This is a genomic window from Paraburkholderia sp. DHOC27, assembly GCF_003429005.1.
GTDB lineage: Bacteria > Pseudomonadota > Gammaproteobacteria > Burkholderiales > Burkholderiaceae > Paraburkholderia.
Genome location: NZ_QVQV01000002.1, coordinates 655,700 through 713,370 on the forward strand (window position 1 = coordinate 655,700; position 57,671 = coordinate 713,370).

Below are 57,671 nucleotides of genomic sequence, written 5' to 3' on the forward strand. Positions count from 1 at the left end.
GATATTCCTGCGCGATCGCGAGCGTCGCCTCCACTGAGAGGCCATCGGCGGGGGCATCCACCACACGGCTGTCGGGCACTAGCGCCGCCGGCTGCGCAAGCCACGTCGGATACCAGAACGAGCGGATTTCACGCTTCGCCTGATAGCGCGAACCCGCGCCGCCGTCGAAGCCATCGTACGAAGGGGCCTGCAAAAACAGCGTTTTCATCAATGCTCTCCCGCGTTCTGCATTGTTTCTCATAGAAGTCTGGATGATGCTATACCGATCAATCAAGTGCGCGCCCTGTCACCCACGATCCGACATCTCGACAATCGAGGTGCGCGGCTGCGTCACGCGATTGACCACCGCCATGCGCGCGCCGCGCCACACCACATGCGAGCCGAACACCGCGGCCAGCCATTGCAGCGCCAGCAAGGTGTCGCGCAGCGGCACCAGCGGCAGGTCATGCCAGAAGCTGCGTGAATAGCGCGCGCTGCGCACATGCAACAAGATACGCGCGAAACTGCCGGTGATCGTGCTGATCCATAGTATGCCGCTCATCCAGGCGTGCACCGTGCCGCCCTCGCCGTTCTCGATACCGAGCAGCATCAGCGCGCCGATCACGAGCCAGGGCGCGGTGAACGTGACGACCAGCGACGCAAACCCCGGCGGATTCACCGAGCGGATCGTACGCAACCAGCGCAATTCGCGCAGCCACAAAGTGGTGAAGGTGGGCTCGATCACGTCCGTGGCGACCATCACCGGCGACAACACGGTGTTCAGACCCAGCGTGCGCGCGTGTTCGGCGAGCCAGTAATCATCCGCGAGGCAGTCCTTGAGCGTCTCGAAGCCGCCGATGCCCGCCAGCGTCTCGCGCCGCAACGCCAGCGTCGCGCCAAACCCGAAGCGGCGCGAGCCGCCCGCATGCGCCACGCGTACCGACGGCGCAAACCATTCGTTGATGAACATGGCGCCAAGGCGCGGCCAGAAGCCGCCCACGCTCTGCGCACGGTACAGGCAGGTCACCACGCCGGTGTCCGGATCGGCGAGCGGCGCGATCACCGTGTCGAGATAATCCGGCTCCACGGCGATGTCGCTGTCGGCCAGCACGATGATGTCGTGGCGCGCCCGTTCGGCCATGTTGATCAGGTTGCTGACCTTCAGATTGCTGCCGTGCACGCGCGAATCGATCACCAGTTCGATATCGCATTGCGGATAGGCGGCCTGCAGCCGCCGCACCACGCCGATGGCAGGATCAACCGGCGAAGAGACGCCGAACAGCAGTTGAAAACACGGATGCGCCTGATTGCAAAAGGTCTCGAGATTTTCGTAGAGACGCGGCTCGGTGCCGCAAAGCGGCTTGAGCACGCTGACCGACGCCCACCCCACATTGCGGTTGCGCGAGCGCTTGCCGAAAAACGGCATCGCGAACGCGGCGACGACTGCGTAGGTCGTGGTCGCACAACACATTGCGATCACCAGCCACGTCATAAGACAGCTTGCATGCAACGTCATTGCCCATCACTCCTGCTTGAGGCTGGGCCCGTGAGGGCAACCGCAAGTCAAGTGAAAACATATTAAACAGAACGCTCGTTCGCACTTTCAGCGCTCCTGCCAATTACGCCCGGCCACTCACGGCTTTACTGCCGCTCTGCCGAAAACAATGCACGGGATATATCCGTAACGCCCCGTAATAATGATTTGACTATATGACAGACGATCGAAAGCCAATAGACAGTCTCATGCTCGATAAAACAGGCGAGTTAATCCGCCGACGCCTGTTTGGGTCGCTTTAACTATTTTCCAAGGACAGCCACCACCACGCCGCTACGCTGACCGCGAAGTCAACCGTGGCGCGCGTTGAATGCTGATTGCAAGATGCTGCATGAACGCAAAAATTGTAGCAGCGCTGGCGCAGACTTGCTTGAAGCCAGCCAACGTTCATCACTTATTGTCTGCCCTAGAAGTTTTTACCGTACCATGCGCGTGCTTTGTCGAAGTCATAATAGATTCTTCAATTTGATGTTAATCAATTCGATTCAGATAAATTAGTCTAATGAATGTGTGAGTGGGAACACTTAATGGCAAGCGCGATGGGGACGCCAGGCAAAACAGGGAAGCCCGATGGCCCGCCAATGCCACCGCAACACCCTGCTGTAGACGTGGGCTTGTGAACCGCGTCAGCGGGAATCCGGGCGCTTTGGCACAATCCGCTTTTGCTCTGGCTGCTGTCGGCCCGACGCAGGCGAACCCTCGCCTTGCGCAACCCACACGGCGCAGGCTTTGGACGAACTTGCCATGATTCCTTTCTCGGTCCTCGACCTTTCTCCCATCAACGTCGGCGCCACGGCGGCACAGGCTTTCAAGAACACGCTCGATCTCGCGCAGCACGCGGAGAAGTGGGGCTATCAACGCTACTGGCTGGCTGAGCATCACAACATGACCGGCATTGCCAGTGCGGCGACCTCGGTGGTGATCGGCCACGTGGCGGGCGGCACGCAAACCATTCGCGTCGGCTCAGGCGGCGTGATGCTGCCGAATCACGCCCCGCTCGTGATTGCCGAACAGTTCGGCACGCTGGCGTCGCTCTACCCCGGCCGCATTGATCTGGGTCTGGGCCGCGCACCTGGCACCGATCAGACCACCGCTCGCGCACTGCGTCGCGATCTGCAAGGCAGCGCGGATTCCTTCCCGGACGATGTGGTCGAGTTGCAGCGCTATTTCGCCGAGCCCGTGGCCGGTCAACGGGTTCGTGCGGTGCCTGGTGCGGGTCTGCAAGTGCCGATCTGGCTGCTCGGTTCGTCGCTCTTCAGCGCGCAACTGGCGGCGGCGCTCGGCTTGCCGTTTGCGTTCGCCTCGCACTTTGCCCCGGACCATATGCTGACCGCGCTACGGCTTTATCGCGCGCAGTTCCGTCCTTCGGCGGCGCTCGACAAGCCGTATGCGATGGTGGGCGTAAATCTGTTCGCCGCGGATACAAACGAAGAAGCGCGGCTGCTGTTCACGTCGCTGCAGCAGCAGTTCATCAACTTGCGGCGCGGCACGCCCGGTCAACTGCAACCGCCGGTGGAACGGCTCGAGGCCGCCGAGATGGAGTTAACCAATGTCGCGCATTCGCTCGCCTGTTCCGTGATCGGCGATCCGGACACGGTGCGCGAGGGCCTGCTTTCGGTGATTGAGCAAACCGGCGCCGACGAGCTGATGCTAACCGCGCAGATCTTCGATCACAGCGCGCGGCTGCGGTCGTTTGAGATTGCTGCGCAGGTGCGTGAGGGGATGGTGGGCGGGGTGTGAGGGGGTGGGCTGGAAGGCCTCGACTACCCGCAGCGAAATGCATCTTCGTATGTCCACTTTGCATATTTCGGGACAGATTCGATGGTACGCTGACGCCTCGGGTTTGAACGCAAGAACCTCCGTTTTACGCTGCATATACAGGCGTCAAATCGACTGGCCTTGCAAACATCGGGGACTACAGCGGGTGCATTGTGAGAAGACAGGGACAAACAGTGGCTGAACCGGAAACCGGAGATTCGGGCCTTTCTTCCGTTGAGTACGTGCGACGCGTCACGGCCTTTCTGGGGAACGTGAGCGGATGGTGCCGGGCGCACGGCCTCACCGTGGAACGCGACACCGTCATGCTCAGCGAAGAGCTGATGGCCCAGTATGTCGCCCCCAGCCTCTACATATCAAAGGACGACGTGCCAGTCGCCAGAATCCTGCCAATTGGATCAAGAATCATTGGCGCACAAGGCCGAGTGGACCTGATCGGCGGCGTAGCAAGACATTCGCTCCTGTTCCGTGTTGGAAGGAGTCCTGCGCTTTCAACACAAACTGGCGTCGGCGGAAAATTCAAAGCCTCGTTGTCGACACCCTTGCTTTCGCAAGTCGGAGAAGAGGGTTGGTACTGGATAGAGGCTACGGTGCGTCGTGCAAAGCTCGTAGACGAGCGTCTGTTTCTCGATCTACTCACGGACGTCTCCGACCATGAATTTGAATAACCCGCTGGATCCCGTCTACAAGGCATTTGGTGTAGCGAAGGATTGCTTCAAGGTGGCCACGCGTATGATTCAGATCCAGCACGAAGAGCTGATCTTGCGCACCCGGTTCATTGGCGCGGCGCCGGAGGAAACAAAAGCCGCCCTGGAAGATGCCGCAAAACAGGCGGCCGATCTCGCGATCCTTGCGCTCTTCGCCACATTCGAGCGGTTCGTCATCGAGCATCTGCAAACGGCGAACCGTCTGCTTGCCGCTGGTTATCCGCGCCAGTATGCCCAGAAGCTGGCGGAAAAGTTTGAGAGTGAAGTCGAATACTGGCGGTTCGGCGAGATCCTCAACCTTTTCAAAGGCGAGGTTGACTCCGATCTCATCGGCCAAGTGAAGCAAATCAAGCAATATCGCGATTGGATCGCCCATCAAAATCCAGGCAGGCCAACCCCGATGCAGATCACACCCGAAACGGCTTTCGATGTCTTAACCCGGATGATCCAGCAGATTCGACGCACCCATACACTTGCTCAGGAAGAGGTCGCGCTCGACGCCTTCGCATCAGCGTGAGCGTGGAGAGCGGCGCAGCGCACGCAGGCGCGCTGCAGAAACGTATCCAGATGCTCACGGGTTCCCCTCCACCGCCCCCAACCCCTCCAGCAACGCCCGATGAAACGCCTGCGGATCCTGCATCTGCGGCGCGTGCCCATCGTCCGGCAATTCCACCAGCGTCGCATGCGGAATCACCTTCGCGGCCGCGCGGCCTAACTCGGGATAATGCCCAAGCGTCGCCTGTACCTCGGGTGGTGCGGCGTCCTTGCCGATCGCCGTCGTGTCCTTCTGGCCGATCAACAGCAACGTAGGCATCTGCAATGCGCCCAGTTCGTAGACCACGGGCTGCGTGTAAATCATGTCGTACAGCAAGGCCGAATTCCACGCGACGATGTCCCTCCCCGGTCCACGATACATGCCCGCCAGCATCTGCACCCACGGTTCATAATCCGCGCGCCAATGACCGGCGTAGTAGGTGGATTGTTCGTAACGGCGGATGCTGTCCGCGGTCGTCTTCAGCTCGCGCGCATACCATTGATCCACGGAGAGTGACGGCACGCCCTTCGCCTTCCAGTCCTCCAGACCAATCGGATTGACGAGCACCAGTTGCTCGGTTGCCTGCGGATACATCAGCGCGTAACGGATCGCCAGCATGCCGCCGGTCGAATGCCCGATGATGGTGGCCCGGCTCACACCCAACGATTCGAGCAACGCATGTGTATTACGCGCGAGCTGCTGGAAACTAAATTGATAGCGCTCCGGCTTGCTCGACTCGCAAAAGCCGATCTGGTCCGGCGCGATCACACGATAGCCCGCGTCGCTCAGGCGCTGCATGGTGGGCCACCACGTGGCCGCGCAAAAGTTCTTGCCGTGCAGCAGCACCGCCGTGCGGCCATTCGCGTGCGCGGGTCGGATGTCCATGTACGCCATGTGCAAGGGCACGCCCTGCGAGGTGAAATCGAATTCCCCGACCGGCGCCGGATAGTCGAAGCCCTGAAGCTCGGGGCCATAGGCCGGACCCTCGTTGGCGGAGGCCGCGCTTGCATTGGTGGCCTCTGCTTCGCTCGCGGCAGAGGCGGCGCTTGCTGCGCTTGCGAACATCGACGCGGACAGCGCGACGGCCGAACACGTAGTAACGGCGAGCAGCCTGCAACGACGGAAAGTCATAAGCGATGATGCCTCGATCAGGATGGGTTCGCACTACGCGCGCACTGAACGGGTAGCGTGCGCCGATTCGCTAAACGCGAGCCGTGCGCTACGCACCGCCGCGCTTCGAAGGCGCTTTTTACAGTTCTACTGACTTCTATCAACCAGTCGCAAATTCTACGTTGTCAGACGAAAGCGCGCCTCGGCACGCCACGCTGCGCTGGGCCATCGCGCCCATACACCGCTTTGACGCGATGTGGCACATAATTTGCGCACCACCAGGCGCAGCGCAATCAGCGACCGAGGAACCGGCAATGCGCCGTGCCGCACCGACGCTCTCCCGGTACCCTGCGATCTTATGCAGGACGCCAAAAAGACCCGCGAGGACGCCAGCAAGGGCACTGCGAAGTAGATCAACCGGTTTGCGCATCCACACAATCCAGACTATTCGGCGGCGGTAAAACGGTGCTAGAAATAGGAAACAATCGTTACAGGCAGCGCGACAGCAACGAGTATCTGGAACAGAATCCATAAAAAAGACCAGCAGCAGCGTTCGGGGTTCACTACCAATAATCGTGTTGCATAAGAGCGGCATCGGCGCCAAAGCGCTGACCGTTCTACCAAGGAGACAAGACATGGAAACTCCGGCAAGCCTCAACGATCTGCAACGCGCCACTCTCGCCATTGTTCTTGCGGGCGGCCGCGGCACCCGGCTCGGTGCACTCACCAACAAGCGCGTCAAACCGGCCGTGCACTTTGGCGGCAAGTACCGCATCATCGACTTCGCCCTCTCCAACTGTCTGAATTCGGGCATCCGCCGCATCGCCGTGGTCACGCAGTACAAGGCGCATTCGCTGATCCGCCACGTGCAGCGCGGCTGGGGTTTCCTGCGCGGCGAGTTCAACGAGTTCATCGACCTGTGGCCGGCGCAGCAGCGCGTCGAGGGCGCGCACTGGTATCGCGGCACGGCCGATGCCGTGTTCCAGAACCTCGACATCATCCGCTCCATCCGTCCCAAGTACGTGGTCGTGCTGGCAGGCGATCACATCTACAAGATGGACTACACGCGCATGATCCGCGACCACGTGGAAAGCGGCGCGGACTGCACGGTGGGCTGTATCGAGGTGCCGCGCATGGACGCGGTGGCGTTCGGCGTGATGCACGTGAACGAGCAGCGTCAGGTGACCGGCTTCGTCGAGAAACCCGCTGATCCGCCTGCCATGCCGGGCCGGCCGGATATCGCGCTAGCCAGCATGGGCATCTACGTGTTCAACGCCGACTACCTGTACTCGCTGCTGGAAGAAAACATCGCCAGCACCGACACGGATCACGACTTCGGCAAGGACATCCTGCCGCGTGTGGTCACGCAGGGCTCGGCGATCGCGCATCCGTTCAGCATGTCGTGCGTATCGTCGGACCCGAACGTGGAACCGTACTGGCGCGACGTCGGCACCATCGACGCCTATTGGGCCGCCAATCTCGACCTCGCCTCCACCATTCCGACGCTCGACCTGTACGACCCCGACTGGCCCATCTGGACGCAGCAGCAGCAATTGCCGCCGGCCAAGTTCGTGCGCGACATGAACGGCCTGCAGGGTTCGGCCACCAACCTGATCGTGTGCGGCGGCTGCGTAATCTCCGGTTCGCAGATTTCGCGCTCGGTGGTGTCGTCGAACGTGGTGGTGAATTCATTCTGTAACATCAATGAGGCAGTCTTGTTGCCGCAAGTGACGGTCGGCGCCAGTTGCCGTCTGCGGCGCGTGGTGATCGACCGCGGTTGTACGATTCCGGATGGCACGGTGATCGGCGAAGACCCGGTGGCCGATGCGGAGCGTTTCTACCGCACCGACAGCGGCATCGTGCTGGTGACGCCGGAAGCGCTCAGAGGGCAAAAGACGCCGCCGCCGAACTAGTGTCGGCGGGTTGCGCCGAGCGCCGCTCGATCTTCATCCACTTTCACGCGGAAATCTGCCCATGACGATTCGCGCCTTGCACGTCGCAAGCGAGCTGTATCCCCTCCTGAAAACAGGCGGTCTTGCCGATGTGGCGGGCGCCCTGCCCCCGGCGCTGAGCGAGCGTGGCGCGGATGTGCGGGTCCTGTTGCCGGGTTTCCCGGCGGTGCTGGCCGGACTCACCGATCTGCGCCCCGTCGCGCAACTGGGGCGCCGCTTCGACGCGCCCAATGTCACGCTCGAACAAGGCACGCTGGCGGCGAATGGGCTGGTGGTCTACGTGATCCGCGCGGATACGCTGTATGACCGGCCGGGCAATCCGTATCTCGACTCGCAGCACGTGCCGTATGGCGACAACGCCCAGCGCTTCGCGCTGCTGGGCTGGGTCGCGGCGCAGCTTGCGCAGCACCTCGATCCGGCGTGGGCGCCGCAGATCGTTCATGCGCACGACTGGCACGCGGGGCTTGCCCCGGCCTATCTGCGCGCCGCCGAACGAGAACATGGCCGGGTCTTCGCGCGCAGCGTGTTCACGGTGCACAACCTCGCCTATCAGGGCATCTTCCCCGCGCATCTGTTCGGCCAGCTCGGACTGCCGGCGGATTTCTTCCACATTCAGGGCATCGAGTTTTATGGCCAGTTGTCGTTCCTGAAGGCGGGCCTCTTTTACAGCGACCGCATCACCACGGTGAGCCCCACCTACGCGCGCGAAATCCAGACGCTCGCCCAGGGCGGCGGCCTCGACGGGCTGTTGCGCTTCCGTACTCACGATCTGTCGGGCATTCTCAACGGCGTCGACTATACGGTCTGGAATCCTGCCACCGACGCCTTGCTCCCCGAGCATTACACGGCCACCCGGCCAGTCGGCAAGCATGCCTGCAAGGCGGCGCTGCAAAAGCGCTTCGGCCTGGCGGAGAAAAGCGACGCGCTGCTGTTCGGGGTGGTGAGCCGGCTGACCGAACAAAAGGGCCTCGACCTGCTGCTGGCGTCGCTGCCGGAGATCATCAAGCGCGGCGGTCAACTGGTGGTGTTCGGCACCGGCGACCCCGCGCTGGAAACGGGCCTGCAACGTGTCGCACATAGTCATCCAGAGTCTGTGGCGGTCGAACTGGGCTTCGACGAGAGCCTGGCGCACGCCATCATCGCGGGTAGCGACGTGGTGGCGGTGCCATCGCGCTTCGAGCCGTGCGGTCTGACGCAGTTGTACGCGCTCGCGTATGGCTCACTGCCGCTGGTGCATCGGGTGGGCGGCCTCGCTGACACGGTGGTCGACGCGTCACTGGAAAACCTCGCGGACAATCTCGCCACTGGCTTCGTCTTCGAGCGCTTCGAGCCCGAGGCCCTCTCTGCGGCGATCCGGCGGGCGTTCGCCCTGTACGGACGACGCACCGAATGGAAAGCGACGCAAAAGCGCGCCATGCAGCAGGACTTCGGCTGGGGCGCGTCGGCTGACCGTTATCTGGCCTTGTATCGCGACTTGACCTGAGCCGCGGGCCGCCCCCGCTCCGCTCATCGAATCGCCTATCGAGCCAACGCGATTAGCCGGCTCGTTCCGCCAGATATAACCGGCGACTGATGGTTTGGCGCAACAACACGGGGACGGATCACGTCCTTTTGCGCCAAATCTCATGTATTGTCTATTGCACATGCACATTGCGGGCGCCGCGGCATGCCCCGAACGGGCATCGCGCAGCCGTTCCGTCCTGGTTCCGGCTCGGGCACGGCGCACACGCAGTCGCACGACACCCACTTTCCATTCTCAGCGCGCTCCTCCACAGAGCGTGCCGGTGTAGACATCATGAAAAACGTATTGAGTATCCAGTCGCACGTCGTATTCGGGCACGCCGGCAACAGCGCCGCGGTGTTCCCGATGCGCCGTCTCGGCGTCAATGTCTGGCCGCTCAACACGGTGCAATTCTCCAATCACACGCAGTACGGTCACTGGACCGGCAGCGCGATCGACGCGGAGCAGGTGCAGGATCTGGTGGACGGCATCGGCGCGATCGGCGTGCTGCCGCGCTGCGACGCGGTGCTCTCGGGCTATCTCGGCACGCCCGAGCAGGCGCAAGCGGTGATCGAAGTGGTCAAGTCGGTGAAAGCGGCGAATCCGCGCGCCTGGTATTTCTGCGACCCGGTGATGGGCACCTCCGCCGGCTGCAAGGTCGAACCGGGTATTCAGGAGTTTCTGGTGCGCACCATGCCGGAGGTGGCCGATGCGATGGCGCCGAATCACGGCGAACTGCAACGCCTCGTGGGTCGCGAGATCGAGACGCTCGAAGAGGCCGTGGACGCCTGTCACGAGATTCTCGCGCGCGGACCGAAGCTCGTGCTGGTCAAGCATCTGCTGGACCGCAACAGTCCGGCTGACCGCTTCAACATGCTGGTGGTGACGCCTCACGAGGCCTGGATGGGACAGCGCCCGCTCTACCCGTTTGCGCGTCAACCGGTGGGGGTGGGCGATCTGACGAGCGCGGTGTTCGTCGCGCGTACGCTGCTGGGCGATTCCGTGCGGGCAGCCTTCGAGCATACGCTCGCCGCCGTCAACGCCGTCGTCAAGGCGACGTGGCAGGCGGGGCGTTATGAACTGGAACTGGTTGCCGCGCAAAATGAAATCGCCCAGCCGCACGAATGGTTCGATGCCTGGGCGGCGGCGACGGTCTAAGCCTTGGCCATTCAGGCGAAGCAAGCTGAATGCAGCGGTGCGAGCCAGGGTGGTCTCGCACGAGAGGCCCGAACTCGCGGCCTGAGCGGGTCGCCTGAGCGGGTCGCCTGAGCGGGTCGCCTGAGCGGGTCGCCTGAGCGGGTCGCCTGAGCGGGTCGCCCGAAACGAACAGCGAATGGCAGGCGGTCTAAAACAGCAGCCCGCCTCAACCCCCTCTCTCAGATCGCCTTGGCGATCTTGACGTCTTTCACGTCCTTAACGTGCCCGGCGATCTCCGCCATCACTTGTGCACGGGTCAAACCAGCAGCCTGCGCGATCGACGGCGCTACCGTCACTGCACCGGCAATGGTCAGCGCCACTGCGCCAACCACGAACCAAACGCCCTTCATGACACTTTCTCCTGATTAGTCTGATCAATGAATGGATCAGCGCAAAGCCCACGATTTTAACGGTATTAGGGTTTTCTCGCATCCGGCACCGCGGGCATAGACTCTGCGGGAGGCCGTGCGTTGAGACATCCGGCTGACGCATGACTGTCAGCCGCTCGTCCTATAATGCGTGCCGCGCGGTGCACGCCCCTTTCTTCAAGCACCCGCTCAAGGCAAACGAGGTTCAGATGGACGGTCATATCCGCAGCGAGCGGGAAGAGTATTTCGAGGAGCTGTGCATCAGCGTCGATGCCGACGAAGCGCACGAGCAGGAAGCGATCGAATACTTCGAAAATCAGTTCAACGAGGCCGACTTCGATCCCGCGCAGTGGCTCGATATCGCGCTCTACTATTCGCCGGCCGTAGCGCGCGGCATCATCGATCTGGTCACGCAGGAAGACAAGTCGCGCAGCAATATCGCCGAGGTGATCGCGGACAATCTGGACATCTCGTATGGTGCGGACGAATGCGCACAGTTTGCCGAGACGATCCAGTTCGCGCTGGCCAATGGCGTGCCGGTCGATCTCGACCTGGTGCTCGACGGCTGCCAGCGCGCCATCGACGATCTCGAGACCTGGGCCGACGAGGAAACCCTCGAACCGCTGCAGCGTCTGCGCGAAGAAGTGCTGCGCCTGCAAGGCGAGGAATAAGCGTTCGGCGCGCCGTCGTGCGCGCCGCCATCCCTCCTCTTTTCCGCGTCCCCTTCCGCCCTTCTGCCTCCGCTGGCCACCCTCCGTGTGCCGGCGTCAGCGCAGCGCCCGTGTGCCAACTTCCGCACGCACGACCCGCGTGAGACACAGCCCCGGCGCGCCCCGCCCGGTCCCTGTGCTGAAATCCGCATCCAAAGCGCCGCGAACTGCCAAGACGCCCGCAAATTGGCTTTCTATATTCGCGCCAGATTGAGCGGTGAATGCCTGAGCGGTGCAGGCCGCGACGGGCAGTGTCAACGCAACGGGCTGCGGGCTGCCAGCCGCGCTTCTGCGGCGCGCCAGTCCCCGTGTTTTCCAGCATTGTTTCCGGGCTACGATCGTCCGTACCCTGAGGCAGTTCGGACCCCTTTGAAGGAAGCCACGCGCGCGTCTCACCTTTCGATCCAGCGTCACCGTCGTACCTGGCCATCAAGCAACCTCCGGGGAAATCTGGCCAGTCGCAACCCTAGTCGGCCGCACAGCTTTTCATAACCTGAACCTGTCGATGCAAGGAGAGACCATGAGTCTTCGCAACACGCTGAAACCCCTCACGATGCTGTTGGGCGCCATCCTCACGGTTGCGCCGCTGTCCAGCTACGCGGACGATCTGCCGGTGAAAATCGGTTTCGCGGCACCGCTGACGGGCGTCAACGCCGGCTACGGCAAGGATCTGGAAGACGGCGTGCTGCTCGCCATCGAGGAAGCCAACGCGCAGAAGATCAAGATCGGCAATCAGGTCGCCAACTTCCAGCTGGTTTCGGAAGACGATCAGGCCGACCCGCGCATCGGCGTGCAGGCCGCGCAAAAACTGGTGGATGCACAGGTCTCCGTGGTGGTGGGCCACTTCAATTCGGGCACCACGATCCCCGCCTCGCAGGTCTATGAGCAGGCCGGCATTCCGGTGATCGACCCAGCCGCCACCAATCCGATCATCACCGGACGCGGCTTTGCCAACACCTTCATGGTGATCTCCACCGACGCGCAAAACGCCGGCAACGCAGGCGCCTACGCGGTGGACGTGACCAAGGCCAAGCGCATCGCCATCTTCGACGACCGCACTGCGTTCGGTCAGGGCGAAGCGGTCGAGTTCGAGAAGGCGGTGAAAGCGCACGGCGGCAATATCGTCGCGCACGAGTACACCGACAACCAGGCCGTCGACTTCAGCACGCAGCTCACCGCGATCAAGGCCACCAACGCCGATCTGATCTTCTTCGCGGGTCTCGACACGCAAGCGGCGGGCGTCGCCAAGCGCATGAAGCAACTCGGCCTCACCGCGCAACTGGTGGGGGGCGGCGGCGTGATGGATCCGGAGTTCATCAAGCTCGCCGGTGATGCCGCCGAAGGCGCGATGGCCTGGGAATATGGCCGCCCGCTCGCGCAACTGCCGGGCGGCGGAGCCTTCTCGGCGAAGTTCAAGAAGCGTTTTGGCGTGGACATCCTCTCGTACGCGCCGTTTGGCTATGACGCCGCGTGGGCCGCGATCAAGGCGATGGAACAGGCCAAGTCGACTTCGCCGGCGGTGTATCGTCCGGTGCTCAAGACCATCAGCTTCGACGGCGTGACCGGTCCGATTGCCTTCGACGCCAATGGCTCGCTGAAGAACGCTGGCTCGACGCTGTATCAGGTAAAGAGCGGCACGTGGGTGCCGATCGTGACGAAGGGCGGCGGCAACTGATGTTGCCCGGGCAGGCCGTTCTGGCCTGCCGTCCCCACGTCTTTCACGTAGCCGCGCCGCTGCTGCGGCCCGGCTGCGCAAAACGATAGACGCGCGGCGTCGCCTTCACCACCACCTGTGACAGCGCATCGCGCTCGATCCTGTCGAGCGACGCACGCATCTCATCGAACGCTTCCGGCGAGCAGACCTGGTGCCCGAACTGCGCCCGCAGGCGGCGCGTGATCTGCAACACCCGCGACTGCGGATCGAACACATAGTGCGACGCGTAATCGAAGTAGCCGTCCTGCACGATCGTGTCAGAGGGCAGATCGGTGATACGCACCGTGTCCGGCAACGTAATCTCAGCGGTCTCATCGAAGTCGCCGCCAATACAAACCCACGGTTGCGTGCGTTGCGGCTCGGCAAGCCATGACTGCACCTGGCTCGCAATGCCACCCGAAAGACTGCTGAGCGCGGGCAGCGCAGTCGTGCCGTCCGTCCAGGTGAAGTGGGCGAGCGCGCCCTGAATCGTGGTGGTGAATGGACCTCCGGTGGTCGCGACGTCGCTGGTGCGCAGTCGCGCGGTGCCATGCAGACCGGTTTGCAACAGCCGGCTCGCGGCTACCTGCTGCGCCCGCTGATGCGTGGCGCGGCGAAACATGTTGCGCTCGGGTTCAGCGGTGGCGCCACCGTCTTCCACACGATACGCGTACGAAGCCGCCCCGCTCTCGTCCACGTCGATCTGCAGACGTACCGAGCGCGAGCGCGCTTGCACGGCAGGCGTGCGCGACATCGTGCCATCATCGACCAGCAACACGGGACGGTCCATCACCACGGCCGGCAAAAAGCCAAACTCGGTGCCACCCGCCGTCGTGTCAGCAAACTGCTTCAGCTCGGGTATCCAGACGATGGCATGGTTGATCGCGCTCGCGCCATACCCCGGCACATCCGGCAACACGTAGTACGGGCCGAGGTTGAGCAGCACCGCCTCGCTCTTGATGCCCACCGCCTTGAGCAGCGCCGTATAGAGCGCGACATGATCCTTGCAGTCGCCGTAGCGGTTGCGCAGGATATCGCTCGCCTTGTGCGGTATCGCGGCGGTCTCGCCGAGAAAGAGCGCGACGTAGCGAATGTTGAGCCGCACCCAGTCGTACAGGAGGCGGGCTTTCTCGCGTGGGTCGCTGGTGCCGGCCGTCAGCGACTGGGCGAGCTGCACGATGGCCGGATCGCTCATGGTGGCGTCCGCGGCCGGTCCCCTGTAACGCGCGGCGAACGCGGCGTAGTCCGGCACGGTGCTCACCATCAGCCGGTCGCCCCAGCTTTCATAACCCACCGCACCGGATTCGATGCGCGCATAGGGTCCATGACGATAGTCGAACTCATAGCGCGTGCGGCCGTTTTCCGTGACCGGCGGCACCTCGACGTAGCCGCGCGCATCCGCATACAGCGGAACGTCGGCGGGCAGATCGAAGATCAGACGCTGCATCTCCACCGGATCGAGCGAGGGTTCCACGAGGTACGCGAACGTACCGGCCTGCAAGGGCTTGCTGCGCGTCTTGCTGAACGCCAGATGCACGCGCGAGCCCGCTTCGACGCCGGGAAAAATCACCGTGCGCAATACGCCGTCCTCGAAAGTCGGTGCACCTGCCGAACGCGGTTCCTGCACATCGCGAATGCCGTCCGGGCCGACCTTGTGCACGGTCCCGTCTGGATCGATGGTTTCGGCGGCGAGCAGCTGCACCTGCTCGATGTCCTTGTTGAACCAGACATAGCGTTGGGCGATATCGTCGACGCCGCTCTCGCTGTTGGCGCGCAAGACGGTGTCGTCGTGTTCCTCCACCGAGCCATCCTTCTGGATAACGAAGTAATGCACGTCGCGCTCCATGCTGAACGGCGCGGTGTCGTCGGTTGCGGAAGCGTCGTCGGCCCATGCGGGCGCGCTGAAACATGCGCCGGTGAGACAGATAGCAGCGATCCACGTTTGCAGCGCGCTTCGGCATGCGTGCAGCGACTCGCGCTGCAACCGGCGTCGCAGCACGCGGCACCACGGTCGACGCCACAGGCGGCCGCTCATCCCCGGCATGCGTCGCCCCATGCACGCGGCGTCAAGCCAAGCGCGTATGGCAGGTCAGCGGCAATGTTTCCCAAGATCGCACCTCTTCCAGTCGGTTTGATGGTTGTAGCACATCGCGGTTCTTCGCACCGGGCCTCGTCGGGACTCATCGCGGTTCATCGCAGTTCATCACCCTCATCGTGCGCAAGCTGGGTGAAAAAGAACAGCGAGCAGAACGTCATCAGCCCGATCACCACGAAGGCCGGAGAGAAATCGTGCGAGGTCAGATGGGCCGCGCTGCCGCCATGCAGCCGCGCGGTCAATGTCACGAGCGAAGCGGCGAACGCCACCCCAAGACTGATCGACAACTGCTGCGCCATGCTCGACAGCGCCGTGGCGCGGCTCATCAGCGGTTTGGGCACGTCAGAGTAACCGAGCGTATTGAGCGACACCATACACAGGGAATTGAACAGGCCGCCGAACAGCAGCACGACGAAAATCAGCAGATGCGGTGTGCCTGGCCGAAACAGCCCATAGCAGATATAGAAGCAGCCGGTGATGAGCGTGGCGCCGATCAGCAGCTTGCGAAAGCCGATGCGGCGAATGGCCCGTTGCATGATGCCGCGCACGCTGAGCGAGCCCACCGCCGTCGCCACGCTGAGCGAGCCCGATTGCAGCGGCGAAAGCCCGAACCCGAGTTGCAGCATCAACGGCATCAGGAATGGCGAGGCGCCGATCGCGATGCGCATGGGCATGCCGCCCACCACCGAGGTCCGATAGGTCTTGTAGCGCAGCAAACCTGGATCGATGATGGCGTCCGCGTGGCGGCGGCTGTAAAGCCAGTAGCTCAGCAACGACAGCAAGCCGCCGCCCGCGAGCGCGATGGTGACGGCTTGCGGCACCAGACCGCGCCCGGCCGTGTCGAGACCGCCGACCATCCCCACGAGCCCCGCGGACAGCAAAACGAAACCGGCCAGATCGAAGCGTTGATGCAGCGGCTCATGGGTATCGTCGATGAAGCTCATGGCAGCGAGCACGCCGAGCACGCCGAACGGGATGTTCAGCAGGAAGATCCAGCGCCACGAAGCGATCGTCACCACCAGACCGCCCAGCAACGGCCCCGCCACTCGCCCTACGGCGCCAGGCAGCGTGAACCAGACCATCGCCGCGACCATCCGCGCGGGTGGCACGCTGCGCAGCAGGATCAACCGTCCGACCGGCACCATCATCGCGCCGCCCATGCCTTGCAACACGCGAAACACCACCAGTTGCGGCATGCTTTGCGCGAGCCCGCACAACGCGGACCCTAGCGAAAACAACGCAATCGCCGTGCAGAACACCCGCCGCGCACCGTAGCGGTCCGCGAGCCAGCCGCTCGCCGGCAGAAACACCGCGAGACTCAGCAGATAGGAGGTAATGGCCAGGTTCAGGTGCAGGGTCTGGACATCGAGCGAGCGGGCGATGGATGGCAACGCCGTCGCCATGATCGACGTGTCGAGGTTTTGCAGGAACAGCGGACAGGCGACGATGATTGGAATGAGTCGGGAGCGGTCGGTCATAGGCGGTGTTTTACCGCAAGACGCCGCGTGCGCACAACCCGACTCCGGCGCAACGCAGGATTGTCAAAAGCGTGAGGAGTGGAGAGGCCTCGGCGACGCCCTACTCGCCTTCGCCGAGGCGCACGAGCAACGCCTGCAGCTTTTCCACATGCCGCATCAGCAGATGACGATGCTTCTCGATCTGTTCGAGCCGGCCCGCAAGATCGGCGTGCAGGGTGTCCTCGAGTTCGGCGGCGGCCATCACGTCTTCCACCTTGGCCCGCACCACGTTCAGTTCCACGGGTGGATGCGCCAGATAGCGTTCGAGGCGCCGCACGTCCTGCACCGCCAGATCACGCACCTTGCGAAAGTGCGCCTGACGGCGATGCGCTTCGGCGTCGAAGCTCTCGTCTTCGACGCGCCGCGGGTTGCCCGGCTGGCCGAAGATCGGCTCGGGCGGCCGCAGGACCGACTTCTTGCGCGCGGGGTGCGCCGTGCCGCGAAAGCGCGCGAGCGGCGTCTCGTTGTCGATCGCTTCGCGGGCATTGGCGGGAATGTCGTGCTCCTCGTGCACCGTGTCCATCCATCCTGCCGGCAGACCCGTGACGGCTTCGACGCCACGCACGAACTCCATGTTGAATTCGCGCTGACCGGCCAGCATCAGTTTCAGGTAGCTGGCGGAGAACGTCATCATGCGTGCGAGACGCGTCGCTGCGCCCACCTCGCGCGTCAGTACCGTCAGGTTGGCCCGCCAGACCGGCAGCAGGGGTTCATCGGAATCGTCCATTGCGGGTTCTTCCATCTTGTCTCGCACGGTGAGTGTGACGTCTTGTGTAGCGCTTGATCTGATTTGATGTAGCCCTTCAGGTGACACTGCGCGCATCGTCTCGCTGAGAGCGTAGTCGCATAGCACGACCGCGCGCAACCGGGATGGTCCCGCAGTTGCACGCCCTTCCTGTTGACCGGTCCCTGTCAGGGACGTTCCGAAACGAGCGCCGAAACCAGCCGCTGCTTTACGCGGTTTCGTTAGACAAGACGCGCCACTGCGGACGTTTTTACCGAGGGGCAAACGGGTGTTTGGCAAGGCTGACAACAAATACTTCGCGAGACGCAAATCTGGCGGTAGTGGCTCCGGATAGCGGTTCCGTCCACTCAGTGTGTCACGCGCCACCAGACACAACCGGACATCTCCCAAGACGATTTCGCCGTCGCACCCAACCCGTCGCGGCACGCAACGTGCTGATCAGCATTCGCTGCTCACTAACAAAAAGGAACCACGATGAAAAAAGCCATTTTTGCCGTTGCCGCCGCGCTGGTCACGATGAGCGCGTTTTCCAGCGCCGCCTACGCCGACGATCATGACCATCATCCCGTGTGCCATCGCGTGCACGTGCATGGTCACTGGGAACGGCACTGCCATTAAGATCGACGGCAGCACGGGTGAGTTTGCTGCTGCCGGATTCGCGTGTTTTTCGTAGGGCAGGTGTCTGTCGCGGATGTCGGATCATGCGCACGCCAGAGCGGGCGTAGGGCCACCACTCCACGTCGAGTCACCAAAACAAAGCGGCCCTTGGTGTGCTTGCACGCCAAGGGCCGTCTTTCATGAAGGCTTTACACGCGCCTTCGTTACATCGCGACGCAAACGCGCCGCGCAAGTTCGCGGCACAGGAAGCGCTTCGCAGAGCGACATCTAGGCCGACTCTACACGCTCCAATGCAGTCTTTACCAATGCCTCCAGCAACGGCTCGACCTGGGCCGCACGCGTTTCGTCATACGCATACGGCATCTGCTCTTCCATGTACGTGATCTGCGTGAGTTCGAGCTGAACCGCGTGGATGCCCTGCGCGGGTTGCCCATACTGCCGCGTGATATAGCCGCCCTTGAAGCGCCCATTCGCAATCGACGTATACGGGCCGCCATGCCGCTCCACCACCGTGGCAAGCGCCTCGGCCAACCCCGCGACCGCGCTCGCGCCGTTGGCCGTGCCGAAGTTGAAGTCCGGCAGTCGGCCTTCGAAAAAACGCGGGACGTGTGAGCGGATCGAATGCGCCTCCCACAACAGCACCTTGCCGTGCTGCGCCTTGAGTTTCGCGAGATGCGCGGCCAGTGCGTCGTGATACGGCTTCCAGTATGCCTCGCGACGACGCGCGATTTCGGCTTCGTCGGGCAGATGACCGTCGCGGTACAGCGGCTCCTTGTCGAACGTATCGACAGGCAGCAGACCGGTGGTGTCCTGCCCCGGATAGAGATTGGCGCCATCGGGCGGACGGTTCAGGTCGATCACATAGCGCGCATGAGTCGGCATGAGAACCGACGCGCCTTGACGCTGCGCGAAGGCGTACAAACGGTCGAGGTGCCAGTCGCAATCTTCGGTGCGCTGCGCGGCGGGTGTCATGGTCGCGGCGATATCCTCGGGGATGCGCGTGCCCACGTGCGGAATCGAAATCAGCAGCGGCAGGCTTCCCTCGTGCAGCGAGAACACCGGCAAAGTATTTGAAGCAGTCATGTCAGTCCGGAGTCGATGAATCGGGATGGATTTACGCTCGATGAAGTCCGTATGGCTAACCCAAGAGGCGTCAATGCCTCGTCTGGGTCATTGCGCCCTGGCCATGGCTATTTCAGCAACTCGGCAAGCGCCACACGGTACTGCGCGTAAGCGTCGGCTTCATCGCGATGCCTGCGGTTCTCGACGACTTTCTCGCCGCCGGCATAGACATCGCGAATCGGCGTCTCGCCATGCTCACAGAATACAACGCCCGAGAGCCACGCGTCCGCCACGTGCTCAGCAATGCTCGCGTGATCGGGGTCCAGCACCAGCCAGTCGGCGCGCTGCCCCACCTGCAAACCATTGACGGCACGGCCCGTCGCCCGAGCGCCGCCGTCGAGCGCCGCCGCGAACAACCGGTCCGCGACGTGCGTGGAAGTTGCCGACGCCAGCACATTGCGTTGCCGGCGCGACAGACGCTGGCCATATTCGAGCAAACGCAATTCGGACCGCCAGTCCACGCCGATATGGCTATCCGATCCGATGCCGAAACGCCCCTGCGCGTCGAGGTATTCCTGCGCCGGGAAGATGCCATCACCGAGATTGGCTTCGGTGGTCAGACACAGCCCGGCAACTGCGCCGCTTTTGGCGAGCGCAAGGGTCTCGTTGGCATCCACATGGGTTGCGTGCACGAGACACCAGCGCGCGTCGACGGCGAAGCGATCCAGCAGCCATTGCACCGGGCGCGCGCCTTCGGTTTCGAGGCAGGCGTCCACTTCAGCGGTTTGCTCGGCGATATGGATGTGCACCGGCGCGCCCGGCAAGCTTGCATCGAGACCCTCGAGCAACGCGCGCAATGAGTCGCCCGACACCGCGCGCAACGAATGCGGCGCCACGCCATAGCGCAGCGCGGCGTTCTCGGGCCGTGCGGCGCGCAGTTTGCCGAGCAGGTCGAGCAGGCTGTCCGGCGTATTGATGAAACGCTGCTGATCCTCACGCGGCGCACGTGCGCCAAAGCCGCTGTACTGATACAGCACCGGCAGCATCGTCATGCCGATGCCACTGCGCTGTGCGGCATCCACGACACGCTCCGCCAGTTCCGGCGTGTGTGCGTAACGACTGCCATCCGGCGTGTGATGCACGTAATGAAACTCACACACGGACGTATAGCCCGCTTTCAGCATTTCGATGTAGAGCCATTGCGCGATCGCGCCGAGCCCCTGCGGCGACATCTTTGCCGCAAAGCGATACATCAGGTCGCGCCAGCTCCAGAAGTTGTCGGTGGCGTTGGCGCGGTATTCGGTGAGACCGGCCATCGCGCGCTGGAACGCATGCGAATGCAGATTCGGCATGCCGGGCAAGACCGGACCGGCGGCCCGCGCCACATTCGCTGCGGGCGTCGCGCTATCGGCCGTCACCTGCGTCAGCGTGCCGGTGGCGTCCCATTCGAGCAGCACGTTGCGGCGCCATCCATCGGCAAGATAAGCGTGCTCGGCAAACAGCGAGTGATGCGACGTTCGGGTGGAGTCAGTCATCTGCGAACCTTCGAAACTTGGGGGAATCAGGCGACGGTGTGCTCGCGCCGCGTATAAACCGTTTCGCCGCCGCGCACGACGCGCGCACACAGCGGACGCCCGATCCAGTACGCCAGTTCGGCGAGCGTATCGACGGACCAGACGGCGAAATCGGCAGCACGTCCCACCGCCAGCGTGCCGTGACGATCCGCGCGACCGAGTGCCTGCGCCGCATGCCGGGTCACGCCTTGCAGCACTTCAGGCACTGTCATGCGGAACAACGTCGTCGCCATGTTCATCATCAACAGCAGCGAGGTGGCAGGCGACGTGCCCGGATTGCTGTCCGTGGAAATCGCAATCGGCACGGCGTAGCGGCGCAGCAGTTCGAGCGGCGGCAATTGCGTTTCACGGATGAAGTAGTAGGCGCCCGGCAACAGCACGGCAACGGTGCCGGCTTCTTTCATCGCTGCCACGCCCGCTTCGTCGAGAAACTCCAGATGATCCGCGGACAACGCGCGATGACGCGCGGCCAGCGCCGCCCCGCCGCTATTGGAGAGTTGCTCGGCGTGCATCTTCACCGGCAACCCGTGACGTTCGGCGGCGGCAAAGACCTGCTCGCTTTGCGCGAGAGAAAAACCGATGCGTTCGCAGAACACGTCCACCGCATCGACGAGCCCTTCTTCGGCCAGCACAGGCAACATGCGCTCGCAGACTTCGGTGATGTAGTCGTCGGCGCGGCCGGCAAATTCCGGCGGCAACGCATGCGCGCCGAGAAACGTGGTGTACACGGACACCGGATAGCGCTCGCCGAGCCGCCGCGCGACGCGCAGCATTTTGCGTTCGCTGGCGAGGTCGAGACCGTAGCCGGATTTGATTTCGATGGCGGTCACGCCTTCAGCGAGCAGCGGTTCGAGCCGTGCTGCGGATTGGCGAAACAGCGTGTCTTCGTCGGCGGCGCGGGTGGCGCGCACCGTCGAGACAATGCCGCCGCCCTGGCGGGCAATTTCTTCGTAGCTGACGCCAGCGAGTCGCTGCGCGAATTCGTCGGCGCGCTGGCCGCCGTACACGAGGTGCGTATGACAGTCGACGAGGCCCGGCGTGACCCACGCGCCGCCCAGGTCTTCGCGCGGCCACGCGGCGTACTCCGCAGGTAATTCACTGGCTGCGCCGAGCCAGGCGATCTGGCCGTCGCGCACCGCAAGCGCGGCGTCGCTCAAGGTTTGTTCAGGATTGCCCGTGGGGCAAAGCTTCAGGTGATGCCAGACGGTTGGTTTCATCGCTTACTCGTGTGCCGATTTTCCGCTGGGTGGTGTTGGGTTGGTTTGGTTGGTTCGGTTGGTGCGTGCCTGCTGCGTGCGTCACAGGTAATCAATACGGATCGCGAGCAACGCACCCTCGCCCGTAACCGAGCACGCCGACGCGTCTGGTGTGTCGATACGCAAGGTATCGTCACTCGTAAGCGTGACCGGCGCGCCGTCGCCCAGCGTGACCTGCACCGAACCCGCCGCGCAAAACAGCAACACCACATCCGCTGACAGACCATGATGATGCGCGCCGCCATCCACACGCCAGACCTCCAGCGCGCCGCGTGCCGCGCCACGCCGGATCATCAGATTGAAGTCACGCGTCGCGCCATCGACGAGGCGCGCATCGATGGCCGCCTCGCCAGCGAAACGCGCCACATCGAGCGTTTGCGTCAGCGCATGCACCTGCGCTTCGCCGCCCGCCTCCTGCGCCTCATCGAGCAGCATCCCGGCGCCCGCCAGCAGCACCAGCGTGCGGTCGACGCCCGCAAAGCGCGAGAACGGTCCCGCCTGCGCAACGTCTGCAATGCTCACGCGCCATACGAACGTATCGAAGGCGGCGCCCGGCGGCATCGCGCCAATCTCGCGCGTCACGCCGCCGCCGTTTTTCCAGGGCGCCGCGATCAGATCGGCGCCACGGATCAGCGAGAAGACAGGCGAAACCTTCGTCACGATCAACGGCCCAGCATCGGCAGGTTGAGGCCCACTTCCCGCGCGGTTTCCTGCGCGAGTTCGTAGCCGGCATCCGCGTGACGCATCACGCCCGTGGCCGGATCGTTGAACAGCACGCGGCCCAGACGCTTGCCGGCTTCGTCCGTGCCGTCGGCGACGATCACCACGCCCGAGTGCTGGCTGAAGCCCATGCCCACGCCACCGCCGTGATGCAGCGACACCCACGTCGCGCCGCCTGCCGTGTTCAGCAATGCGTTGAGCAGCGGCCAGTCGCTGACGGCATCCGAGCCGTCCTTCATGGATTCGGTCTCGCGGTTCGGACTCGCCACCGAGCCCGTATCCAGGTGATCGCGGCCAATCACGATGGGCGCCTTCAGTTCGCCGTTCTTCACCATTTCGTTGAACGCCTGACCGAGACGATAACGATCCTTCACGCCCACCCAGCAGATGCGCGCCGGCAGACCCTGGAACGCGATGCGTTCGCGCGCCATGTCGAGCCAGTTGTGCAGGTGCGGATCGTCGGGGATCAGCTCCTTGACCTTCGCGTCGGTCTTGTAGATATCTTCCGGGTCGCCCGAGAGCGCGACCCAGCGGAACGGCCCCTTGCCTTCGCAGAACAGCGGACGGATATAGGCCGGCACGAAGCCCGGGAAATCGAAGGCGTTTTCGACGCCCATTTCCAGCGCCATCTGACGGATGTTGTTGCCGTAATCGAGCGTGGCCGCGCCGCGTTCCTGCAGCGTCAGCATGGCCTGCACCTGCTTCGCCATCGACTGCTTGGCGGGCGTGACGATGCTGTCCGGTGCAGTCTTCATGCGCTCGCGCCAGTCTTCCACGGTCCAGCCTTGCGGCAGGTAGCCGTGAATCGGATCGTGCGCGCTGGTCTGATCGGTCACGCAATCCGGCGTGATGCCACGCGCGACGCATTCGGCGAACACGTCCGCGGCGTTGCCGAGCAGGCCCACCGAGACCGGCTTGCCGGTCTGCTTCGCTTCTTCCACGATGGCGAGCGCTTCGTCGAGTGTCTTCGCCTTGCGGTCCACGTAACGCGTCTTCAGACGAAAGTCGATACGCGTCTCGTCGCATTCCACGGCGATCATCGAGAAGCCGGCCATCGTCGCGGCGAGCGGCTGCGCGCCGCCCATGCCGCCGAGGCCACCCGTCAGGATCCAGCGGCCCTTCGGATCGCCGTTGAAATGCTGGTTCGCCACCGAGAAGAACGTTTCGTAGGTGCCCTGCACGATCCCCTGACTGCCGATATAGATCCAGCTACCCGCCGTCATCTGGCCGTACATCATCAGGCCCTTGCGATCGAGTTCGTGGAAATGCTCCCACGTCGCCCAATGCGGCACGAGGTTCGAATTGGCCAGCAGCACGCGCGGTGCGTCAGCGTGCGTCTTGAACACGCCAACCGGCTTGCCCGACTGGATCAGCAGCGTCTCGTCGTCGTTCAGGTCCTTCAGCGACGCAAGAATCTGATCGAAGCAATCCCAGTTACGCGCGGCGCGGCCAATGCCGCCGTACACCACGAGCGCATGCGGATGCTCGGCGACTTCCGGGTCCAGATTGTTCTGGATCATCCGGTACGCGGCTTCCGTGAGCCAGCTTTTACAGGACTTTTCAGCGCCACGCGGGGCGTGAATCGTGCGGGTCGGATCAAGACGCGGGTCGATGTGCTTCGGGTTGTTCATGGTGGGCCTCAGAGGCTGAAAAGTACTCGGTAGCAGGCAAAAAATCGAAGTTGAAAGCCGCGACGCGCCTGACAGCAGCAGCACGGCGAAAGCAAAACAGTGCGATCAAAAATGTCCGGTGAAGCGATAACGGCTGCCCGGGTGCCATAGATTGGCCACGGATGCGACCAGACTCTGCGACCACGTGCGCCGATGCAGCACGAGGCATGGTTCGAGTTCATCCATGCTCAGCAGTTGCCGCGTGTCGGCGTCCGCAGCAGATGCCTCGATGCGGTACTCGACGCGCTGCAACGGCGCAACGCGTACGAGGTACTGGTTCGGCGTGGTGTTGGTGAAATCCTGCAGGCCATACTCCGGCGCGACCGCCGGATTGACCCAGCGCTCTTCGAGCTGCACCGGCTCGTCGTTCTCGAAATGCAGCACGCGCGAGTGGAAGATCGGGCTGCCCGCGTTCACCTGCATTTCATCGGCGAGCGCCTCGTCCGCGATCGTGGCGCCGATGTGCAGCACCTTGGCCTGATAACGATGACCGCGTGCGACGATCTCATCCGAAATGCTGCGGATCGCCACCAGCGTCGACTCGTATTTCGGCCGTGCGACGAAGGTGCCCGATCCCTGCACACGCGTTAGCACCTGCTCCGAGGTCAACTCGCGCAGCGCACGGTTGACTGTCATGCGCGCCACGTTGAACTCGCGCGCCAGTTCGTTTTCCGAAGGAACCTGATCGCCCTCACCCCATTCGCCCGCGTGGATGCGACCGAGGATGAAGTCCTTGATTCCCTGATAAGCCGGTGCGTTCATGCTGGATGGGCCGCGATGACAGGTGAGCGTTATTGTTCCGATGCGAACGCGAACGGGCTGTGCTGCGCGATCGTGCCGTTCTGCACCAGCCGCGTGACGGCTGCGATGTCGGGCGCGAAATAGTGATCCAGTTCGTAATGCGCGACTTCGTTGCGCACCGTATGCATCACGTGCAGCAGGCTCGGGCTGGTTTGATGCGGCGCGCGCAGATCTACACCCTGAGCGGCAGCGAGCAGTTCGATGGACAGAATGTTGGCGGTGTTCTCAGCGATATCACCGAGCTTGCGCGCGGCGAAGGTGGCCATCGACACGTGATCTTCCTGGTTCGCCGAGGTGGGCAGCGAATCGACCGAAGCCGGATGCGCGAGCGTCTTGTTTTCCGACGCGAGCGCGGCAGCCGTGACGTGCGCGATCATGAAACCGGAGTTCACCCCGCCATCGCGCACGAGGAACGGCGGCAGACCCGACAGCGTGGAATCGATCAGCAGTGCGATGCGACGTTCGGCGAGCGCGCCGATTTCCGCCGCGGCGAGCGCCAGATTGTCCGCTGCGAAGGCCACCGGCTCAGCGTGGAAATTGCCGCCGGAGAGGACTTCGCCCGTGTCCGGGAAGATCAACGGATTGTCGGACACGCAGTTGGCTTCGATCAACAGCACGTCGGCGGCGTGACGCATCTGGTCGAGACAGGCGCCCATCACCTGCGGCTGGCAGCGCAGGCTGTACGGGTCCTGCACCTTGCCGCAATCGCGATGCGACAGATTGATACCCGAGCCCTGCAACAGCGAACGATAAGCCGAAGCCGCGTCGATCTGCCCTTGATGGCCGCGCAGCTCGTGAATGCGCGCGTCGAACGGCGCCACCGACCCCGCTGCCGCATCCACCGACAGCGCGCCCGCCACCAGCGCGGTGCGATACAGGTCTTCGATCGCGAACATGTTGTAGAGCGCGAGCGCGGTCGAAGCCTGGGTGCCGTTCAGCAGCGCGAGCCCTTCCTTGGCTTGCAGCGTGAGCGGCTTGAGGCCAACGAGGCGCAGACCTTCCGTGGCGGGCATCCGCTCGCCCTTGGCAAAGACTTCGCCCACGCCCAGCAGCGTCGCCGACATATGCGCGAGCGGCGCGAGATCGCCCGATGCGCCAACCGAACCCTTCACCGGAATCACCGGCAGGACGTCCGCGTTGAACAGCGTGATCAGCGCATCCATGACCTCACGGCGAATGCCCGAATGGCCGCGGCCGAGGCTCGACAGCTTCAGCGCCATCAACAGACGCACCACCGGACGCGACATCGGCTCGCCCACGCCCACTGCATGCGAGAGCACCAGATTGCGTTGCAGCAGTTCGAGCTGGTCATGCGGGATGTGCGTGCTGGCGAGACGCCCGAAGCCCGTGTTGATGCCATACGCGGGCTCGCCCTTCGCGGCGATATCGGCAACGGCCTTCGCGCAGGCGTCGATGGCCGCATGGCTGGCGGGATCGAGCTGCAGCGTGACCTGTTCGCGGGCGATCTGGCGCAGTTGCGGGAGAGTGAGTTGGCCGGGCTTGAGCATCATCATGGAGGTGAGTCCTGTCTATACAATTTGAGAGAAGTCTAGCGGCGCCAGCTTGTATATACAACTTATTTTTAATGGTTCGACCTCAGGGGTTTCCCTCAGGGCCCCATCAAGTCGGTTTGACATGACCGGCAAGACTGGCATGGTTTTCGCAGGGTCACGCACAGTCGGAGCGGTAGGCTCGCGCCGCGACTGGGCGCATGTGCGGACACGCTGGCGTCGTCGCTATTCCATCACTTGTATATACACGTTGACCACGCGAAGTGGCAAGCGGACAAAAAGGCGGGGGATTACAGCGACAGCCGGGGGCCGATGAAGTCGAGAAACGCCTGCACGCGCCCGGCCAGCGCGGCGCTTTGATAGAACACGGCGCTGACGGGCTGCCGCTCGTCGATCAGCAGGGCATCGAGGATCGGTGCCAGACGGTTGGCGCGCACGTCGGCTGCGGTCATGAAGTCGGCGAGGCAGGCAATGCCGCTATCGGCGAGCGCCAGTTGCCGGATCGTCTCGCCGCTCGAGGCAACCAGCGCCGGCTCGATCTTGAACGAGGCGCGCTCGCCGTCCGGCAGCGGCCAGCGGTTCAGATGCTCCGGCGCGGTGAAACCGAGCAGCCGATGGCCACGCAATTCCTCCACCGAAACCGGCTCACCCGCCTCCGCCAGATAGCCGGGGCTCGCCACGATACGCAGCTTGCTCGCGCCGAGCGAGCGCGCGTGCAGCGTGGAATCCTGCAGCGCGCCGATGCGGATCGCGATATCCACCTTCTGCTCCAGCAAGTCGACAATGCGCTCGTTGCTGGTCAGTTCGAGCTGGATCTCGGGATAGAGCGCCGCGAACGCCTTAACGTGCGGCGCTATGCAATGCAGCATGAAGGGCGACGCCGCGTCCACCCGCAAGCGTCCGGACGGACGCTGGCGGCGCCGCGCCACCGACTGCTCGGCCTCCTCCATGGCCGCGAGAATGGCCCGCGCGCGGCCGAGGAACAGCGCACCCTCCTCCGTGAGCTGCAGACGCCGCGTGGTGCGCCTTACCAGCGCCGTGTCGAGTTTCTTTTCCAGCCGCGTCAGCGCGCGGCTCACGCCGGACACCGTCTGCTGCAATTTCTCGGCGGCAGCCGTGATCGAGCCGCTGTCGACGACAGTGACAAAGACCAGCAGTTCGTCGGTGGAAGTCTTCATTGTTGATTTCAAATCAAGATTGATTTGAGACTAACACGCTTTTTGCCAGAATCCGTACGGGGGATACTGCTGACAGTCATCGCGATCAATTCGATTCCTCGCATTCCCGCACGCAGCGAACCTCACGCTACATGGGATCAATCGCACAGCACAGGAGAACATCTTGAACATCTTTCTTACAGGCGCCAGCGGTTTCATTGGCGGTTCCATTGCGGCGGGCTTCGTGCGCGCCGGACACCATGTACGCGGCCTGATCCGCAATCCCGCCCAGGCCGCTGAACTGAAGCGCCTCGGCATCGAACCGGTGATCGGCACGCTCGACGACCACGCGCTGCTGATCCGCGAAGCGCAGGCGGCGGACGGCGTCGTCAACGCGGCGAGCAGCGACGATCGCGGCGCCGTCGAAGCGCTGATCGAAGGCCTCGCCGGTTCCGGCAAACCGTTGCTGCACACGAGCGGTTCGAGCATCGTCGGCGATGCGTCGGGCGGCGAAGCCGGGGCCGCGGCCATCTATCACGAAGACGCGCTACCCGAGCCGACTGCGGACAAAGCCGCGCGCGTCGCCATCGACCGTCTCGTGCTCGGTGCCGCGCAACGCGGCGTGCGCTCGGCCGTGCTGTGCAATACCTTGATCTATGGACACGGCGCCGTGGCCGGCAGCGCCAGCGTGCAGTTGCCGCGCCTCGTGCGTCAGGCGCAGAAGAGCGGCGTGGTGCGGCACGTGGGCAGCGGCGGCAATATCTGGTCGAACGTGCACATCGACGATGTGGTCGCCCTGTATCTGCTCGCCCTCGAAAAAACGCCGCCCGGCGCGTTCTATTTCGTCGAAAGCGGCGAAGCGTCGTTCCGCGAAATGAGCGAGGCGATCGGCGAAGCGATGCAGCTCGGCGCGCCGCAAGCCTGGCCGCTCAAGGATGCGCAGCAAGAATGGGGCTACGAGATGGCGTCGTACGGTCTCGGTTCGAATAGCCGTGTACGCGGCGAGCGCGCGCGTCAGTTGCTAGGCTGGCAACCTGAGCGCACTTCGGTGCTCGACTGGATCAGGCACGACATGCTGCGCAGCTAGTACTACGTAAGGCGTGTAAGCGTTTTTTGTTGCTTTTCCGTAAGCTCAACTCGCTAGAATCGGGCCCACCAAATGGGCCGATTCAATGCAGCGAGTCGTCCACTGAGCCCGGATTGCTTGATGACCCTCGCGCTGAATTTCGACTGGCTGACCAACCTGCTTGCCATCCTGTTCGTGGTGGCGTGCCTCTATGACGCACGCTACGACGAATACGGCACGTTGACGCTCGCAGTCGCCGCGATGAGTCTCGCCGTGATGGCGATTGAAGTGTTCCTGCAGCCCGCGTTTGAAATGGCGTTGTAGTCGCGCGCTGCCGTCCCCTCTCCCGAATCGTCCTGCCTCTCGCGCCGCGTGCCGATCATGCGGCCAATAAAAAACGGCGTGTCACGAACGAACCGTCCGCAACACGCCGCACCAAACTTCACGATCCTTCACTAGCGCACACCAACGGCAGTCACGCCGTCAGTGGCCGTGTCATTCTCTTCAGATTGCCCAGCCGCCCAGATAGAACGCGGCCAGTACGATGGCGATCGCCACCGTGCCCACGTTCAGCTTGCGATACTCGCCGCTGACCACGCGACCAATCACCAGCGTGCTGAAACCCAGCATGATGCCCGTGACGATATTGGCAGTGAGCACGATGAACACTGCGCACACGAGCCCGGACATCGCATCGACCATGTCGGCCATGTCGAGCTTGCTCACGCTCGAGAGCATCAGCAGACCGACGTACATCAGCGCCGGTGCCGTGGCATACGAAGGCACCAGACCCGCGAGCGGCGAGAAGAACATCACCACGAGAAACAGCAGACCGACCACCGCTGCGGCCATGCCGGTCTTGGCACCCGCTGCCACACCCACCGTGGATTCGATGTATGCCGCCGCCGGTGCGCCGCCGAGAAAACCGGAGAAGATCGAGCTGAGCGAATCCGCCGTGAGCGCGCGGCCGCCGTTGATGATGCGGCCATTCGCGTCGAGCTGACCGGCCTGCCCCGCCACGGCGCGAATCGTGCCGGTCGCATCGAAGACAGCCGTCATCACGAGCGCCAGCACGCTAGGCAACACCGCGAGCGAGAGCGCACCCTTGATGTCCATCGCGCCAATCAGCGAAGCATGGCCCGGTGCGCTCAGCGACGGCAGCGCAAACACGCCGTGAAAACTCACCGCCGGATCGATCAGGAGTCCGATCGCCGAGATCGCGACGATCACGATCAGGATCGAACCCGGCACGCGACGACGTACCAGACCGAAGATCGCAGCCAGTCCCGCCACCGACATCAACGCCGGCAACGCGGTGATATGACCGAGCGCAACCGGCAGACCGGCGCCCGGATTCTTCACCACCAGGCCCACGTCGTTCGCGGCGATCAGCAGCAGAAACAGGCCAATGCCGATGCCCGTGCCATGCGCGACGCCCGAGGGCAGATTGCGCAGAATCCACGAACGCACACCAGTCACCGAAATCGCCGTGAACACGATCCCCATCAGGAACACCGCGCCGAGCGCAACCGTGGGATGCAGGCCTTTGCCGAGCACGAGGCCAAACGCCGTGAAGGCCGTGAGCGAAATGGCGCAACCAATCGCGATGGGCAACTTGGCCCACACGCCCATCAGCAGCGAGCCGAATGCGGTGGTCAGGCACACGGCCACGAACACCGCGCTGGTGTCGAAGCCCGCCTTGCCGAACATGCCCGGCACGACGAACACCGAATACACCATCGCGAGGAAGGTGGTGACGCCGGCAATGATCTCCTGACGTTGCGAACTGCCGCGCGCCGAGATTTCGAAGTACCGGTCGAGAAAGCCCTTGGAGTCGAAGGTTTCGACGCCGACATCGGAAATCGGCTGGGCGTGGGGTTCCATCATGATGAGTGCCTCCTTTATCAGCATGCTGAAACAGCCGGCAAAGCAGGCTGTCATCAGGTTCGTCTCGTTGCGTTTATGTAATGTGGTGGGGCAAGGTTTGAACGTGGTACCGGTTGCGCTTTTGCAATGGCCTGAAACTGCGAAGCCGCGCCGGTCATTGCCATGCAGCCCGCAATGACACCGTTCATCGTTTGCTGTCCCGAAATGTAGGCCAAGACAAATATGTCTCCAATCGCATGGATGGCATGCCGGTCATGTCGCGATCCTTATATCCTTCAAGGGACGCCCATGTGCCGTCGCGGCCCGCGCGTTTACACCTACACCCCCAAGGCCGCAGGCGGCACCGATCTGACAAGTCGCTGATACTGCATTGCGAAGCGGCTTGCGCAGAATCGTCCTCAAGGGCTGCGCGATGGATCGCGCAAGGCGGCCGCCGCGTGAGGCGATCCCTGGCGGCGCTGGCCGCTTTCTTGCGTAACCAGACCGGCGCGCGCCGCAGCGCGGGTTAAACTCTCACGCGTACGCCATTTCAATGGCAGCGGCAGCGGCGACAGCACCGCGCGCCCGCCCCTTCGCACCGGCTATGGAGTCCTTCTTGATGAGTGGCGGTTTTCGACCTCCAGCTTTGCGTTACCTGATCCTTCTCGTTCTTGCAGCCATCGCCCTGTCGGGCTGTAGCCTGTTGCGCGGACCGCAGGAGGCACCCATCACCGAGGCCGTGCCGGTCCTCGTCGGACCCGCCAGCGGCACGCTGGTCGCCGGACCGCCCGTGACGACCGTGCCGCCGGAGCCGGTCGAAACCGAAGCCCCGAAGAAACCGAAACGGCCGCCGCCTCCGCCGCGCAAGATCGAGGAACCGCCTCCGCCGCCGGTTGCCGCGCCTGCCCCGCCCCCGCCGCCTCCTCCGCCGCTCATCGTCACGCGGCTGATCGATCGCAGCGCGGCGCACGGGCTGCTCGATGCCGATGTGCAGAAGTCCGACGGCAAGGTGGTCGGCCGCGCGGTGGACATGGTGGCCAACGCGGCCGGCAAGCCGATCGAAATGGTGGTGAACCTGCAAGGCTTCCTCGGCGTGGGCGACCGCAAGGTCAACTTCCCGTGGAACCTGTTCCGCTTCACGCCGAATGCCAAGGCCGCGACCATCACGCTCAACCTGGCGCCGGGGCAATCGGTGCCGGCGGATCGTTCGAAGACCGTCGCCGCCGACACCGCCACCGCCACGCAGTTGCCGATGCTCGACGCCACCGTCGAGCGCGCCAATGGCGTGAAAGTGGGCCGCGTGGTGGACGTGCTGATCGACGCCAACGCGCAGCCGCAGGCCGTGGTGCTCGATGTCAGCAGTCTCGTCAGCACCGAGCGGCGCATGATTGCCGCGAACTGGTCGGCACTGCGTTTCGGCACGCGTGACAAACAGCTCTATCCGCTGATGGATCTGAGCGACGCGCAGATCGCGGCCGCGCCGGTGTATGCGCCCAATCAGCCAATCCGTGCCGTCTCGCCCGCACCGCCGCCCACGGCGGCCGCGCCGGCGAGCGCCTCGTCCAACGCAGCCGCGGCATCGACCGCCAGGGCGGCCCGATGACAGGCCGGCTTATGGTGACGACCCGCAGTCTGCGCGCGCTGGACTGGATGAATTTTTTCGTGGCCAATGTGCAGACTGGCTTCGGGCCTTTCATCGCCTCGTACCTGGCGTCGCACAAGTGGACCCAGGGTGAGATCGGCATGGCGCTCTCGGTGGGCACCATCAGCGCGATGGTGAGCCAGGTACCGGCAGGCGCCGCCGTCGATGCCATGCGCAACAAGAAGGCCGCCGCTGCGGCCGCGATCTTCGCGATCATCGTCAGCGCGCTGCTGCTCGCCAGCAGCCCGACCTTGTTGCCGGTGATCGCCGCCGAGGTATTCCACGGCTTCGCCAGTTGCATGCTGGTGCCGGCCATGGCAGCGATTTCGTTTGCGCTGGTGGGACGGCAGAACCTCGGCGACCGGCTGGGCCGCAATGCGCGCTGGGCGTCTATAGGCAGCGCGGTCGCGGCGGGTCTGATGGGACTGTTCGGCGAATACTTCTCGTCGCGCGCGGTGTTCTGGCTCACGGCCGGTCTCGCGATGCCCGCCCTGATCGCGCTCAGCATGGTCCAGAACACCGGCTCGGTGAACCCGCTGCCGCAGGCCGCGCCCGACCCGGAAGCCGCGGAGAAGCGTGAGAGCCTGCTCGCCTTGCTGCGCGACAAGCGCATGCTGACCTTCGCCGCGTGCGTCGTGCTGTTCCACCTCTCGAACGCGGCCATGCTCAACCTCGCCGCGGGTGAAGTGACGGCCGGCATGGGCGATAACGTACAACTCGTGATTGCGGCGTGCATCATCGTGCCGCAAGCCATTGTCGCGATGATGTCGCCGTGGGTGGGGCGTTCGGCGCAACGCTGGGGACGCCGCCCTATCCTGCTCTTCGGTTTCGCCGCGCTGCCGCTGCGCGCGTTGCTGTTCGCGGGCGTGAGCAGTCCTTATCTGCTGGTGCCGGTGCAGATGCTCGACGGTCTGAGCGCAGCGGTGTTCGGCGTGATGCTGCCGCTCATCGCAGCGGACGTGGCCGGCGACAAGGGACGCTACAACCTGTGTATCGGACTCTTCGGACTCGCGGCGGGGATCGGCGCCACCTTGAGCACAGCGGCGGCGGGCTTCATCGCGGATCGCTTCGGCAATACGATCAGCTTCTTCGGCCTCGCCGCAGCGGGTGCGCTGGCCGTGCTGCTGGTATGGGCGGCCATGCCGGAGACGCGTGAGAACGGCACGCAGCCGGCGGCGCCGGGCGTGCCGGAGGTGAGGTAGTGGTGCGTGGGTGGGCTTTGGAATAACGCGGGATACGCCTCGGAGACTCGCTGCAGAGGCACCCCGCGAAACGCGCGACGAGGCGCGTCGCGAAGCGTGATGTTATGAGGCGTAGTGCGGGGGCGAATTACGGAGGCGTAACTGCGGAGGCGTAACTGCGAGGCGTAGTTATGTGCCGCAACTTTGCGCGGTAAACACGCGTACCGCGAGCCGTAGCTGCGAGGCGTCCTAACCGATTGGCCGCCCCGCCGTCTCGCGCATGAACGGCAGCGGCAACAACGACACCAGGCCGCAGCCAATCACATACCATGCCGGCGCCAGCGTATTGCCGGTCAACTGGATCAGCCACGTCGCGAAGAACTGCGCGAAGCCGCCAAAGATCGACACGCCGAGGCAATACACAATCGACATCCCCGTGGCGCGGATTTCGCGCGGGAACATCTCCGGCAGCATCACGATATTCGGCACCGCCGTGAAGGCGACGAGCACAGCCAGCACGGCGACCACCGCCAACAGCACCGGCACCGTGGGCCGCGCGTTGATCAACAGGAACGCGGGATAGATCGCCGCGATCAGCAGCACGCGCGACACCCACAACATACGCTTGCGACCCACGCGGTCCGACCATGCGCCGGCAAACGGCGCGCAGATCACCGTGACCACCGCGGCGGTCCACGAAGCCCACAAGGCCAGCGACATCGGCAAATGCAGAATCCGGATCGCGTAGGTGGACAGATAAAACAGTACGATATAGTTCGCCGCCGTCCCGCCGATCGTCGCGAGCACGCCGCACACGATCACACCACGATGCCCACGGAAGATTTGGCGCACGGGTTGCGCGGGCATGAGCAGGAGCGCGTCATGGGTTGCGCTTTGCCCGACCGCCGTGGGCAAGGTCTCGTTCAGATGCTTGCGGATATAGATGCCAATCGGCCCCATCGCCATGCCGATCACGAACGGCACGCGCCAGCCCCAGCTTTCGAGCGAGGCCGTGGACAGACACGCCGCCAGCGCGACGCCAAGCAGCGAGCCGCACACCGTATTCAGCCCCTGGCTCACGAACTGCCAGCTACCGTAAAAGCCGCGCGTGCGATCGCTGCCGTATTCCATCAGCAGCGAGGTCGATGCACCGATCTCGCCGCCGAGCGCAAAGCCCTGAATCAGCCGCGCGAGGATCACGAGTAAAGGCGCGGCGAGGCCAATGGCCGCGTAGCCAGGTACGAAGGCGATGATTGCCGAGCCGAGCGTCATCAGCCAGAGCGTGAGGCTCATGGCGGCCTTGCGACCGGCGCGGTCGGCATACGCGCCGAGCACCACCCCGCCCACTGGACGCATGATGAAGCCCACGCCGAAGGTGCCAGCGGCCAGCATCAGTTGCGCAAGCTGGCCATGCACGGGGAAAAACAGCTTGCCGATAATCGTGGCAAAAAAACTGTAGATCGTGAAGTCGAAGAACTCGAGACCGTTGCCCAGTGTGATCGCGGCGATGGCCTTCGCGTGCGCGGTCCGGCTCGACGCCGTGGGCGCGGTCTGCGCAGTGGGCTGGGTGTGTGCGCGTGCCGGTTCACCCGGCCCGTCATCATGGTCCAGCGCTGCGCGCCTCACGCCGTGATGCGCTGGTTCATTGGCCAACTCGTTGGTCCACTCATGGACCAACTGATCCGCAGACGCATGCGTCACCTCATGCTTCACCTCATGCACCAACTCCGGCGCGCCGTCACGCGGCGAGCGTGTGGAAGATTCCATGCCTGTCTCCCCGATGTCCGGCTGCTACGCGACAAGAAACGTTTCGGCAAGCCGCACCCAGTAGGCCGCGCCGGTGGCGAGACACGCATCGTTGAAGTCATAACCGGGGTTGTGCACCATGCAACTGCCTTCACCATCGCCGTTGCCGATGATCAGATAGCTGCCCGCGCACTGTTGCAGCATGAAGGCGAAGTCCTCGCTGCCGGTGAGCGGCTGCATGTCGGCAATCACGCCGCTTTCGCCCAGCCAGTCCACGGCGACCTGGCGCGCCAGCGCGGTCATTGGCGCATCGTTGACGAGCACCGGATAGCGCCGCTGATAGTGCACCTCCGCGCGGGCGCCGAACACTGCCGCCTGGGCCTGAACCACTTCGGTAATGCGCGTTTGCAGAAAGTCGCGCACTTCGGGCTTGAGGGCCCGCACCGACAAACGCATCTCCGCGGTTTCAGGAATCACGTTCGGCGCTTCACCGGCGTGAATCGCGCCCACCGTGATGATCGCCATATCGAGCGGCGCGACGTTGCGTGACACGATGGTCTGCAGCGCGAGCACGATCTGCGCGCACACCACCACTGGATCGATCGCCTTGTGCGGCATTGCGCCGTGGCCACCGCGTCCGTTCACCTTGATGATCACCGTATCCGACGACGCCATGAACGAGCCCGCCAGGAAGCCGAGTTTGCCGGTAGGATAGCCCGGCATGTTGTGCATGGCGAACACGGCATCGCACGGGAAGGCGTCGAACAGACCGTCTTCGATCATCTTTTGCGCGCCCGCCTGCCCCTCTTCGGCCGGCTGGAAAACCAGGTTCAGCGTACCGTCGAACGATTTCTCGTGGGCGAGATGTTTGGCCGCCGCGAGCAGCATCGCCGTATGGCCGTCATGACCGCACGCGTGCATTTTGCCGGGGCTTTTGCTGGCATATGGCAGACCGGTCTGCTCATGCACCGGCAGCGCGTCCATATCGGCGCGCAGACCAAGCCGCTTCGTCCCGTTGCCGAGTTTCAACTGACCGACCACGCCGGTTTGCCCCAGGCCACACTGCACCGTGTAGCCCCATTCCTTGAGACGCCTCGCCACCAGCGCGGCAGTGGCGAATTCCTGAAATGCCAGTTCCGGGTGTTCGTGGATGCGGTGGCGCAACGCGATCATTTCCTGTTCGAGCGCGGCGATGCCTGCCGGGATGACCATCGTGTTCACTGTGCTGTCTCCTCGATGAATGCGTGAGGTCAGCATAGCCAAGGCCGATTTTGACCGGCAGGCGTAGAATCGTTGCGGTGGCAACCAGCGGTTGCCGCCCCTGCTCTGTCCAAATCAGATGAAACTCCATCAGCTCAGTACCCTGGCAGCCATTGCGGATACCGGCAGTATCCGGGCCGCCGCGCGCTCCCTCGGCCATTCGCCTGCCGCCGTGACCAAGGCCGTGCGCGAACTGGAGGCCGACCTGCACGCCCCGCTCGTGGTCCGCAGCGCGAGCGGCGTCGCCTTTACCGAGTTTGGCCGCGCGCTGGTCGTGCACGCGCGGCTGGTGCTCGGGCAACTGCAACGCGCGGAAGCCGAAATCGAAGCGCTGCGTGGCGCAGCGGCCGGCAAACTGGGCATCGGTGTCACGCCGTGGATCGCCTTGACCTTCTTGCCCGCCACCGTGCAGCGCTTCAGGGCGCGCATGCCGGAGGTGCAACTGGAGTTCTTCGAAGGGCTGCTGGCAGTCGTGCAACCGCGCCTGCGCGACGGCAGCCTGGATTTTTCGATCGGCCGCCCGCCGCCGGCCTCGCCGCAATCGGAATTTCACAACGTGCCGCTGTTTTCGACGCATTCGGCGGTGGTCGCGCGGCACGATCATCCGAAAGCGGGCTGCCGCTCGCTACTCGAACTGGAAGACGCGGAGTGGGTGTTGAACTGGGACACGGCAAGCCGCGAGTCGATCGCCGACACGCTGTTCCGCCAGCGCGGCATGAAGGTGCCTCATACGATTCATCTCGCGCATTCGCTCGCCATCGTGCTTGGCCTGCTCGCGCATACGGACATGCTCAGCATCTTTCCGTGGCCGCTCGTCGAGGTGTCCAGCGTGCGCGAGAACCTGTGGGCACTGCCATTGCGCGAGACGGTGGATGAAACCATCGTCAGCATCACGTCGCGGCGCGGCGCTCCGACGAGTCCCGCCGCTGCCTGTTTCCTGGAGTGCCTGCACGAGGTCATCGACGCGGGCGCGCGCTCGCCAGAGCCCGAGCAGAAGCGCCTCTTCCATTCAATCGAATTGCTGTACTAATTGCTGTACCAGTTGCTGTACTGAGGGCGTCAATCCAGAAACTCCGCGGCCCGCTGGCGCAGCATCGCGCTGAAGTCGTCCAGCCAGCCAATCGAGAGGCGCCAGCTTTGCCAGTAGAGGTCCACGTCGAGCGGTTTGGATGGCGCCATGTCGACCAGTTCGCCGCTTTCCAGATACGCCATGATCATCCGCTCCGGACACGCGCCCCACCCCATGCCGGTGGCGCACATCCGCACGAAGCCCTCGACGTGCGGAATCCAGTGCAGCGGCGGTTCGAGTTCGGCGCGCGTAAAACGCCGCATGAAGCGCTTCTGCAACTGATCCTTCGGGTTGAATTCGACGCACGGCGCGCGTCCCAACGCATCGCGCGTGAGGCCCTGCGAGAAATAGCGCGCGAAAAATTCCGGCGAACACACCGCGCGGTAGCGCATGCGACCAAGGCGTGTCGAGCGGCATCCCTGCACCGGTTCGGCCTGGGTCGTGACGGCGCCCTGCACGCTGCCGTCGCGAATCCGCTGTGCAGTGTGATCCTGATCGTCGATCACCAGATCGAGCAGCATCTCGCGCTCCACGCAAAAACCCGCCACTGCGTCGACGAACCACGTGCCGACGCTGTCGTCGTTCACCGCCACCCGCAGCGTGGGCCACGCTTCCAGCAGCGCGCCGGGCAGCGCGGGCAGACGTCCGCTCAACTCGGATTCGAGCAGCTGCACCCGCTCGGTATGCCGGCACAGCAGCGCGCCGGACGGCGTCGCCGTGCACGGCTGGCCGCGTTTGACGAGCACGCTGCCCACCCGTTCCTCCAGCAGTTTGACGCGTTGCGAGACGGCGGAAGGCGTCACGTTCAGCGCGCTGGCGGCGCGGTCAAACGAGCCGTGACGCACTACGGCGGCCAGCGCATCGAGCAAGGCATAGTCCAGCATTAGCGTTCCTTAATCGGCATTAACTAAATTAGCTTCTCTTACGATCCGCCCGCCTGCAGACTAGCGTCAATTCGACTTACGCGTCTACTGGATCAGTTATGGATTGGCTCGCTTTTTCGCATGGCGCCGCGCTGTGCGCCTCGTTGATCGTCACCATTGGTGCGCAGAATGCCTTTGTGCTGCGCCAGGGCATCAGCCGTTCGCACGTCGGCAAGATCGTCGTGCTGTGCACGATATCGGATTTCATCCTGATTGGCGCGGGCGTGGGTGGAGCGTCCGTGCTGGTCGAACGCTACCCGCTGTTCGTGCACACCATGCTGTATGTGGGGCTCGCGTATCTGGCGTGGTTCGGCATCAGCGCACTGCGCCGCGCCGTGCGCCCGGGGCATGCCGTGCTGGAAGTGGAGACGGCTTCCAGTGGAGATGCGGGCGGCGCGACTTCGACCTCCCCTGCCGCGCAGCGCGCGTTGCCTGTGATCCTGATGACGCTCGCTTTCACGTGGCTCAATCCGCACGTGTATCTGGACACGTTTCTGCTGATCGGTACGGCGGGCGCACGCGAGCCGGAAGGCAGCCGGGTTGCCTTCGCACTGGGTGCGATGGCGGTAAGCGCCGTGTGGTTCGTCGGTTTGGGATACGGCGGCCGCGCACTGGCGCCGCTGTTTCGCCGCGCGATGGCCTGGCGCGTGCTGGATGGCGCGATCGGCGGGATGGTGTTGTTGATGGCGGTGGCGCAGTTCCGCTAGGCACGCGGCGGACACGAAAGCATCCACGCTACGCAGCCACCGGGAAGTGTCTGGGCTGAACAAAGCGCGGCGCGGTCCACGCGGCAGATGGCATGGCAGCGCAACCCGCCATGCCCAACGCCGCATTAAAAGTCTACTTGCCCGTCTGCTGCGCGTTCAAGAGCGCCTGCACGAGCGGCGGCGACACGTAGTGCGGACCGTCGAACAGATACACCCGGTAGCCGCGATACGCCTGCAATTGCGGCAACAGTTCCGCGGCGCTCGCGGCGCGGAAGCCGCCACCCTGCGCCGGACGGAATGCTTCGGCGATGATTCTCACGCGATCCTTGCCCAGCCGCGCCACCAGCGCGTCGGCATAGCCCCGCGCGGCTTCTGGTCCACGGGCATACACGCCGCAGCCATCCTGCAGGAACACGCCCACGTCGTGCGGCAGCCAGCTATCGAGCCACGCCGCCAGCGCCGCGCCGCCAATGTTCGAGTTATCGTAGACGCTGATCCACAGCGGCCGCGGCAAGCTATCGAGCAAAGGCTTGAGGGCGGCCGCATCCTTCCACGTCGGATCGACTTCCACCGGGAAATACCAGCCGTCGACATGCACCGGCGGCCGCACCGCCGCCAGCTTGCGCGACTGCTCCACCAGTTGTGCGACGTTGGCCCGCGCCGAGGTTTCGTCGAAGCGCCCCGCCATACCGACGATCACGTTGCGCGCCCACGGCTCGTCCGCGATGCGCGTCCAGTCCGGCAGACGCGCCGCCGTCGGCAAACCGGCACCGGGCAGGAACGCGGTGTCGTCCACAGCGGTCCATTGCACCAGCAGATCGCGCACGCCGAGTTTGTCCCAGTCGCCGTGTGGGTCGATATGATCTTCGTCGACCTGCCAGACCACGCCTTGCGCGAGCGAGCCGGTGTCCGCCGTCTGCGTCGAACAGCCGCCCAGCAACGTGGCAAGCGACGCGCCAAACAGCGCTGCCGCGAGCGTGCCGCCGCGCAGCATCCGGCGCACGGCGGCGGGTCCTGACGTTGATTTAAGCCTTGAGGTGAGCACTACGATAGTCCTGGGCAAGCTGGGTCCGGTCGATCTTGAAGTTGACCGACACCGGCAACGCACGACAGCCGAGCAACTCAGACGGAATCATATAGGACGGCAGACGCGCGGCGAGCAGCGCTTTCCAGTCATGTAGATGATCGGGCAAGCGGGTGGTGTCGTGGCCGGTCTCGACAAACGCGACGATGCGCGCCACCGAGCCATCAGGACGCCGCAACGGCACCGCCGCCGCACCCGGCACACCGGGCAGCGCGCGCAAGGCCGCGTCGATTTCAAGCAGTTCGATGCGATAGCCCCCCACCTTCACCTGATCGTCGATACGTCCTTGGCAAAACAGCAGGCCGTCGGCATCCACGGCACCCAGATCGCCCGTACGGAAGGCGCGCTGACCGCCATGCGAGAACATGCGGGTCGCGTTCAGATCGTTGCGGTTCAGATAGCCGCGCATCACGTGCGGGCCGGCAATACACAGTTCGCCGTCGTCGACGAACACCTGGCTATCGCGCTTCGGTCTGCCAATCGGCAAACGTGGATGCTGCGCCAGCACCGCGTCGTCGACCACGATCCAGGTCGTCGCGACCGTCGCCTCGGTCGGCCCATACGTGTTGATGATCTGCACAGCGGGAAAGCGCTGGCGCAACTGCTTGGCCAGCGTGACCGGCAATACTTCGCCGCAAAACAGGAAGGTGCGCAGACTCGTGAGCCCTTCCGAAGAAAACTGCGGCGCGAGCAACTGCTGCTGCGCGAACGACGGCGTCGATACCCACGTGGTGACGTGATGCTTCGCGAGCGTCTCCAGCAACACGCCGCCCTGCGCGCACAACGCGCGCGACGCGAGCACGATGGTCCCGCCCAGCGCGAGCGTGCCGAACACCTCATACATGGAGAGGTCGAAGCTGAACGGCGCCTGATTCAGAAACACCGGTGCCGTGCCGAGCGCGAAATCCGCAGCCATCCACTCCACCAGCGCCTGCACGCTCTCGCGGCCGATCTGCACACCCTTCGGCGTGCCGGTCGTACCCGACGTGAACAGCACGTAGGCGAGGCCCGTTTCGTTCAGCGGGCTTGGCGCGTCTGCTGCCCCCGCCACGCCGGACGAACCCGCGGCGTCCGCTACACCGGCCACACTGCTTGCACGCGTCAGCTTCGCGCCCTCGTCTTCGTCTTCGTCTTCGTCCTCGTCCTCATCCTCGTCTTCACCCGCACGCAACGCCGCGAACCGGCCCTTGCCCGCATCGTAGTACGTGGTCGCGCCCAGCTCGTGCGCGATGCGGCGCATGCGCTCGTCGGGATAGATCGTATCGAGCGGCACGAACGGTGCGCCCAGCAGGAGCGCCCCCACCATCGCCACGAAAAACGCGGCCTCCTTGTGGCCGCGCAGGATCACCGGCACGTCCGCGCCGAATCCCTGCGCCCGCGCCGTCTCACACCAGGCGAGCGCTTCCGCGGCCAGTTCGGACCAGCGCAGCGCACGATCGGCGCCGATCACGGCCCACGCATCCGCTCCGGTATCGGTATCGGTATCGACGAAGCGATTCTCTGTCAGGTCGAAGCGCATGGTCCGTTTAGCGATGAGCCGCGATAAACGCGCTCAGCGCATCCACGCAAACCAGATGCTCCGCGATCTCGGTCGGCGGAATGCGCACGCCGAACTGCATCTCGACGCCCATCACGATCTCCACGGCCAGCACCGAGTCGACCAGACCCGTTTCCAGCAACAACGTATCGCCTGCAACGGGACGCAGCACGATGGATTCCACCAGCGCGGCTACCTCGGCGTGCAACGTATCGGTTTGTGTCATTGAGCAATCCTTATGAAGCGGTTCTGGCAATCAGAACTGGAAATAGAGGAAACGCACTTCGCCATGCAACTGTGCGAGGCTGAAAAACAGCACGGCAAGCATGGCGACGGTCCAGCCCGGCGACGGCCGCCAGTTGAGCCATGCCCCCGCGCGCTCCGCGCTGCGTTCGAGCGCCGGCGAAAAACGCCCCATCAACTGATGCGAGTTCGGCATGCACCAAACGATCAGGAGCAGCGCGGCGATCTGCAAGGCCAGCGTCGAGCGCCCAAGCACGATGCGCAGCCAGTCCAGCGCGTTCATGTGGACGGCACCGCGCGTGGGCCACGCCGGCCAGTCGAACGATTCGATCCCGTGCAGACCCGCCATGCCTTTGAGCAACGCCAGCGCATCCGCCACGCCGTGTGCGCGGAAAAACACGAACGCGATCAGCGCAGCGAGGAACGTGAGCAGCACATTGGCGCCACGCGTGACGCGCGTGCGCCAGACCGATGCCGTCACGCTGGTACTCTGCGCCGCGTGCGCAGCGGAAACCCTGGCCTGGCTCTGCGCGCCGGCAGCGTGCGACGACGCAGGCGTGTCTTGTACAGAAGCCGCCTTCACAGCAGCAGCCAGCGCCGCCGCCCGCGCGCCGCGCCAGGCCCGCCAGCCATGATTGACCGTCAGATAGGCCGCATGCAGCAGCCCGTAGATGAAATACTGCAGCCCCGCGCCATGCCACACACCGGCGAGCGCCATCGTGTAGAAGGTCGGCACCGCCACCGTCGAGACAAAGCCACTCGCGGACTGCTGCGCCAGCCGTCCGATCGGCAAGCCGCGCAAGGCCCGGCTGCGATTGATCCGCATGGCGAGCGGATAGTACAGATAGGCGGTCAGATAACGCGTCAGCGTCATATGCCAGCGCTGCCAGAAATCGATGATGCTGGCGGCCTTGAACGGCGAGTTGAAATTCAGCGGGAAGCGCACGCCGAACATCTTGGCGAGGCCCACGGCCATGTCCGAATAACCGGAGAAATCGAAGTACAGTTGCAGCGCGTACGCGAGGCCCGTGCCCCACGCCGCAAACCATTGCAGTTCGTGCGGCGCGGCAAAGCCCGCGTCCGCATACGGCGCGATGGTGTCCGCGAGTAGCACTTTCTTGGCGAGCCCGATGGTGAACAGCGTCGCGCCGATCGAGAGGTTTTCCGCACGCAGGCGGTAGGTCGCCGCCTGCGCGAACTGCGTCATCATTTCCTTGTGATGCAGGATCGGCCCGGCAATCAGATGCGGAAAGAACGTGACGAACTGCACGTAGCCGAGCGGGTCGCGCTCCTTGACGATGCCGGCGTTGCAGTCGAGCAGATAGCCAATCTGCGTGAACGTGAAGAACGATACGCCGAGCGGCAGCACCACTTCCTGCATGCCGCGCGCAAGCCATTCCGCCGGCACCACCCCGCTTGCGTGCACCAGCGCGGCGAGCAGCGTCGCGAGATATTTGTAGCGCACCAGCAAGGCCAGATCGGCGGTAATGGCGAGTCCTAACCAGATGCGACGGCGCGTCGACTGCGCCGGGGACCTCACGATCAGGCAACTCATCGCATAGTTGAAGACGATCGAGGCGGCCAGCAAACCGACAAAGGTGGGATTCCACCAGCCGTAGAACACGATCGACGCCGCGCACAACCAGGCAGCGGCTGCCCGTGGCAAGCGCTGGCCGAGCAGGTAGTAGCCCGTCAGCGCGAGCGGCAGGAACAGCGTGAGGAAGATGAACGAATTGAATAGCATGTTCAGCGCGGCATCACGGGGTTGGCGGCGGTGTTGGCAGCGTCGGATTGCGCCGCGGTGGACTTCGGCGCGTGGTTGGACGCATGCGTCGTGTCGACGTCGCTCACGGGCATCGACAGCGCATCCTCCGACATCTCCCAGATCACCACGCGCAGACTACGCGGCCAGCTGGCGCGATCACGCCAGACCGACTGCAACGCACGATCGAACTGTCCGTCATCGACGCTCACGTTCCACACCTCGCGTCCCAGCTGTTCACCGAGGCGCTCGGCAAAGGCGCTGCGGCGCGAAAACGAACTGCCCGCCAGCATCACTTCCGCCGCCGGCCCTGCGTCGAGCAAGCCGCCACTGTGCTGCGCCGCGAGCGTTTCATTGGCGACGAGGTCGGGGGCGGGACGCCAGGCATCCGGCACATCGGCAAGGCCCGCCAACGTCAGCAGATCGCCCACGCGCGGCGCCACCGCTTCGTGCACATGAGTAAAGTGTGTGTCGCCCGCTGCGCCGAGCAGCGGCAATACCGATGCGCCCACGACCTGTGCCGCTGCCTGCGCACCGCGTGCATTCCAGTGCACGTCAGTGCGGAAAAACGCGGGATGTGCCGCCTGCAAGGCCGGGAGCAGGTCCACCTGAGCGACACCACTCTGCGTCAACGCACGCTGCCAGACCGCGAGGCGCTGCGTCATGCGCGCATCCTGTTGCAGTCCGCACAGTGCTTCGCTTTCCACACGGGATTTGTCCGGCACCGTGACCACGACCAGTTGAATGCCAGCGGCGCGCAACGCAGCCGCATACTGACGCAGCGCGGCGATGCGCGCGTCGGTCAGTGCGTCGCTGCCATCGGCGCGCGGCGCGCTGTCGTGACCCGCTTGCGTGGGGGCATGCAGCCCGTCCGCGTAAAACAGCCAGCCGGGGCAGCCTTCGCGCACCTGCCGCCCGAGATCGCCGAACACGCGGTAGCGCACGGCGTCCTGCCAGCGGTGCAAACTGCTTGCATACGGTACGTCGATCGCACGGTCGAAGCTGCGGCCCAGCGTGCCATCGCGCCAGCCGTGCAGATCGAATGGCTTGCCGTCGTTCACCTGATTGACGAGCGAAGCGATCGCCGTGATGCAACCCACGAGCAGCATCAAGGCAACGAGCCACGCCATGCGCCGATGCGCACGCAGCAGTGCGCGCGAGGACGCCGTGTCATCGGCGGCGGCCGCATTGCGCGGGCTCGCCCCACTGCTGCGCGCCGGCGCAGCCGAACGAGCGCCGGCAACGCCGGACGCTTCAGCCGCGCGCGTCTCGTCCGTTGCGGCCGCCTCGCCGTGCCCGACCACGCTCATGCGCCGATCGCCTTCGTCACGCGTGCGAGCCACGCGTCGTCGTCCATCACCGAGGTCGCGTCCCACTGGCCGGCTGCACTCGGCAGATTCATCATCTGCCCTTCGTTGAACTGCCACACCAGTGCCTGCGGCGGATGCGCAGCGAAGCCCGGTCCTTCCAGATAGTTGAGCAGCGTCTTCCACGGTCCGGTGTCGCCGAAGGTCCAGGTCAGGCCAACCTGCCGCTCCAGCAGGTTCGAGAGCTTCTGCGGGAAACCCAGATACGGCTGCACCATGCTGTTGCCCACTACCTGCACGAGCGGCGGCGCGCTGTCCAGCAAGGCCGCTTCAGGAACCACCGCACGGACCACGAAATGATCCTTGCCGATGGCCTTCTTGCGATCCGGCGGCAAGAGTTCAGCCAGATCGCCGTAGTGCACTTCCGTGTTCCATGCGCCGAGCTTCGAGCCTTCACCGGGTGCGCCCTTCGTCACGCCTACCTTGATGAGGCGCGCGGCGGCGCGTGTCGCGAAGGCCTCTGCGGTATGCGCGGTCCAGTGATAGTCGGCGCGCAGATAGGCGTTCTGCCCGGTGACGAGCGTGGAGATTGCCGCGGCGCCGTCGAGAATTGGCAGACCGATTGCGTGGCCGTGCTCGCGCAGCGCGGCATAACGATTCTGTACGCCGGCCGACAGCGTGGTGCCATCGGGCAGATTGGCGGCGGCCGTGCACGCTTTCAGCGGCGCAATCACCATCACGCAGCGAATACCGCGCGCTTCCATCTTCTGGGTGGCGAGGTGGACCAGATCGAGCGCCTTCAGACATTGAGACGTGGCGTCATCCGTGAGGCTTTCCCAACCGGCGTACAGCCAGCGGTTGCGTCCTTCAATGACGTTGTTCGAGGCTGCCGCACGCACACTGCGCGGCAACCAGCCGAGCGTCGATGCAAGCGAGGCCGCGCCGAGCGCGTGCAGCATGCGCCGCCGGCCCAGGTCGAGCGGCGCGTTGAGTGCGGATTGATGGCTGTCAGAACGAAGCGGATCGGTCATGGCGAGTCATTCCAATGGCTAGACGATGTATCGGCATCCGGGCGGGTCGCGAACGCAACGTGTGCACGAGGCCCGGCGCATGAGACGTGTGAAGCGTTTGGCGAAGCGGACAGCACACGCCGTCCGCTCACGGTCACGAATGCATCAATGGGCCGCGGGCGGCCATGCCAGCGCGTCACGCGCGCCGATGAGTTCGGGCTTCGCAGCGTCGCCGGTGACGAACAGGCTGTAGCTGTCGCCAGCGGCGAGCGGCGGCAAGGTCAGCGGCGCGCTTTTGGCTGCGCCACACTGCCCGACCAGTGTCGCGCTCACCGGATTGATGGCGCGTGAAGTCTGCGCGCCTGCGTTCATCTGCTCGAACACCGTTGGGCCATCGCTGCCCACGCTGATCTTCGCGCTGCAACCCGGCGCGAAATTGAACGCGTGCAGCGTTGCCTTCAAACCGTCGATATGTGCGTACTGTCCGTCGATACGGGTGGCGTGCCAGCCCTTGGCATCGTGCGCAAGCGCGATGGTGAGCGCGTCGCCCGGCGTCGAAGCATTTGCTGCGTTGGCATTGCCGGTTGCAGCAGCACCGCCTGCAATGCTCTCCAGCGTCAGCACGTGGCCGTCCACCGTCACACGCGCGGGCGTGCCCTGGGTGATCACGCTAAAGCGCGTCGCCGCGCCTGGTGCGAGCGTTTGCGCGGCTTCGCTGCCGCTCAGCGTGACGTGTGCAGGCTGCGCCGCTGCGTTGAGCACGCGCAGAAAGCTCGCGTTGGCGGGCGGCTGCGGTGCGTACAGGCTCGCCACGTCGTCCGCCGCCGCATTGGCTACGCCCGGCTGCAACGCGACCAGCGCAGCCCCGGCGATGCATGGCATCACGAGGGCCTGCCACAGGAAGGTCTTGTTCATATCGGTGTTCTGGTTTTTCGTTTTTATAAAGCTTGTTGCATCAACCTGGCTGGAGAATCCCGGCCAGGCTACCCCTGCTTCAATATGAGTAAATCACGCCGAAGAACACACCACGCGAGCGATCATCGCCCGCAAGGTGCCAGCGGTACTGCACCGACAGATCCACATACGAACGCGGCGCGTCGTACTTGCTGTCGCGGAACCAGTAGCGCGTCGACACACCGACACCCGCCCCAAGCGGAATGCTGTGATCGACCGTGGAGTCGTAATCCGCGCCGATCACGGCATACGGGAACACTGTCCAGCGCGGACTGAAGCGATCCAGCCGGTACGTGCGGCCCATTTCGATGCTGCCCGTGCCGTAGCTCGATTCGCGGTTCAGGTAGTAGCCACCCTCGCCATAGATCTGCGCGGTCCACCACGACGGCACGTCGACCCGGCGCTCGGTGCCGAAGCCACCCGAATACGCAACGCGTGCCAGCCAGTCCGGATCCACCTGATTGCCGATCGGGATGACGCGCTCGAAGGCGAAAATCGCGTCGATATCCGCGAACGGCTTCACGCGTGCGCCGAGCGAAGCCTGCAAGGTATCCACCCCGCTCGGCTGGCCGCCCTTGACGCCGAAGCTGTCGTAAGCCCGCGCGTAGACCTCGAACAGACGGTCGCCGAGACTGCCGAACGGCCGCCAGTAGACTTCCGAACCCGCCTGCCAGTTGTTCGAGACGCCTGGTGTGGGCGAGGACGCGAAGCCTGGCTGGATACCGGCACCGCGATAGTTCAGCGAAGTGTCGAAGCCCCAGTTGCGCGTCACGTCGGCATGGGCGCTGCGCATCTCGTACAACTGCGCCGGCGTGGCGGCCGCGTCGCCGTCTGCGGGTGCGAGGCCGGCGTCGATGCCGCGTTCGAAGTACGCGGCGGCGTCCTTATTGCGGTGCGCCTGCAGCGACGCATAGGCGGCGTCGGCCGTCGCGCTGGGCGGCAGCTTGCCGTCCTTGTCGGCCTGCTTGAAGCGCGCGGCGGCATCGCGGTTGTCGCCGGCACGCTGCGCGATGTAGGCCGCGGTCAGGTCCGGCATGGCCGCGAGCAAGCCGTCATCGACCGCTTGCCGTGCCTGCGCAGTCGCTTCCTTGTCGTCGCCCGCGTTGGTCAACGCGTTGATCAGTTCGACGCGATGCTCGGCATCGTTAGGCGCGGCTTTCACGGCTTCCCGCGCAAAACCCACGGCCGCCTTCTTGTCGCCGCTGGTGGTTGCCTCGGTGACCGCGCGCGCAGCCGCGAAACCTGGATCGGCGGCGTACACGTCGCAGTTGGCGCCGAATACGCTGCCACTGCAATCGAGGATGGGACGCTTCGCAGGATCGAGCGGCGTGGCCGGCAACGTGGCCGCTGCGGGCTGGGCCGTGGCCTCGCTTGCGCTCACGGCTGGCGTTGCTGCCGTTGTAGCTGTTGCGGTTGCCGCCGTAGCGCCCTTGCCCGCTTCCTTCAAGCGGCGACGCGCCTCGTACAGACGCTGGGCGATTGGCGGATCGGTATCGTCGCCACTCGCCTTGAGCGGCGCGAGCAGATCCACCACGCGTTGCGCCTGCCCTTGCGAGAGCCACACATCGGCGATGATCACGCGTGCCGTGCGCTGATTGCGCGCGGTGGCATCGTTCGCATGCAGTGCCTTCGTGAAGTCGGCGTCGGCCTGCTCCACCTTGCCCTGCGCCGCCCGCACATAGCCACGCAGCACGATCGGCATGATTTCGGTGTCGTCGCTGGCAATCGCGTCGCTTGCAACCTGCTCGACTGCCGGCAGGTCGTTCGCGGCAAACAGCACCTCCATCAATTGCAGGCGGTAGTCGACCTGATCCGGCGCATACGCCACCGTCTGACGCCCCAGCGCAGCGGCCTGCGCGAGATCGCCCTGCTTGCGCGCCGCGAAGGCAGCAGCGGAACTCTTCGGCGCAAGCCGATTACCGATGAACGTGCGGCGCAGCCGCAGTTCGTCGGTATCACCGAAGCGCTTCACGGCGTCGAGGTCCGCGTTCCATGCTACGGAATCCTGACCACCTGCGCTGGCTGCGTCGATCAGCAGCAGACGCAGGCGCAACAGGTCGGGGCGCAGCGCGATCACGTCGTTGGCGTACTTGACGGTGTTCGCATAGTCCTGTTTGGCATACGCCTGATAGGCCGCCTGCCCCGCGACGAGCGCCGGGCCAGTCAGTGCATCCGGGTCGTTCGGCGCCGTCGCCTTGTTGCGATTGCGCGCCACCGCCAGGGTCGAAGCGCGCAGCGCATCGATCTGCCTTTTGCGCGCAACCAGTGCCGGATCGTGGCCGAGTTGCGCGATGGCTTCGTTGAGGCTATGGCTCGCATCGACGAGACGCCGTTGCGCGGCGAGTGCATTGGCGAGCAGCAGACGCAGCGACACCACGTCGGGCCGCTGACGGATCGCCTCACGCGCCTCGGTGATCGCGCCGCTGTAGTCGCCGTGCGCGAAATCGCCATACGCCTGCTGGGCAACGCGGTAGGCCGCGCCGCTCAGCGGCAGCGGCTGGGTATCGTTAGCGAGCGTGGTCGACGCGCCGGCACCCGCACCCGTCGCCGCTTGCGCGGCATGAGCCGTGTGAGCAGCACCCAGCGCCAGCGTCGCTAGCGCGACACCGCTCCATGCATGCACCACCGGTACGGCGAACCTGCGCCACGTAGGAGGAAAATCGATCATTCGGAGGCCGCCACACCGCCACGCAGGCGATGCTGTTGCTGGATTACGTTGTCGAGTGCGGCGCGCGAAATCACTTCGCGGGCCACCATGTAGTCGCCGATCCGCCCGTGGCGATCCGGCCGGTAGTGCTGCAACGCCGCTTCGAACGCATCGCGCCGCACGTGGCCGTGCTCGATCAGCAGATCGCCGAGCAGCGGCACACCACGCACGGCCGGCGCCGCGTCTTCGGCTTCGCGCGCAGCCGTCTCGACACCGCGCAGCAAACGCAGACCCGCTGCGATCTCGCCTTCGCGGACGATCTCCTGCGTGACCGGTGTGCCGATCAGCGTTTTCAGTTCGTCGAGCACCGGCTGCGGCAACGGACTGGCCGTCAACAGCACCGCTTCGCCGTGCGGCCCGTCGCCTTGCGGCAGCGTACGATGTCGCACGATCGCTTCGAGCGGCAGACGTGCGGCGTCGTGCTGTAACTGCTCCGTGCGCAGACGCCCACGCGGCAGATCGGCCTGAAACGCGATGGCTTCCGCCAGCGTTTCTTCGTCGAGCCAGCCCTTGGCCATCAGCACGCGGCCGAGCGGCGCCTCGCGTGCATGGCTTTCGCCCAGCGCCTGTTCGAGCTTGTCGGCGTCGATGGCCTGCCATGACACCAGCAGTTCGCCGAGCCGCTGACGCCGGTCGATAAAACCATCCGCCGACGGAAAGTCGTGCATGGTCTTGTCCCATGCGAGCCGCTTGCCAGTGACGAGGTGCGTGAGGAACAGCTTCCACGCACGCGACACCGCCATGAAGTTGATGAAGTTACCCACCACCATGCGCGGAATCGACAACACGCCGTGCTCCCAGCCGTACAGGCGGGTCACGAAGTAGAAACGCTGCACGACGCGCAGCAGCAGCGCCACGCCGTTAGCCCACAGCAGCGCCTGCAACCATGCGGAATCGGCGAACGGCGAGGCGATCAGATCGGGCAGCAGGCCGAACAGATCAGCCGCGGCGAACAACAGGAACTGCACGACGAGCACATACGCGAACATGCCGATGAAGGCCGTCACCGTGCCCTTGCGGTCGCGCGCCAGCAGATAGCGGTTCGCGAGCGAGCCGCTCCAGCCGGTCTGCTTCCAGCCTTGCAGGCCGATGCCAAGGGCCCAGCGCGCACGCTGCCGGTAGGCGGTGCGAAACGTGTCGGGGAAAAACTCGCGCACGCACAGCGGCATCGTCAGTGTGAATTCACGCTCCTTGCCGAAACCGAACCACGATTTGCGGCGCGTCGAAAACTGCACGGGAAAGCGCGCAAAAATGGACTGCATGCCCATTTCGCCGAGACGTGTGCCCACGTCGTAGTCTTCGGTCAGGCTCTCGGTGTTGAACGGCTGGTTGCCCGTGGCTTCGATCAGCGAGAGCAGCGCGCGCCGCGAGAAGCAGGTGCCCACCCCTGCCGACGGCACGCTGCCCGCCAGGCTCTCGCGCACCACGAGGTCCTTCGCGTGCCATTCGGCGAACTCGTCCATATAGGTGCCGGCCACCAGTTCGAACCAGTTGCGTTCGAGCGAGGCCACCGGCAACTGGATCATGTCCTTGCGCGGCAACAGGTAGTTGAAAAAGCGCAGCTCGACCGGATGCAGCACGTCTTCGCTGTCGTGCAGCACCACGCCGGCAAACTCGATTCCCGCTTCGCGCTCGTGACGGAAGATGGCCTGGATCACCCAGTTCAGACAATCCGCCTTGCAGGTCGGACCATCGTGCGGCACTTCCACGCGGCGCAACTGCTTGTAACGGCGGCGCATGCGCTCGACTTCCGCGATGGTCTGCGGATCGTTCTGGTACGTACCGACGAACACCACGTAGTTGCGGTAATCGAGCACCCGCACCATGTCTTCGATCATCGCCGCGATCACGTCGTACTCGAGCCATGCGGGCACCATGATCGCGAGCGGCTGCTCTTCATTGGCGTACAGCTGCGCGCTCGTGAGTGGCTTGTAGGTGCGCTGCACGGTATAGCGGCGGATGATCAGGCGCGTCCAGTACCAGACGTCGACGAACAGATCGTCGAGACTGGACAGCAGGATCAGGAACGCCACCCCCGCCGCGACATATTCGAGCCCGTGGTAATAGTGGGCGACGAAATAGCCCCCATACCATTTGATGAGTGCAAGGCTCACGACTTGTCCTGATTCCTGCGGCGCGCAACCCGGGCGACCAGCAACAGCACGATGAACAACGCCACCAGCACGGCCGGCGCGCCCCAGCGCAGCCAGTCGAGCGCGAGCCACGGGCCCTTCGTATCGCTCGCGTCCGGCACTTCACCCGGATGACGCGTATCGAACTGGCGCAGCACGCCGCTGCCGTCGACGATCGCCACGTCGCCACGCGACAGTTGCAGCGAGGCCGGAATGATCGGTGCGGTATCGCCCACCGTGCGATACACCACGCCTGACACGTCACCCGCCTTCACCGTTTCGATCACACCGACGCGGTTCAGGCCCGAGACGTCGGCGAGCATGCGGCCCGATGCATCGGTGAGCGAAAGACGGTCGCTGGCGAGACGCGCGACGCTGCGCTCGCCGTTCAGCGCGACATCTACGGCCAGGAACGGACCCTTCGGCGCAACGGCTTCGTTATCCGCCGCGACGCTGAATTCGGCGCGCGTCGGTGCGATGCCGGTCGCGTTCGCGAGGCTGGCAATGCGGCCGAGCACGTGCGGTGCATCGTTCAGATACGCGTTCGGCACGATCACGCTGGCTGCCGAAGCGAAGCGCGCCACCATGCCGGTGAAGTCGTCATCCACACCGGCTTCGACCAGCGTGATATGGCTGCTCGGCAACACGGCAATCGGATGACCCGGATCACGCGCCGTACAGCCGCCATCCGGCTGACGCTGGAACACCACGCGCAGCAGATTGCTCGGCGCCAGTGCGTAGTGCGGAATGTGCGCGCTGATGCGCTGCGGCTTGCCATCCGCCTGCAGCAATTGCGAGCCGATCAGCACGTCGTTGAAGTAAATCGAGGCCGTTTGCGCGCTGCCGTTCGAGGTCGGCGAAGCCGCCACGTCGAGCACCACGTCGCCCGGCAGTTTGCCGTTGCCCGAAGCTGCGCCCAGGTCGAAGTTCGCGTCCCACGTGGCGCGGCCCTTGACGTCGAGCGTACGCGGTTCGCCGCCCAGCAGCGCAAGCGCGATCTGGTCGGCGTGCGTGTTCGGCGAGCGGTCGATCTCATGCACGACCAGCCGGCTCGACACGTCGATGGGCAGCCACGAACGGGCCAGTACCGCCACGCCGTCGTTGTCGCCCACCACGATGGCGGTCTGCCCGCCCAGATGCGCGAGACGCACCTCGCCGGGGGCGAGCCGCTTCGCGATGGCATCCGTGGCGCGGGCGCGCCATGCGTCGAACGCCGTGGCTGAATCAGGCGACGCGCTCACGACCTGCTCGCGCAGTGCATCGAGCGTGAGCTTCAGGTTGTTGCGCAACGTGTCGTCCGCGACGATCACGTCCGGCGCGAAAGCCGTACGCGGCGAGAGCGCGACGAGCGCGCCGACTTCCGCCGGATTCGCCAGCTTGTGCGAGCCGCCCGTGGCCAGCGCGGCGAAGGCCGGAATCGCGCGCAGCGGCGCCGGCACATCCAGCGTGCCGAGTGCGACCGTGTCGCCCACTTTCGGCCACGCCTGGCTCACCGCCGTGTGCCCTTGACGCTGCAACAGCGCTTCGACGCGCCAGCCGGCATCGAAGGCCGGTGCGGCGAGCGTGCGGCCGCCCAGCATCACCACCGGCTTTTGCGGCAGTGCGCTCCATGCACCGCGCAGATCGTCGATCGCATCCGGATCGAAGCTATACGTGAGACGCGTGGTGGGGGCGATACGCCAGACATTGCCGATCGCGGTCTGATCCGTACAGATGTTGTCGCTCAGCACCGACGACCAGTCGAGACCGACGCGCACGAAGCCCATCGAACGCGCGCTGCCGTCCACGCCGACGCTTGCCGAAGCATCACCCTGCGCATCCACCGGGCTGCGTGACAGCACCGGCGAGCCATCCAGCGACAGCAGCATGGTGGTGCGGCCGCCGTTGCCACGCAGATAGCTGCCGTCCAGTTGCAGCGTTGCGTTGCTGAGCGGCAAGCCAGCCGGTACCGGCAGATACAGTTCCTGACGCGAGTCCGGGGCACGCAGCACGATGGGCTCGCGCATCCCGAGTTCGGTGAGCGAAACGGTACGCGTCGCCAGACGGCCACTGCCGAGTTGCGCGAAGGCGCCGCTGAGGTCAGCCGGTTGTTGCGCGTGGGCAGCCGGGCCCACGATCATCAGTACGGCGAGCGCCGTCAAGCGCAGGCGCAGAAACTTGGAGGGAGTCACGATCGTTTGTCTTGAAATAAGCGCGCAAACCTGAAACTCGGAATGCGCTGCCGGGTTAAGCCGAAATGCTGAAAATAGGTGGTGGTCCTGGGGGCAAAGCGAATCACCCAGGACGCGCTCGGGTGGTCGGTCGTGGCGTTCGCTGCGGCCTACAACACGGAAGCGGTCTGCGCGACGCGCCGCGCCTGCAATGCCGCCGTGCTGCCGAATTCGTCGAAGGGACGTCCCGCGAGTGCCGCGACGATGCGCTCCGACGCGTGGCCATCGCCATAGGGATTGATACGGCGCGCGAAGTCGTCGCGCTCACGTGCGTCTTCGAGCAGGTCCATCACCGAGCGCACGATCACTTCGCGCTGCGTGCCGACCAGTCGTACCGTGCCCGCGCTCACCGCTTCCGGGCGTTCGGTGACGTCACGCATGACGAGCACCGGCTTGCCGAGCGCCGGCGCTTCTTCCTGCACGCCACCCGAATCCGTGAGGATGATCGAGGCGCGCTGCATGAGACGCACGAAGCCGAGGTAATCGAGCGGTTCGATCAGATGCACGTTGCGGGCTGCGCCGAGTGCTTCCTGCACCGGACCGCGCACATTCGGATTCAGGTGCACCGGGTAGACGATCTGCACGGCATTGGTACTGGCAAGCTCACCGAGCGCCGCGCAGATGTTGGCAAAGCCATCGCCGAAGCTTTCGCGGCGGTGGCCCGTGACGAGCAGCACCGGCAGCGTGTTATTCAGGAATTCGAAGCGTGTATCGAGTTCAGCGCGCAGTGCGGCGTCACCGTCGATGCGTGCGACGGTCAGATTGAGCGCGTCGATCACCGTATTGCCGGTGACGATGACGCGCCCGTGCAACGATTCACGCGCGAGGTTCGCCTTCGAACTGGCGGTCGGCGCGAACATCAGGTCGCTCATCACGTCCACCACGCGGCGATTCATTTCTTCCGGCCACGGTTGCATCAGATTGCCCGTGCGCAGACCCGCTTCGACGTGGCCAATCGGAATGCGGCGATGAAACGCGGCCAGCGCGGCCGCCGACGCGGTGGTCGTGTCGCCATGCACCAGCACGCGATCCGGTTGCGCGGCCGCGAGCACGTCGTCGAGCGAAGCGAGCAAACGGGAAGCGAGACCGTTGAGGGTCTGGTTGCCCGTCATGAGTTTGAGGTCGTAATGCGGCACGATCGAAAACAGGTCGAGGACCTGGTTCAGCATCGACTGATGCTGGCCGGTCACACAAACCACGGATTCGATATTCGCGTCGGCTTCAAGACGCTTGACGAGCGGCGCCATTTTGATGGCTTCAGGCCGGGTGCCGAATATCGACAAAATCCTCGTTGGCATATTATTTTGTGCTGTTCATGATGTTGATCGGCGGCGGGGACACGGATTATTCGCTCGATCACGCATGAGCCAAACCCTGTGATCCCAGGCCTTTGCAACACCGATGTCTGTGAGCGCCTTCATTAATGGACGCTTGCAAACCGAACGCTTTGGCCTTGCCTGACTAATATTCGTCCGGACCCACCGTAGTGGCCCCATATCCGGCTTTCGAATCGCCGGCGAGTATAACGGGTGTTTACGGCAAAACCTTCAACGAATTTAGGCCTGAGGGGGTACGCAAACGGCGAAATTCTGGCTGCAAAACAGGGGGTTGGCGGCTGTAAGCGGCGAGAAGACTGGGCGCAAACGTTTAACGCCGATTCACGTAAGGCGACGTGCGGCTGTTGTTATTTGACAATGGTTAACCTTCATACTTAATACCGCTTCGCGGCATTACTCCGGTGACGCGGATTTTGATTCATTTTTGAAACGTTTTTGAACTGGATTTTTTGCCCGCGTTAAAGTTTCGATCAATCGTGCTTTACTTTCAACGAGCTTTCGATAATCGCTTTAAATCGGCAATGCGGAGTGCCCAAATTGCGGGATTTGGTGTGATTTGAAGCGGCGCATTCACCGCCCTGCCTTTTATCCCAGTTGGCGATGAGATGGCGATGAGATGGCGATGAGATCGCGACGAGCGGGCGTTGAGCCAGGCCGAATACCTGGTTGTCCGAAAGTATTTAGCCTTGGCTAAAACCCATTCGGCCACCTGCGGCGCGTTGCGGTGCGGCATGCGCCGCGCAGTCTTGCTGACAATCTTTGGCGAATCCAGGCACAGGAGTTGCTCCACCACGGTCGGCGGCACCGACACGATCAACGCCCCGGTAAATGCCGAAGGCACGTGGACGACAAAGGCCGGCCGGTTCCAATATTCCTGCAATCCATCGAGGAGAGACACATGCTTCGCTACGCCGCAATCTTCTTCATCATCGCCATCATCGCCGCCGTGTTCGGCTTCGGCGGTATCGCCGCGGGCGCGGCCGAAATCGCCAAGGTCCTGTTCTTCATCTTTATCGTGATCTTCCTCGTGACCCTGCTGATGGGCGTGGTCCGACGCTAGCAGTAAAACGGACCGGTCACGGGCCGCAACGTATTGCAATAGTTGCCTTGCCACATTGCAATAGTTGCGGCCCGTGCTGTTTGTTGCATGATGTACCCGTTCTACTACGCAGCCGCCGGATTCAATTCAGCATGCAGCACCACCAGCCAGCGGTGCGGACAGTCCGCGGCAATCGTCAGCCCCGCTTCACCATTGCGCGCTTTAACAAAGCCCTTCTCTTTGGCCACGCGGAAGGCGCGGCGCGCATCGGCCTGTAGCCACATCGACACGAGGCCGCAGGTTACGAAACCAAACACCGAGACGATTTGCGGCGCAACGTCCGCATCGATCTGCCGTGCCAGCAGCGTGAACGCTGCCGTCAAAAGCTGGGCGGTTGCGATCGCAACCAACACGATCTTCAACATGCCCCGCACCATCATCCACGGTCGTGAGTGCACCATGATTCTCTATATCCTTCTTGTTGCCATTTAGCGGGATGCTTCGATGAAACCGTGAGCACCGCTCACGCGGCGCAGGCGACCGGCTTGCGCGGCAGTGTGAGCCGGTGCGACCAGTTCGCCAGCGTGCGGGCCACCACAGCCGGTTTGCTCAAGATGGCGCTGGCGTAGCGCTTGCCGTCGAAGCGCACGAAATCGACGATGCGAAAGCCCTGGCTGCGGTACAGCGCAATCAGATGCGTGGCGGGCTGCGGCGTATCCAGCGCGAGTTCCGCGTAGCCGCGAATGGCGGCCCAATGATCGGCGAGTGCCAGCAACAGGGTGCCGACACCGCGCGCCTGCCAGGCCGGCTCGACGGCGAACTGGCGCATGCTGGCCACGTCATCGCGCTGATACAGCGTGCAAAGCGACTCGCGATCCGGCGCGTAGAGCGTCAGCGTGCCGACAATCTGGCCATCGCACACCGCCACATAACAATCGCCACGCCTTGCTCGCGTGCACGTGACCTCGACAGTCTGATCCACGCAGGTGCAATTCAGACCCATCGCGCCGAGCCGCGCAAACGCACGATGCAGCATGGCCGTGAGTGCTTCATAGGAATCGCGCGCGGGATCGAAGCGCC

General features: G+C 64.2%; 48 protein-coding genes and 1 pseudogene (1 of these 49 cut by a window edge). 16 read left to right on the forward strand and 33 right to left on the reverse strand.

Annotation, left to right across the window (positions count from 1 at the left end; translation table 11 throughout):
* Both D0B32_RS32905 and hpnI read right to left on the reverse strand, forming a co-directional pair.
* Positions 1–208, reverse strand: a pseudogene (locus tag D0B32_RS32905) (hopanoid biosynthesis associated radical SAM protein HpnJ); the annotation flags it as partial.
* 78 nt (positions 209–286) lie between these two features.
* Positions 287–1,495 (reverse strand): bacteriohopanetetrol glucosamine biosynthesis glycosyltransferase HpnI, encoded by a 1,209-nt coding sequence (hpnI, locus tag D0B32_RS11155; RefSeq protein WP_259294956.1) that lies wholly within the window; start codon positions 1,493–1,495, stop codon positions 287–289.
* Positions 1,496–2,278: 783 nt separating this feature from the next.
* On the opposite strand from hpnI, the gene D0B32_RS11160 reads away from it, so the two are divergent.
* The 3 genes from D0B32_RS11160 to D0B32_RS11170 all read left to right on the forward strand — a co-directional run bounded on the left by D0B32_RS11160 (position 2,279) and on the right by D0B32_RS11170 (position 4,534).
* On the forward strand, positions 2,279–3,274 hold the full coding sequence (locus D0B32_RS11160; RefSeq protein WP_117334178.1) for an LLM class flavin-dependent oxidoreductase: 996 nt from the start codon (positions 2,279–2,281) through the stop codon (positions 3,272–3,274).
* A 212-nt stretch (positions 3,275–3,486) separates the two neighbouring features.
* Positions 3,487–3,978, forward strand: a complete 492-nt coding sequence (locus D0B32_RS11165; protein ID WP_147329515.1) for a hypothetical protein — start codon at positions 3,487–3,489, stop codon at positions 3,976–3,978.
* Positions 3,965–4,534: a hypothetical protein gene (locus tag D0B32_RS11170; protein WP_117333997.1), complete on the forward strand. Its 570-nt coding sequence runs from the start codon at positions 3,965–3,967 to the stop codon at positions 4,532–4,534. Before D0B32_RS11165 ends, D0B32_RS11170 begins: the two co-directional genes overlap by 14 nt.
* A gap of 54 nt (positions 4,535–4,588) precedes the next feature.
* Here D0B32_RS11170 and D0B32_RS11175 read toward each other — a convergent pair whose 3' ends face one another.
* The gene (locus D0B32_RS11175) at positions 4,589–5,683 is read right to left on the reverse strand and encodes an alpha/beta fold hydrolase (protein WP_117333998.1); all 1,095 of its coding nucleotides are present in this window, start codon (positions 5,681–5,683) and stop codon (positions 4,589–4,591) included.
* A 614-nt stretch (positions 5,684–6,297) separates the two neighbouring features.
* Here D0B32_RS11175 and glgC point away from each other — a divergent pair.
* The 3 genes from glgC to pdxY all read left to right on the forward strand — a co-directional run bounded on the left by glgC (position 6,298) and on the right by pdxY (position 10,273).
* Positions 6,298–7,575: a glucose-1-phosphate adenylyltransferase gene (gene glgC / locus D0B32_RS11180; RefSeq protein ID WP_117333999.1), complete on the forward strand. Its 1,278-nt coding sequence runs from the start codon at positions 6,298–6,300 to the stop codon at positions 7,573–7,575.
* 61 nt (positions 7,576–7,636) lie between these two features.
* Positions 7,637–9,097, forward strand: coding sequence for a glycogen synthase GlgA (gene glgA / locus D0B32_RS11185; protein ID WP_117334000.1), 1,461 nt, complete (start codon positions 7,637–7,639; stop codon positions 9,095–9,097).
* A 312-nt stretch (positions 9,098–9,409) separates the two neighbouring features.
* On the forward strand, positions 9,410–10,273 hold the full coding sequence (pdxY, locus tag D0B32_RS11190) for a pyridoxal kinase PdxY (protein WP_117334179.1): 864 nt from the start codon (positions 9,410–9,412) through the stop codon (positions 10,271–10,273).
* Between the two features lie 218 nt (positions 10,274–10,491).
* On the opposite strand, the gene D0B32_RS32510 is transcribed toward pdxY, so the two are convergent.
* Positions 10,492–10,662: a hypothetical protein gene (locus tag D0B32_RS32510; RefSeq protein ID WP_181969780.1), complete on the reverse strand. Its 171-nt coding sequence runs from the start codon at positions 10,660–10,662 to the stop codon at positions 10,492–10,494.
* 227 nt (positions 10,663–10,889) lie between these two features.
* Between D0B32_RS32510 and D0B32_RS11195 the strand changes: the two genes are divergently transcribed.
* The gene (locus D0B32_RS11195) at positions 10,890–11,351 is read left to right on the forward strand and encodes a hypothetical protein (RefSeq protein WP_117334001.1); all 462 of its coding nucleotides are present in this window, start codon (positions 10,890–10,892) and stop codon (positions 11,349–11,351) included.
* Positions 11,352–11,910: 559 nt separating this feature from the next.
* Positions 11,911–13,065: a branched-chain amino acid ABC transporter substrate-binding protein gene (locus tag D0B32_RS11200; RefSeq protein ID WP_117334002.1), complete on the forward strand. Its 1,155-nt coding sequence runs from the start codon at positions 11,911–11,913 to the stop codon at positions 13,063–13,065.
* 43 nt (positions 13,066–13,108) lie between these two features.
* Here the strand turns inward: D0B32_RS11200 and D0B32_RS11205 are convergent, their stop codons facing one another.
* The 3 genes from D0B32_RS11205 to D0B32_RS11215 form a co-directional block, all read right to left on the reverse strand.
* Complete coding sequence (locus D0B32_RS11205) at positions 13,109–15,118, reverse strand: DUF3857 and transglutaminase domain-containing protein (RefSeq protein WP_117334003.1); 2,010 nt, start codon at positions 15,116–15,118, stop codon at positions 13,109–13,111.
* Positions 15,119–15,273: 155 nt separating this feature from the next.
* A complete protein-coding gene (locus tag D0B32_RS11210; protein ID WP_117334004.1) occupies positions 15,274–16,656 on the reverse strand; it encodes a DHA2 family efflux MFS transporter permease subunit in 1,383 nt (460 codons plus the stop codon).
* A 100-nt stretch (positions 16,657–16,756) separates the two neighbouring features.
* Entirely contained in the window at positions 16,757–17,422 is a 666-nt protein-coding gene (locus D0B32_RS11215; protein WP_117334005.1) for a hypothetical protein, read from the reverse strand.
* A 492-nt stretch (positions 17,423–17,914) separates the two neighbouring features.
* On the opposite strand from D0B32_RS11215, the gene D0B32_RS32515 reads away from it, so the two are divergent.
* Complete coding sequence (locus D0B32_RS32515) at positions 17,915–18,058, forward strand: hypothetical protein (RefSeq protein WP_181969781.1); 144 nt, start codon at positions 17,915–17,917, stop codon at positions 18,056–18,058.
* 267 nt (positions 18,059–18,325) lie between these two features.
* On the opposite strand, the gene hutG is transcribed toward D0B32_RS32515, so the two are convergent.
* From hutG to D0B32_RS11255, 8 genes are all read right to left on the reverse strand, one after another.
* A complete protein-coding gene (hutG, locus tag D0B32_RS11220) occupies positions 18,326–19,141 on the reverse strand; it encodes an N-formylglutamate deformylase (protein ID WP_117334006.1) in 816 nt (271 codons plus the stop codon).
* Between the two features lie 107 nt (positions 19,142–19,248).
* Positions 19,249–20,655, reverse strand: coding sequence for a formimidoylglutamate deiminase (locus D0B32_RS11225; RefSeq protein WP_117334007.1), 1,407 nt, complete (start codon positions 20,653–20,655; stop codon positions 19,249–19,251).
* Positions 20,656–20,681: 26 nt separating this feature from the next.
* Positions 20,682–21,911: an imidazolonepropionase gene (gene hutI, locus D0B32_RS11230; protein ID WP_117334008.1), complete on the reverse strand. Its 1,230-nt coding sequence runs from the start codon at positions 21,909–21,911 to the stop codon at positions 20,682–20,684.
* Positions 21,912–21,992: 81 nt separating this feature from the next.
* Entirely contained in the window at positions 21,993–22,610 is a 618-nt protein-coding gene (locus D0B32_RS11235; protein ID WP_181969782.1) for a HutD family protein, read from the reverse strand.
* Positions 22,611–22,612: 2 nt separating this feature from the next.
* A complete protein-coding gene (gene hutU, locus D0B32_RS11240; RefSeq protein WP_117334010.1) occupies positions 22,613–24,301 on the reverse strand; it encodes a urocanate hydratase in 1,689 nt (562 codons plus the stop codon).
* Between the two features lie 105 nt (positions 24,302–24,406).
* The gene (gene hutC / locus D0B32_RS11245) at positions 24,407–25,102 is read right to left on the reverse strand and encodes a histidine utilization repressor (protein WP_117334011.1); all 696 of its coding nucleotides are present in this window, start codon (positions 25,100–25,102) and stop codon (positions 24,407–24,409) included.
* Positions 25,103–25,131: 29 nt separating this feature from the next.
* A complete protein-coding gene (hutH, locus tag D0B32_RS11250; RefSeq protein ID WP_181969783.1) occupies positions 25,132–26,655 on the reverse strand; it encodes a histidine ammonia-lyase in 1,524 nt (507 codons plus the stop codon).
* 287 nt (positions 26,656–26,942) lie between these two features.
* Positions 26,943–27,830 carry a LysR family transcriptional regulator gene (locus D0B32_RS11255; protein WP_117334012.1) on the reverse strand — a complete coding sequence of 296 codons (888 nt, stop codon included), beginning with the start codon at positions 27,828–27,830 and terminating at the stop codon, positions 26,943–26,945.
* A 163-nt stretch (positions 27,831–27,993) separates the two neighbouring features.
* Here D0B32_RS11255 and D0B32_RS11260 point away from each other — a divergent pair, with 163 nt between their 5' ends.
* Together D0B32_RS11260 and D0B32_RS11265 are read left to right on the forward strand one after the other, a co-directional pair.
* Positions 27,994–28,896, forward strand: a complete 903-nt coding sequence (locus D0B32_RS11260) for an NAD-dependent epimerase/dehydratase family protein (protein ID WP_117334013.1) — start codon at positions 27,994–27,996, stop codon at positions 28,894–28,896.
* Positions 28,897–29,016: 120 nt separating this feature from the next.
* A complete protein-coding gene (locus D0B32_RS11265; RefSeq protein ID WP_117334014.1) occupies positions 29,017–29,199 on the forward strand; it encodes a hypothetical protein in 183 nt (60 codons plus the stop codon).
* Positions 29,200–29,379: 180 nt separating this feature from the next.
* On the opposite strand, the gene D0B32_RS11270 is transcribed toward D0B32_RS11265, so the two are convergent.
* Positions 29,380–30,762, reverse strand: coding sequence for an NCS2 family permease (locus D0B32_RS11270; RefSeq protein ID WP_117334181.1), 1,383 nt, complete (start codon positions 30,760–30,762; stop codon positions 29,380–29,382).
* A gap of 598 nt (positions 30,763–31,360) precedes the next feature.
* Between D0B32_RS11270 and D0B32_RS11275 the strand changes: the two genes are divergently transcribed.
* Both D0B32_RS11275 and D0B32_RS11280 read left to right on the forward strand, forming a co-directional pair.
* Positions 31,361–32,344 carry a PRC-barrel domain-containing protein gene (locus D0B32_RS11275; protein WP_117334015.1) on the forward strand — a complete coding sequence of 328 codons (984 nt, stop codon included), beginning with the start codon at positions 31,361–31,363 and terminating at the stop codon, positions 32,342–32,344.
* Positions 32,341–33,585, forward strand: coding sequence for an MFS transporter (locus D0B32_RS11280; RefSeq protein ID WP_117334016.1), 1,245 nt, complete (start codon positions 32,341–32,343; stop codon positions 33,583–33,585). Before D0B32_RS11275 ends, D0B32_RS11280 begins: the two co-directional genes overlap by 4 nt.
* 228 nt (positions 33,586–33,813) lie before the next feature.
* Here the strand turns inward: D0B32_RS11280 and D0B32_RS11285 are convergent, their stop codons facing one another.
* On the reverse strand, positions 33,814–35,331 hold the full coding sequence (locus D0B32_RS11285) for an MFS transporter (protein ID WP_259294957.1): 1,518 nt from the start codon (positions 35,329–35,331) through the stop codon (positions 33,814–33,816).
* A gap of 24 nt (positions 35,332–35,355) precedes the next feature.
* Positions 35,356–36,531 carry a M20 aminoacylase family protein gene (locus tag D0B32_RS11290; protein WP_117334017.1) on the reverse strand — a complete coding sequence of 392 codons (1,176 nt, stop codon included), beginning with the start codon at positions 36,529–36,531 and terminating at the stop codon, positions 35,356–35,358.
* Between the two features lie 118 nt (positions 36,532–36,649).
* On the opposite strand from D0B32_RS11290, the gene D0B32_RS11295 reads away from it, so the two are divergent.
* Positions 36,650–37,600: a LysR substrate-binding domain-containing protein gene (locus D0B32_RS11295; RefSeq protein WP_117334018.1), complete on the forward strand. Its 951-nt coding sequence runs from the start codon at positions 36,650–36,652 to the stop codon at positions 37,598–37,600.
* A 29-nt stretch (positions 37,601–37,629) separates the two neighbouring features.
* Here the strand turns inward: D0B32_RS11295 and D0B32_RS11300 are convergent, their stop codons facing one another.
* Positions 37,630–38,523 (reverse strand): LysR family transcriptional regulator ArgP, encoded by an 894-nt coding sequence (locus D0B32_RS11300; protein ID WP_117334019.1) that lies wholly within the window; start codon positions 38,521–38,523, stop codon positions 37,630–37,632.
* A 98-nt stretch (positions 38,524–38,621) separates the two neighbouring features.
* On the opposite strand from D0B32_RS11300, the gene D0B32_RS11305 reads away from it, so the two are divergent.
* A complete protein-coding gene (locus tag D0B32_RS11305) occupies positions 38,622–39,269 on the forward strand; it encodes a LysE/ArgO family amino acid transporter (RefSeq protein ID WP_117334020.1) in 648 nt (215 codons plus the stop codon).
* A gap of 133 nt (positions 39,270–39,402) precedes the next feature.
* Here D0B32_RS11305 and D0B32_RS11310 read toward each other — a convergent pair whose 3' ends face one another.
* The 12 genes from D0B32_RS11310 to D0B32_RS32260 form a co-directional block, all read right to left on the reverse strand.
* The gene (locus D0B32_RS11310; protein ID WP_259294980.1) at positions 39,403–40,263 is read right to left on the reverse strand and encodes a hypothetical protein; all 861 of its coding nucleotides are present in this window, start codon (positions 40,261–40,263) and stop codon (positions 39,403–39,405) included.
* Between the two features lie 31 nt (positions 40,264–40,294).
* On the reverse strand, positions 40,295–41,872 hold the full coding sequence (locus D0B32_RS11315) for an AMP-binding protein (protein ID WP_117334022.1): 1,578 nt from the start codon (positions 41,870–41,872) through the stop codon (positions 40,295–40,297).
* A gap of 7 nt (positions 41,873–41,879) precedes the next feature.
* Entirely contained in the window at positions 41,880–42,116 is a 237-nt protein-coding gene (locus D0B32_RS11320) for an acyl carrier protein (protein WP_117334023.1), read from the reverse strand.
* A 30-nt stretch (positions 42,117–42,146) separates the two neighbouring features.
* Positions 42,147–43,877 (reverse strand): MBOAT family protein, encoded by a 1,731-nt coding sequence (locus D0B32_RS11325; RefSeq protein WP_117334024.1) that lies wholly within the window; start codon positions 43,875–43,877, stop codon positions 42,147–42,149.
* 2 nt (positions 43,878–43,879) lie between these two features.
* Positions 43,880–45,238 (reverse strand): alginate O-acetyltransferase AlgX-related protein, encoded by a 1,359-nt coding sequence (locus tag D0B32_RS11330; RefSeq protein ID WP_259294958.1) that lies wholly within the window; start codon positions 45,236–45,238, stop codon positions 43,880–43,882.
* Positions 45,202–46,233, reverse strand: a complete 1,032-nt coding sequence (locus D0B32_RS11335) for an alginate O-acetyltransferase AlgX-related protein (protein ID WP_117334026.1) — start codon at positions 46,231–46,233, stop codon at positions 45,202–45,204. Before D0B32_RS11335 ends, D0B32_RS11330 begins: the two co-directional genes overlap by 37 nt.
* Positions 46,234–46,377: 144 nt before the next feature.
* Positions 46,378–47,127, reverse strand: coding sequence for an alginate O-acetyltransferase AlgF (locus D0B32_RS11340; RefSeq protein ID WP_117334027.1), 750 nt, complete (start codon positions 47,125–47,127; stop codon positions 46,378–46,380).
* A gap of 79 nt (positions 47,128–47,206) precedes the next feature.
* Entirely contained in the window at positions 47,207–49,834 is a 2,628-nt protein-coding gene (locus tag D0B32_RS11345; RefSeq protein WP_117334028.1) for an NfrA family protein, read from the reverse strand.
* The gene (locus tag D0B32_RS11350) at positions 49,831–51,987 is read right to left on the reverse strand and encodes a glycosyl transferase family protein (RefSeq protein ID WP_117334029.1); all 2,157 of its coding nucleotides are present in this window, start codon (positions 51,985–51,987) and stop codon (positions 49,831–49,833) included. The genes D0B32_RS11345 and D0B32_RS11350 overlap by 4 nt, the downstream gene beginning before the upstream one ends.
* Positions 51,984–54,176, reverse strand: coding sequence for a cellulose biosynthesis cyclic di-GMP-binding regulatory protein BcsB (locus D0B32_RS11355; protein WP_259294959.1), 2,193 nt, complete (start codon positions 54,174–54,176; stop codon positions 51,984–51,986). The genes D0B32_RS11350 and D0B32_RS11355 overlap by 4 nt, the downstream gene beginning before the upstream one ends.
* Before the next feature lie 149 nt (positions 54,177–54,325).
* Positions 54,326–55,513, reverse strand: a complete 1,188-nt coding sequence (gene wecB / locus D0B32_RS11360; RefSeq protein ID WP_117334030.1) for a non-hydrolyzing UDP-N-acetylglucosamine 2-epimerase — start codon at positions 55,511–55,513, stop codon at positions 54,326–54,328.
* Between the two features lie 526 nt (positions 55,514–56,039).
* Positions 56,040–56,450 (reverse strand): hypothetical protein, encoded by a 411-nt coding sequence (locus tag D0B32_RS32260; protein WP_147329516.1) that lies wholly within the window; start codon positions 56,448–56,450, stop codon positions 56,040–56,042.
* Here D0B32_RS32260 and D0B32_RS11365 point away from each other — a divergent pair, their 5' ends adjacent.
* Entirely contained in the window at positions 56,451–56,612 is a 162-nt protein-coding gene (locus tag D0B32_RS11365; RefSeq protein WP_074265082.1) for a DUF1328 family protein, read from the forward strand.
* 104 nt (positions 56,613–56,716) lie between these two features.
* Here D0B32_RS11365 and D0B32_RS11370 read toward each other — a convergent pair whose 3' ends face one another.
* The gene (locus D0B32_RS11370) at positions 56,717–57,052 is read right to left on the reverse strand and encodes a hypothetical protein (RefSeq protein WP_259294960.1); all 336 of its coding nucleotides are present in this window, start codon (positions 57,050–57,052) and stop codon (positions 56,717–56,719) included.
* 62 nt (positions 57,053–57,114) lie between these two features.
* On the reverse strand, positions 57,115–57,671 hold the 3' portion of the coding sequence (locus tag D0B32_RS11375) for a GNAT family N-acetyltransferase (RefSeq protein ID WP_117334032.1). The gene runs 85 nt beyond the window's last position; 557 of the gene's 642 nt are visible here — the last part of the coding sequence; the start codon falls outside the window, past its right edge; it ends in the stop codon at positions 57,115–57,117.

Coding starts and splice junctions, on each gene's coding strand:
- hpnI (WP_259294956.1), bottom strand. CDS start 1,495: ATGACGTTGCATGCAAGCTGTCTTATGACGTGGCTGGTGATCGCAATG.
- D0B32_RS11160 (WP_117334178.1), top strand. CDS start 2,279: ATGATTCCTTTCTCGGTCCTCGACCTTTCTCCCATCAACGTCGGCGCC.
- D0B32_RS11170 (WP_117333997.1), top strand. CDS start 3,965: ATGAATTTGAATAACCCGCTGGATCCCGTCTACAAGGCATTTGGTGTA.
- D0B32_RS11175 (WP_117333998.1), bottom strand. CDS start 5,683: ATGACTTTCCGTCGTTGCAGGCTGCTCGCCGTTACTACGTGTTCGGCC.
- glgC (WP_117333999.1), top strand. CDS start 6,298: ATGGAAACTCCGGCAAGCCTCAACGATCTGCAACGCGCCACTCTCGCC.
- glgA (WP_117334000.1), top strand. CDS start 7,637: ATGACGATTCGCGCCTTGCACGTCGCAAGCGAGCTGTATCCCCTCCTG.
- pdxY (WP_117334179.1), top strand. CDS start 9,410: ATGAAAAACGTATTGAGTATCCAGTCGCACGTCGTATTCGGGCACGCC.
- D0B32_RS32510 (WP_181969780.1), bottom strand. CDS start 10,662: ATGAAGGGCGTTTGGTTCGTGGTTGGCGCAGTGGCGCTGACCATTGCC.
- D0B32_RS11195 (WP_117334001.1), top strand. CDS start 10,890: ATGGACGGTCATATCCGCAGCGAGCGGGAAGAGTATTTCGAGGAGCTG.
- D0B32_RS11200 (WP_117334002.1), top strand. CDS start 11,911: ATGAGTCTTCGCAACACGCTGAAACCCCTCACGATGCTGTTGGGCGCC.
- D0B32_RS11205 (WP_117334003.1), bottom strand. CDS start 15,118: ATGAGCGGCCGCCTGTGGCGTCGACCGTGGTGCCGCGTGCTGCGACGC.
- D0B32_RS11210 (WP_117334004.1), bottom strand. CDS start 16,656: ATGACCGACCGCTCCCGACTCATTCCAATCATCGTCGCCTGTCCGCTG.
- D0B32_RS11215 (WP_117334005.1), bottom strand. CDS start 17,422: ATGGACGATTCCGATGAACCCCTGCTGCCGGTCTGGCGGGCCAACCTG.
- D0B32_RS32515 (WP_181969781.1), top strand. CDS start 17,915: ATGAAAAAAGCCATTTTTGCCGTTGCCGCCGCGCTGGTCACGATGAGC.
- hutG (WP_117334006.1), bottom strand. CDS start 19,141: ATGACTGCTTCAAATACTTTGCCGGTGTTCTCGCTGCACGAGGGAAGC.
- D0B32_RS11225 (WP_117334007.1), bottom strand. CDS start 20,655: ATGACTGACTCCACCCGAACGTCGCATCACTCGCTGTTTGCCGAGCAC.
- hutI (WP_117334008.1), bottom strand. CDS start 21,911: ATGAAACCAACCGTCTGGCATCACCTGAAGCTTTGCCCCACGGGCAAT.
- hutU (WP_117334010.1), bottom strand. CDS start 24,301: ATGAACAACCCGAAGCACATCGACCCGCGTCTTGATCCGACCCGCACG.
- hutC (WP_117334011.1), bottom strand. CDS start 25,102: ATGAACGCACCGGCTTATCAGGGAATCAAGGACTTCATCCTCGGTCGC.
- hutH (WP_181969783.1), bottom strand. CDS start 26,655: ATGATGATGCTCAAGCCCGGCCAACTCACTCTCCCGCAACTGCGCCAG.
- D0B32_RS11255 (WP_117334012.1), bottom strand. CDS start 27,830: ATGAAGACTTCCACCGACGAACTGCTGGTCTTTGTCACTGTCGTCGAC.
- D0B32_RS11265 (WP_117334014.1), top strand. CDS start 29,017: ATGACCCTCGCGCTGAATTTCGACTGGCTGACCAACCTGCTTGCCATC.
- D0B32_RS11270 (WP_117334181.1), bottom strand. CDS start 30,762: ATGATGGAACCCCACGCCCAGCCGATTTCCGATGTCGGCGTCGAAACC.
- D0B32_RS11275 (WP_117334015.1), top strand. CDS start 31,361: ATGAGTGGCGGTTTTCGACCTCCAGCTTTGCGTTACCTGATCCTTCTC.
- D0B32_RS11280 (WP_117334016.1), top strand. CDS start 32,341: ATGACAGGCCGGCTTATGGTGACGACCCGCAGTCTGCGCGCGCTGGAC.
- D0B32_RS11285 (WP_259294957.1), bottom strand. CDS start 35,331: ATGGAATCTTCCACACGCTCGCCGCGTGACGGCGCGCCGGAGTTGGTG.
- D0B32_RS11295 (WP_117334018.1), top strand. CDS start 36,650: ATGAAACTCCATCAGCTCAGTACCCTGGCAGCCATTGCGGATACCGGC.
- D0B32_RS11300 (WP_117334019.1), bottom strand. CDS start 38,523: ATGCTGGACTATGCCTTGCTCGATGCGCTGGCCGCCGTAGTGCGTCAC.
- D0B32_RS11305 (WP_117334020.1), top strand. CDS start 38,622: ATGGATTGGCTCGCTTTTTCGCATGGCGCCGCGCTGTGCGCCTCGTTG.
- D0B32_RS11310 (WP_259294980.1), bottom strand. CDS start 40,263: ATGCTGCGCGGCGGCACGCTCGCGGCAGCGCTGTTTGGCGCGTCGCTT.
- D0B32_RS11315 (WP_117334022.1), bottom strand. CDS start 41,872: ATGCGCTTCGACCTGACAGAGAATCGCTTCGTCGATACCGATACCGAT.
- D0B32_RS11320 (WP_117334023.1), bottom strand. CDS start 42,116: ATGACACAAACCGATACGTTGCACGCCGAGGTAGCCGCGCTGGTGGAA.
- D0B32_RS11325 (WP_117334024.1), bottom strand. CDS start 43,877: ATGCTATTCAATTCGTTCATCTTCCTCACGCTGTTCCTGCCGCTCGCG.
- D0B32_RS11335 (WP_117334026.1), bottom strand. CDS start 46,233: ATGACCGATCCGCTTCGTTCTGACAGCCATCAATCCGCACTCAACGCG.
- D0B32_RS11340 (WP_117334027.1), bottom strand. CDS start 47,127: ATGAACAAGACCTTCCTGTGGCAGGCCCTCGTGATGCCATGCATCGCC.
- D0B32_RS11345 (WP_117334028.1), bottom strand. CDS start 49,834: ATGATCGATTTTCCTCCTACGTGGCGCAGGTTCGCCGTACCGGTGGTG.
- wecB (WP_117334030.1), bottom strand. CDS start 55,513: ATGCCAACGAGGATTTTGTCGATATTCGGCACCCGGCCTGAAGCCATC.
- D0B32_RS11365 (WP_074265082.1), top strand. CDS start 56,451: ATGCTTCGCTACGCCGCAATCTTCTTCATCATCGCCATCATCGCCGCC.
- D0B32_RS11370 (WP_259294960.1), bottom strand. CDS start 57,052: ATGGTGCACTCACGACCGTGGATGATGGTGCGGGGCATGTTGAAGATC.